Source organism: Kitasatospora sp. NPDC051914 (genome assembly GCF_040680995.1).
GTDB lineage: Bacteria > Actinomycetota > Actinomycetes > Streptomycetales > Streptomycetaceae > Kitasatospora.
In genome coordinates, this window is sequence record NZ_JBFAXX010000001.1 from 280,561 (window position 1) to 335,912 (window position 55,352).

56 protein-coding genes, 1 tRNA gene and 1 pseudogene (2 of these 58 only partly in view) are annotated in these 55,352 nt (G+C 74.0%); 20 read left to right on the forward strand and 38 right to left on the reverse strand.

Going from position 1 to position 55,352, the window contains the following annotated elements:
• The 3 genes from adhE to pflA all read left to right on the forward strand — a co-directional run.
• Positions 1 to 433: the end of a bifunctional acetaldehyde-CoA/alcohol dehydrogenase gene (gene adhE, locus AB0M03_RS01410; RefSeq protein WP_363487092.1), read on the forward strand. It extends 2,204 nt beyond the left edge of the window; 433 of the gene's 2,637 nt are visible here — the last part of the coding sequence; its start codon lies beyond the left edge, outside the window; it ends in the stop codon at positions 431 to 433.
• Between the two features lie 125 nt (positions 434 to 558).
• Positions 559 to 2,826 carry a formate C-acetyltransferase gene (gene pflB, locus AB0M03_RS01415; protein WP_363487094.1) on the forward strand — a complete coding sequence of 756 codons (2,268 nt, stop codon included), beginning with the start codon at positions 559 to 561 and terminating at the stop codon, positions 2,824 to 2,826.
• 78 nt (positions 2,827 to 2,904) lie between these two features.
• Positions 2,905 to 3,702, forward strand: coding sequence for a pyruvate formate-lyase-activating protein (gene pflA / locus AB0M03_RS01420; RefSeq protein WP_363487097.1), 798 nt, complete (start codon positions 2,905 to 2,907; stop codon positions 3,700 to 3,702).
• Positions 3,703 to 3,784: 82 nt separating this feature from the next.
• Here the strand turns inward: pflA and AB0M03_RS01425 are convergent, their stop codons facing one another.
• The 8 genes from AB0M03_RS01425 to AB0M03_RS01460 all read right to left on the reverse strand — a co-directional run bounded on the left by AB0M03_RS01425 (position 3,785) and on the right by AB0M03_RS01460 (position 10,787).
• Entirely contained in the window at positions 3,785 to 4,366 is a 582-nt protein-coding gene (locus AB0M03_RS01425; RefSeq protein ID WP_363487099.1) for a hydrogenase maturation protease, read from the reverse strand.
• Entirely contained in the window at positions 4,363 to 5,709 is a 1,347-nt protein-coding gene (locus AB0M03_RS01430; RefSeq protein WP_363487101.1) for a nickel-dependent hydrogenase large subunit, read from the reverse strand. The genes AB0M03_RS01425 and AB0M03_RS01430 overlap by 4 nt, the downstream gene beginning before the upstream one ends.
• Positions 5,706 to 6,554, reverse strand: a complete 849-nt coding sequence (locus AB0M03_RS01435) for an oxidoreductase (RefSeq protein ID WP_363487103.1) — start codon at positions 6,552 to 6,554, stop codon at positions 5,706 to 5,708. Before AB0M03_RS01435 ends, AB0M03_RS01430 begins: the two co-directional genes overlap by 4 nt.
• 2 nt (positions 6,555 to 6,556) lie before the next feature.
• A complete protein-coding gene (locus tag AB0M03_RS01440) occupies positions 6,557 to 7,351 on the reverse strand; it encodes an FAD/NAD(P)-binding protein (protein WP_363487105.1) in 795 nt (264 codons plus the stop codon).
• Positions 7,348 to 7,803, reverse strand: a complete 456-nt coding sequence (locus AB0M03_RS01445) for a cyclic nucleotide-binding domain-containing protein (protein ID WP_363487107.1) — start codon at positions 7,801 to 7,803, stop codon at positions 7,348 to 7,350. Before AB0M03_RS01445 ends, AB0M03_RS01440 begins: the two co-directional genes overlap by 4 nt.
• Positions 7,800 to 8,975, reverse strand: a complete 1,176-nt coding sequence (locus AB0M03_RS01450; RefSeq protein WP_363487109.1) for a 4Fe-4S dicluster domain-containing protein — start codon at positions 8,973 to 8,975, stop codon at positions 7,800 to 7,802. Before AB0M03_RS01450 ends, AB0M03_RS01445 begins: the two co-directional genes overlap by 4 nt.
• Before the next feature lie 231 nt (positions 8,976 to 9,206).
• On the reverse strand, positions 9,207 to 9,857 hold the full coding sequence (locus tag AB0M03_RS01455; protein WP_363487111.1) for a hypothetical protein: 651 nt from the start codon (positions 9,855 to 9,857) through the stop codon (positions 9,207 to 9,209).
• Positions 9,858 to 9,911: 54 nt separating this feature from the next.
• Positions 9,912 to 10,787 carry a universal stress protein gene (locus AB0M03_RS01460; protein WP_363487113.1) on the reverse strand — a complete coding sequence of 292 codons (876 nt, stop codon included), beginning with the start codon at positions 10,785 to 10,787 and terminating at the stop codon, positions 9,912 to 9,914.
• Between the two features lie 561 nt (positions 10,788 to 11,348).
• Here AB0M03_RS01460 and AB0M03_RS01465 point away from each other — a divergent pair.
• A complete protein-coding gene (locus AB0M03_RS01465; protein ID WP_363487115.1) occupies positions 11,349 to 11,795 on the forward strand; it encodes a universal stress protein in 447 nt (148 codons plus the stop codon).
• Between the two features lie 72 nt (positions 11,796 to 11,867).
• Positions 11,868 to 12,560, forward strand: a complete 693-nt coding sequence (locus tag AB0M03_RS01470; protein WP_363487117.1) for a CBS domain-containing protein — start codon at positions 11,868 to 11,870, stop codon at positions 12,558 to 12,560.
• Between the two features lie 270 nt (positions 12,561 to 12,830).
• Here AB0M03_RS01470 and AB0M03_RS01475 read toward each other — a convergent pair whose 3' ends face one another.
• Positions 12,831 to 13,373, reverse strand: coding sequence for a histidine phosphatase family protein (locus AB0M03_RS01475; RefSeq protein WP_363487119.1), 543 nt, complete (start codon positions 13,371 to 13,373; stop codon positions 12,831 to 12,833).
• A 165-nt stretch (positions 13,374 to 13,538) separates the two neighbouring features.
• Between AB0M03_RS01475 and AB0M03_RS01480 the strand changes: the two genes are divergently transcribed.
• From AB0M03_RS01480 to AB0M03_RS01490, 3 genes are all read left to right on the forward strand, one after another.
• Positions 13,539 to 13,781 carry a ferredoxin gene (locus tag AB0M03_RS01480; protein ID WP_363487121.1) on the forward strand — a complete coding sequence of 81 codons (243 nt, stop codon included), beginning with the start codon at positions 13,539 to 13,541 and terminating at the stop codon, positions 13,779 to 13,781.
• Positions 13,778 to 15,172: an FAD-dependent oxidoreductase gene (locus tag AB0M03_RS01485; protein WP_363487123.1), complete on the forward strand. Its 1,395-nt coding sequence runs from the start codon at positions 13,778 to 13,780 to the stop codon at positions 15,170 to 15,172. Before AB0M03_RS01480 ends, AB0M03_RS01485 begins: the two co-directional genes overlap by 4 nt.
• Positions 15,173 to 15,248: 76 nt before the next feature.
• Positions 15,249 to 16,481 (forward strand): cytochrome P450, encoded by a 1,233-nt coding sequence (locus AB0M03_RS01490; protein ID WP_363487126.1) that lies wholly within the window; start codon positions 15,249 to 15,251, stop codon positions 16,479 to 16,481.
• 86 nt (positions 16,482 to 16,567) lie between these two features.
• On the opposite strand, the gene AB0M03_RS01495 is transcribed toward AB0M03_RS01490, so the two are convergent.
• The 15 genes from AB0M03_RS01495 to AB0M03_RS01565 form a co-directional block, all read right to left on the reverse strand.
• Entirely contained in the window at positions 16,568 to 17,116 is a 549-nt protein-coding gene (locus AB0M03_RS01495; RefSeq protein WP_363487128.1) for an LURP-one-related family protein, read from the reverse strand.
• Between the two features lie 147 nt (positions 17,117 to 17,263).
• Positions 17,264 to 17,959: a TetR/AcrR family transcriptional regulator C-terminal domain-containing protein gene (locus tag AB0M03_RS01500; protein ID WP_363487130.1), complete on the reverse strand. Its 696-nt coding sequence runs from the start codon at positions 17,957 to 17,959 to the stop codon at positions 17,264 to 17,266.
• Positions 17,960 to 17,992: 33 nt separating this feature from the next.
• A complete protein-coding gene (locus AB0M03_RS01505; RefSeq protein ID WP_363487132.1) occupies positions 17,993 to 19,144 on the reverse strand; it encodes an NAD(P)/FAD-dependent oxidoreductase in 1,152 nt (383 codons plus the stop codon).
• A 129-nt stretch (positions 19,145 to 19,273) separates the two neighbouring features.
• Complete coding sequence (locus AB0M03_RS01510) at positions 19,274 to 20,485, reverse strand: HAMP domain-containing sensor histidine kinase (protein ID WP_363487134.1); 1,212 nt, start codon at positions 20,483 to 20,485, stop codon at positions 19,274 to 19,276.
• Positions 20,482 to 21,189 carry a two-component system response regulator CseB gene (gene cseB / locus AB0M03_RS01515; RefSeq protein WP_363487136.1) on the reverse strand — a complete coding sequence of 236 codons (708 nt, stop codon included), beginning with the start codon at positions 21,187 to 21,189 and terminating at the stop codon, positions 20,482 to 20,484. Before cseB ends, AB0M03_RS01510 begins: the two co-directional genes overlap by 4 nt.
• Positions 21,190 to 21,212: 23 nt before the next feature.
• Entirely contained in the window at positions 21,213 to 22,043 is an 831-nt protein-coding gene (locus AB0M03_RS01520) for a hypothetical protein (RefSeq protein ID WP_363487138.1), read from the reverse strand.
• A gap of 116 nt (positions 22,044 to 22,159) precedes the next feature.
• Positions 22,160 to 22,816: a class F sortase gene (locus tag AB0M03_RS01525; protein WP_363487140.1), complete on the reverse strand. Its 657-nt coding sequence runs from the start codon at positions 22,814 to 22,816 to the stop codon at positions 22,160 to 22,162.
• A gap of 31 nt (positions 22,817 to 22,847) precedes the next feature.
• On the reverse strand, positions 22,848 to 23,231 hold the full coding sequence (locus AB0M03_RS01530; protein WP_363487142.1) for a sortase-dependent protein: 384 nt from the start codon (positions 23,229 to 23,231) through the stop codon (positions 22,848 to 22,850).
• A gap of 143 nt (positions 23,232 to 23,374) precedes the next feature.
• Positions 23,375 to 23,833: an NTP pyrophosphohydrolase gene (locus AB0M03_RS01535; protein ID WP_363487144.1), complete on the reverse strand. Its 459-nt coding sequence runs from the start codon at positions 23,831 to 23,833 to the stop codon at positions 23,375 to 23,377.
• 37 nt (positions 23,834 to 23,870) lie between these two features.
• Positions 23,871 to 24,293, reverse strand: a complete 423-nt coding sequence (locus AB0M03_RS01540; RefSeq protein WP_363487146.1) for a DUF1801 domain-containing protein — start codon at positions 24,291 to 24,293, stop codon at positions 23,871 to 23,873.
• 66 nt (positions 24,294 to 24,359) lie between these two features.
• Positions 24,360 to 25,019 (reverse strand): NAD(P)H-dependent oxidoreductase, encoded by a 660-nt coding sequence (locus AB0M03_RS01545; RefSeq protein WP_363487148.1) that lies wholly within the window; start codon positions 25,017 to 25,019, stop codon positions 24,360 to 24,362.
• A 282-nt stretch (positions 25,020 to 25,301) separates the two neighbouring features.
• Positions 25,302 to 25,829: an RICIN domain-containing protein gene (locus AB0M03_RS01550; RefSeq protein ID WP_363487150.1), complete on the reverse strand. Its 528-nt coding sequence runs from the start codon at positions 25,827 to 25,829 to the stop codon at positions 25,302 to 25,304.
• A 26-nt stretch (positions 25,830 to 25,855) separates the two neighbouring features.
• Entirely contained in the window at positions 25,856 to 26,278 is a 423-nt protein-coding gene (locus AB0M03_RS01555; protein ID WP_363487152.1) for a spore-associated protein A, read from the reverse strand.
• A gap of 50 nt (positions 26,279 to 26,328) precedes the next feature.
• Positions 26,329 to 26,769: a hypothetical protein gene (locus AB0M03_RS01560; protein WP_363487154.1), complete on the reverse strand. Its 441-nt coding sequence runs from the start codon at positions 26,767 to 26,769 to the stop codon at positions 26,329 to 26,331.
• 136 nt (positions 26,770 to 26,905) lie between these two features.
• Positions 26,906 to 28,492 carry a family 10 glycosylhydrolase gene (locus tag AB0M03_RS01565; RefSeq protein WP_363487156.1) on the reverse strand — a complete coding sequence of 529 codons (1,587 nt, stop codon included), beginning with the start codon at positions 28,490 to 28,492 and terminating at the stop codon, positions 26,906 to 26,908.
• Positions 28,493 to 28,706: 214 nt separating this feature from the next.
• Here AB0M03_RS01565 and AB0M03_RS01570 point away from each other — a divergent pair, with 214 nt between their 5' ends.
• From AB0M03_RS01570 to AB0M03_RS01580, 3 genes are all read left to right on the forward strand, one after another.
• Entirely contained in the window at positions 28,707 to 29,462 is a 756-nt protein-coding gene (locus tag AB0M03_RS01570) for an alpha/beta hydrolase (RefSeq protein WP_363487158.1), read from the forward strand.
• 121 nt (positions 29,463 to 29,583) lie between these two features.
• Complete coding sequence (locus AB0M03_RS01575; protein ID WP_363487160.1) at positions 29,584 to 29,874, forward strand: hypothetical protein; 291 nt, start codon at positions 29,584 to 29,586, stop codon at positions 29,872 to 29,874.
• Between the two features lie 205 nt (positions 29,875 to 30,079).
• Positions 30,080 to 31,042: a DUF4396 domain-containing protein gene (locus AB0M03_RS01580; RefSeq protein WP_363487162.1), complete on the forward strand. Its 963-nt coding sequence runs from the start codon at positions 30,080 to 30,082 to the stop codon at positions 31,040 to 31,042.
• 48 nt (positions 31,043 to 31,090) lie between these two features.
• On the opposite strand, the gene AB0M03_RS01585 is transcribed toward AB0M03_RS01580, so the two are convergent.
• On the reverse strand, positions 31,091 to 32,047 hold the full coding sequence (locus tag AB0M03_RS01585) for a TDT family transporter (protein ID WP_363487164.1): 957 nt from the start codon (positions 32,045 to 32,047) through the stop codon (positions 31,091 to 31,093).
• Between the two features lie 227 nt (positions 32,048 to 32,274).
• Between AB0M03_RS01585 and AB0M03_RS01590 the strand changes: the two genes are divergently transcribed.
• Together AB0M03_RS01590 and AB0M03_RS01595 are read left to right on the forward strand one after the other, a co-directional pair.
• On the forward strand, positions 32,275 to 32,604 hold the full coding sequence (locus AB0M03_RS01590; protein WP_363487166.1) for a hypothetical protein: 330 nt from the start codon (positions 32,275 to 32,277) through the stop codon (positions 32,602 to 32,604).
• A gap of 110 nt (positions 32,605 to 32,714) precedes the next feature.
• Positions 32,715 to 33,719, forward strand: coding sequence for an aldo/keto reductase family protein (locus AB0M03_RS01595; RefSeq protein ID WP_363487167.1), 1,005 nt, complete (start codon positions 32,715 to 32,717; stop codon positions 33,717 to 33,719).
• Between the two features lie 75 nt (positions 33,720 to 33,794).
• Here AB0M03_RS01595 and AB0M03_RS01600 read toward each other — a convergent pair whose 3' ends face one another.
• Complete coding sequence (locus AB0M03_RS01600) at positions 33,795 to 34,100, reverse strand: hypothetical protein (RefSeq protein WP_363487169.1); 306 nt, start codon at positions 34,098 to 34,100, stop codon at positions 33,795 to 33,797.
• A gap of 213 nt (positions 34,101 to 34,313) precedes the next feature.
• Here AB0M03_RS01600 and AB0M03_RS01605 point away from each other — a divergent pair, with 213 nt between their 5' ends.
• On the forward strand, positions 34,314 to 35,297 hold the full coding sequence (locus tag AB0M03_RS01605; protein ID WP_363487171.1) for a cation diffusion facilitator family transporter: 984 nt from the start codon (positions 34,314 to 34,316) through the stop codon (positions 35,295 to 35,297).
• Between the two features lie 120 nt (positions 35,298 to 35,417).
• Here the strand turns inward: AB0M03_RS01605 and pntB are convergent, their stop codons facing one another.
• The 3 genes from pntB to AB0M03_RS01620 all read right to left on the reverse strand — a co-directional run bounded on the left by pntB (position 35,418) and on the right by AB0M03_RS01620 (position 41,620).
• Positions 35,418 to 36,875 carry a Re/Si-specific NAD(P)(+) transhydrogenase subunit beta gene (gene pntB / locus AB0M03_RS01610; RefSeq protein ID WP_363487173.1) on the reverse strand — a complete coding sequence of 486 codons (1,458 nt, stop codon included), beginning with the start codon at positions 36,873 to 36,875 and terminating at the stop codon, positions 35,418 to 35,420.
• 3 nt (positions 36,876 to 36,878) lie between these two features.
• Positions 36,879 to 38,438 carry a Re/Si-specific NAD(P)(+) transhydrogenase subunit alpha gene (locus AB0M03_RS01615; protein WP_363487175.1) on the reverse strand — a complete coding sequence of 520 codons (1,560 nt, stop codon included), beginning with the start codon at positions 38,436 to 38,438 and terminating at the stop codon, positions 36,879 to 36,881.
• 500 nt (positions 38,439 to 38,938) lie between these two features.
• The gene (locus tag AB0M03_RS01620; protein WP_363487177.1) at positions 38,939 to 41,620 is read right to left on the reverse strand and encodes a SpoIIE family protein phosphatase; all 2,682 of its coding nucleotides are present in this window, start codon (positions 41,618 to 41,620) and stop codon (positions 38,939 to 38,941) included.
• 121 nt (positions 41,621 to 41,741) lie between these two features.
• Between AB0M03_RS01620 and AB0M03_RS01625 the strand changes: the two genes are divergently transcribed.
• Both AB0M03_RS01625 and AB0M03_RS01630 read left to right on the forward strand, forming a co-directional pair.
• Positions 41,742 to 41,818 (forward strand) — tRNA-Met (locus tag AB0M03_RS01625).
• 128 nt (positions 41,819 to 41,946) lie between these two features.
• Complete coding sequence (locus AB0M03_RS01630; protein WP_363487179.1) at positions 41,947 to 42,429, forward strand: hypothetical protein; 483 nt, start codon at positions 41,947 to 41,949, stop codon at positions 42,427 to 42,429.
• Between the two features lie 29 nt (positions 42,430 to 42,458).
• Here the strand turns inward: AB0M03_RS01630 and AB0M03_RS01635 are convergent, their stop codons facing one another.
• Entirely contained in the window at positions 42,459 to 43,403 is a 945-nt protein-coding gene (locus AB0M03_RS01635; RefSeq protein WP_363487181.1) for an MFS transporter, read from the reverse strand.
• A 64-nt stretch (positions 43,404 to 43,467) separates the two neighbouring features.
• Positions 43,468 to 43,770, reverse strand: a pseudogene (locus AB0M03_RS01640) (MFS transporter); the annotation flags it as partial.
• A 232-nt stretch (positions 43,771 to 44,002) separates the two neighbouring features.
• Between AB0M03_RS01640 and AB0M03_RS01645 the strand changes: the two are divergent.
• Positions 44,003 to 44,662, forward strand: a complete 660-nt coding sequence (locus AB0M03_RS01645) for a GPP34 family phosphoprotein (protein WP_363487183.1) — start codon at positions 44,003 to 44,005, stop codon at positions 44,660 to 44,662.
• Between the two features lie 503 nt (positions 44,663 to 45,165).
• Here the strand turns inward: AB0M03_RS01645 and AB0M03_RS01650 are convergent.
• The 3 genes from AB0M03_RS01650 to AB0M03_RS01660 form a co-directional block, all read right to left on the reverse strand.
• A complete protein-coding gene (locus tag AB0M03_RS01650; RefSeq protein WP_363487185.1) occupies positions 45,166 to 45,765 on the reverse strand; it encodes a hypothetical protein in 600 nt (199 codons plus the stop codon).
• A 63-nt stretch (positions 45,766 to 45,828) separates the two neighbouring features.
• Positions 45,829 to 46,596, reverse strand: a complete 768-nt coding sequence (locus tag AB0M03_RS01655) for an MBL fold metallo-hydrolase (RefSeq protein ID WP_363487187.1) — start codon at positions 46,594 to 46,596, stop codon at positions 45,829 to 45,831.
• 120 nt (positions 46,597 to 46,716) lie between these two features.
• Entirely contained in the window at positions 46,717 to 47,724 is a 1,008-nt protein-coding gene (locus AB0M03_RS01660) for a helix-turn-helix domain-containing protein (RefSeq protein WP_363487189.1), read from the reverse strand.
• Positions 47,725 to 47,877: 153 nt separating this feature from the next.
• Here AB0M03_RS01660 and AB0M03_RS01665 point away from each other — a divergent pair, with 153 nt between their 5' ends.
• Positions 47,878 to 48,630 (forward strand): hypothetical protein, encoded by a 753-nt coding sequence (locus tag AB0M03_RS01665; RefSeq protein WP_363487191.1) that lies wholly within the window; start codon positions 47,878 to 47,880, stop codon positions 48,628 to 48,630.
• A 165-nt stretch (positions 48,631 to 48,795) separates the two neighbouring features.
• The gene (locus AB0M03_RS01670; RefSeq protein WP_363487193.1) at positions 48,796 to 49,449 is read left to right on the forward strand and encodes a hypothetical protein; all 654 of its coding nucleotides are present in this window, start codon (positions 48,796 to 48,798) and stop codon (positions 49,447 to 49,449) included.
• Here the strand turns inward: AB0M03_RS01670 and AB0M03_RS01675 are convergent.
• Both AB0M03_RS01675 and AB0M03_RS01680 read right to left on the reverse strand, forming a co-directional pair.
• A complete protein-coding gene (locus AB0M03_RS01675; protein WP_363487196.1) occupies positions 49,383 to 50,978 on the reverse strand; it encodes a M4 family metallopeptidase in 1,596 nt (531 codons plus the stop codon). The two genes, AB0M03_RS01670 and AB0M03_RS01675, sit on opposite strands and share 67 nt — an antisense overlap.
• A gap of 148 nt (positions 50,979 to 51,126) precedes the next feature.
• Complete coding sequence (locus AB0M03_RS01680; protein ID WP_363487198.1) at positions 51,127 to 51,552, reverse strand: DUF664 domain-containing protein; 426 nt, start codon at positions 51,550 to 51,552, stop codon at positions 51,127 to 51,129.
• A 245-nt stretch (positions 51,553 to 51,797) separates the two neighbouring features.
• On the opposite strand from AB0M03_RS01680, the gene AB0M03_RS01685 reads away from it, so the two are divergent.
• The gene (locus AB0M03_RS01685) at positions 51,798 to 53,075 is read left to right on the forward strand and encodes a hypothetical protein (RefSeq protein WP_363487395.1); all 1,278 of its coding nucleotides are present in this window, start codon (positions 51,798 to 51,800) and stop codon (positions 53,073 to 53,075) included.
• A gap of 72 nt (positions 53,076 to 53,147) precedes the next feature.
• Here the strand turns inward: AB0M03_RS01685 and AB0M03_RS01690 are convergent, their stop codons facing one another.
• Together AB0M03_RS01690 and AB0M03_RS01695 are read right to left on the reverse strand one after the other, a co-directional pair.
• The gene (locus AB0M03_RS01690) at positions 53,148 to 55,106 is read right to left on the reverse strand and encodes a transglycosylase domain-containing protein (RefSeq protein WP_363487200.1); all 1,959 of its coding nucleotides are present in this window, start codon (positions 55,104 to 55,106) and stop codon (positions 53,148 to 53,150) included.
• A 201-nt stretch (positions 55,107 to 55,307) separates the two neighbouring features.
• Positions 55,308 to 55,352, reverse strand: the 3' end of a protein-coding gene (locus AB0M03_RS01695; RefSeq protein WP_363487202.1) for a hypothetical protein. Its footprint extends 132 nt past the window's final position; the window shows 45 of its 177 coding nt (coding positions 133-177); its start codon lies beyond the right edge, outside the window — the gene reads right to left on this strand; it ends in the stop codon at positions 55,308 to 55,310.

Below are 55,352 nucleotides of genomic sequence, written 5' to 3' on the forward strand. Positions count from 1 at the left end.
GGTGCACGCCATGGCGCACACCCTCGGCGCGACCTTCCACATCGCCCACGGCCGCACCAACGCGCTCCTGCTGCCGCACGTCATCCGCTACAACGGCTCGGCCCCGTCCAAGGTCACCAGCTGGCCCAAGTACCGGAGCTACATCGCCCCCGAGCGCTACCGGTCGATCGCCCGGACGCTCGGCCTGCCCGCCGACACCCCGGAGCAGGGCGTGGAGTCGCTCGCCGCCGCCGTCGAGGACCTGCGCGACCGGGTGGGCATCCCGCGCTCCTTCAAGGAGGCGGGCGTCGACGAGGCGGCCTTCCTGGCGGCGCTGCCGCAGCAGGCGATGAACGCCTACGAGGACCAGTGCGCCCCGGCCAACCCGCGCATGCCGATGCTCGCCGACATGCAGCAGCTGATGCGCCAGGCCTACTACGGCGTCCGTGACTGAGACCGACCGGCACGCGGGGGCGGGAGAAGGACCATCGGCCCGGCCCCGCGGGCCCCACGGACCTGGGCCGGGCCGTCCGTCCAGCACCACCATGGTGTCGGGAACCCACGACAGGAGCAGCGAAAATGACTGTCCGACAGGCACAGACGGCCACCCGCGGAGCCTGGGACGGCTTCCGGGGCGGCCTGTGGCGGGACGCGATCGACGTGCGCGACTTCGTCCAGCACAACTACACCCCGTACGAAGGCGACGCCGCCTTCCTGGCCGGCCCGACCGGGCGGACCCTGGCGGTCTGGGGCCGGATCACCGACCGCCTCCCCGAGGAGCGGGCCAAGGGCGTCCTCGACGTCGCGTACGACGTCCCCGCCGGCATCACCGCACACGCGCCGGGCTACATCGACCGGGAGGAGGAGCTGATCGTCGGCCTGCAGACCGACGCCCCGCTGAAGCGCGCGATCATGCCCAACGGCGGCTGGCGGATGGTCGCGGGCGCGCTGAAGACCTACGGCTACCCCGTGCCGGCCGAGCTGGAGAAGGTGTTCACCGAGTACCGCAAGACGCACAACGACGGTGTGTTCGACGCGTACACCCCGGAGATCCTCGCCGCCCGGAAGGCCGGCATCATCACCGGCCTGCCCGACGCCTACGGCCGGGGGCGGATCATCGGCGACTACCGGCGGGTTCCCCTCTACGGCGTGGACCGGCTGATCGAGGCCAAGCGGGCCGAGAAGGCGCAGCTCGACGCCCCGCCCCGCGACCCGCACCGGCTCGAGGAGGTCCTGCGCGAGCGCGAGGAGCTCGCCGAGCAGATCCGTGCACTGGGCGAGCTCAAGCAGATGGCGGCGTCCTACGGCCACGACGTCTCCCGGCCGGCCGCCACCGCCCGCGAGGCCGTGCAGTGGCTGTACTTCGCCTACCTGGCGGCGGTGAAGGAGCAGAACGGTGCCGCGATGTCGCTGGGGCGCACCTCCACCTTCCTCGACGTCTACCTCCAGCGCGACCTCGACGCCGGCCTCCTGACCGAGCAGCAGGCCCAGGAACTGGTCGACGACTTCGTCATCAAGCTCCGGATCGTGCGGTTCCTGCGGACCCCGGAGTACGACGAACTGTTCTCCGGGGACCCGACCTGGGTCACCGAGTCGATCGGCGGCATCGGCGAGGACGGCCGCCCCCTCGTCACCCGCACCTCCTTCCGCTACCTGCAGACCCTCTACAACCTGGGCCCGGCCCCGGAGCCGAACCTGACCGTGTTCTGGTCGCCCCGGCTGCCGCGGGGCTTCAAGGAGTTCTGCGCCAAGGTGTCGATCGACACCTCCAGCGTCCAGTACGAGTCGGACGAGCTGATGCGTCCGCGCTTCGGCGACGACACCGCGATCGCCTGCTGCGTCTCCGCGATGCCGGTCGGCAAGCAGATGCAGTTCTTCGGCGCGAGGGTCAACCTCGCCAAGACGCTCCTGTACGCGATCAACGGTGGACGCGACGAGATCTCCGGCGTCCAGGTGGGCCCCGAGACCGCACCCCTCACCGGCGAAGTCCTGGACTACGACGAGGTCGTGGCCGCGCTCGACGTGCAGATGGACTGGCTGGCGGCCACCTACGTCCACGCGCTGAACGTCATCCACTACATGCACGACAAGTACGCCTACGAGCGTCTGGAGATGGCCCTGCACGACCGGGACGTCCGGCGCACCATGGCCTGCGGCATCGCCGGCCTCGCCGTGGCGGCCGACTCGCTGTCCGCGGTCCGGTACGCCACCGTGCGGCCCGTGCGGGACGACACCGGGCTGGTGGTCGACTACCTGGTGGAGGGCGAGTACCCGGCGTACGGCAACAACGACGACCGGGCCGACGGGATCGCGGTGCGGCTGGTCGAGGAGTTCATGGAGAAGGTGCGCAGGCACCCGACCTACCGGGGCGCCGAGCACACCCAGTCGGTGCTGACCATCACCTCCAACGTCGTCTACGGCAAGAAGACCGGGAACACCCCGGACGGCCGCCGGGCCGGCGAACCGTTCTCCCCGGGTGCCAACCCGATGAACGGCCGCGACCGGCACGGCTACGTCGCCGCCGCCCTGTCGGTCGCCAAACTCCCCTACGAGCAGGCCGAGGACGGCATCTCGCTCACCAACACCGTCACCCCCGAGGCGCTCGGGCGCACGGACGAGGAGCGGACGGCGAACCTGGTCGGCGTGCTGGACGGCTACGTCGCCTGCCGCGGCTTCCACATGAACGTCAACGTCCTCCAGCGGGACACCCTGCTGGACGCGATGGAGCACCCCGACAGGTACCCCCAGCTGACCATCCGCGTCAGCGGCTACGCGGTCAACTTCGTCCGGCTCACCCGGGAGCAGCAGCTCGACGTGATCAACCGGACCTTCCACGAGGCGCTGTAGCCCCGCCAGCCCCGGGCACGGTGCCGACGCCCGCGACACGGGCGCCGGCACCGCGCCCCCCGCGCAAGGAGAACGAGGATGACCGGAGCAGCCGTACCCCCCGCCACTCCCGCCGTCACCCCGGCCGGCGCCGCCACCCGGCGCGCGGTGACCGGCATGCTGCACTCCTGGGACCTGTCCACCGGCGTGGACGGCCCCGGCACCCGCTTCGTCGCCTTCCTCGCCGGCTGCCCGCTGCGCTGCCTCTACTGCCACAACCCCGACACCTGGCACATGCGTGACGGCCGCCGCACCTCGGCCGACGAGATCGTCCGCGAAGCCGCCAAGTACACCCGGTTCATCCACACCGCCGGCGGCGGCGCCACCATCAGCGGCGGCGAACCGCTCCTCCAACCCGTCCTCACCGGAGAGCTGCTCCACCGCTTCAAGACCGAACTGGGCCTGCACACCGCCCTGGACACCTCCGGGTACCTCGGCGACCGCGCCACCGACGCGCTGCTCGCCGACACCGACCTCGTCCTGCTGGACATCAAGTCCTGGGACCGCACGCTCTACCACCACCTGACGGGCCGGAAGCTCGCGCCCACGCTGGACTTCGCCCGCCGTCTGGCCGACCTCGGCAAGGAGGTCTGGGTCCGCTTCGTCCTCGTCCCCCACCTGACCGACGCCGCCGAGAACGTCGAAGGCATCGCCGCCTTCGCCGCCTCACTCGGCAACGTCGGCCGGGTGGACGTGCTGCCCTTCCACAGACTCGGCGCCGCCAAATGGCGCGCACTCGGCCTCGACTTCACGCTCGCCGACACCCCGGCACCCACCGCCGACCAGACCGCCGCCGCCCGCGCCGTCTTCACCGCGCACGGCCTCCACGCCGTCTGACCCCCGCGCACGGCCGGTGGGCGCGATCAGACCGTCATGGCGGTGGCGGAGTTCGTCCGGGGCGCGGGGGCCGGACTGACCGTCAGCCCGACGGCGGTGGTGGCCGACGGGGGATCGCCGCAGTGTTCGCCCCGCTGGGCGTGTGGTTCTGCCGCCGCGCCGCGCAGCCGGCGCCCGCCGTGCCGGGGGAGCCCGGCATCCGTCGGTGCGCCGCCCGTAGGGAGTCGGCCACCAGGCGGACGAGGGCCGGGAGCGCCGCCCGGACAGGGGCGCTGAGGCCGGCACCAACGCCGAAGTCGGCTCCCTCGACGGCGTGGACGACGAGGACGCGCGGCAGCCGCTCGAGTGCGGCGGCCAGGGCGACGGTCTCCGCGAGCCCGAACCCGTGGGTGCTGGCCGTGCCGGCCGCCAGCCGGGCGGCCCGGTCGGCGCGGACGGTGTGCAGCCGGCCCGGGCGTCCCGGACGCGCGTACACCGCTTCGGCGACGACCACGGTGTCCGCCGGGCACCACAGGTCCATGAGCCGACCGGGGTCGCCGTCGCTCACGGCGAGTTCCGCGGCCGGCCGGCCCCGGGCCCTCAGCGCCTCGATCACGGCCGGCCCCGCACCGTCGTCCCGGCGGAAGGGATTGCCGACGCCGATCACCACCACCCGGCCGCTCATTCCCGCTCCACCGAGAGGTCCAGGAAGTGCGCCGAGCAGGAGATGCACGGATCGTGGTTGCGGACGGCCCGCTCGCACAGCGCGGCCAGCTCCTCGTCCCCGACGGCCGTGCGGGACCGCGCCAGCCGGGTCTGCACCTGTCGGCGCAGGTCGTCCTCGACGGCCGCCTGGTTCTGTGCGGTGGGCGGCACGATCCGGGCGGCGGTGACGGTGCCGTCCGGGCCGAGCGCGTACCGGTGGTACAGCAGGCCGCGGGGCGCCTCGGTCGCGGCGCAGCCGACGGCCTCCCGCGGGGGCACGTCGACGTGGGGCACGGCCGGAGGCCGGTAGTCGTCGATGACGAGCAGGGCCTCCTCCAGCGCGTGCACCACCTCGACGGCCCGGACGACGATGCTGCGGTACGGGTTGCGGCACACCTCTCCCGCCGTCGGGTCGCCGAGGCCCGCGGCGCGCGCCGCCTCGGCGGCCGCGGGATGCAGCCGGCGGCCGTTGAGCGCGTAACGGGCGAGCGAGCCGGTGAGGTGGGGGCGCCCGTCCAGTCTCGACTGGAGCGCCGTGGAGTACGGGACCTGCTCCTCGACCACGTGCTCCTCGAACTCCTCCACCGGGAATCCCCGTACGCGGTGCGCACTGCCGGGGGCGGGAAGGACCGCCGGGGTCCCGGAGTCGACGGCGTAGCGTCCGGGGTCGTGCAGCGCCAGGAACTCGCCGTCGAAGGACGCCTCGGGGAAGTCGAAGGCGGCGACCCACCGCACGGCTTCCAGGGCCTCGTCCCGTGCGCGGCGCAGGCGGTCGGCGAGCGGCCGGAGCTCCGCCCTCGACGGTGTGCGGTAGAAGCCGCCGATCCTGATGTTGACCGGGTGGATCGGGCGCCCGCCGAGCAGTTCCACCACGGCGTTGCCCGCCTGTTTGATCCGCAGGCCCCGTTCGACGGCGGCGCGGTCCGTGCGGGCGAGTTCGACGGCGTCGGCGCAGCCGAGGAAGTCGGGGGCGTGCAGCAGGTGGATGTGCAGGGACTGGCTCTCGATCCACTCGCCGTAGTAGAGCAGGCGGCGCAACTGCGCGATCGGTCCGTCGACGGTGACCCCGCAGGCGGCTTCGATCGCCTGGCATGCCGTCATCTGGTAGGCGACCGGACAGATCCCGCAGATCCGGGCGGTGAGGTCGGGGGGTTCGGTGTGGCCGCGGCCGACCAGGAAGGCCTCGAAGAAGCGCGGCGGTTCGTAGATCCGCAGTTCGGCCGCGGTGACCTCGCCGCCTTGCAGCCGCAGCCGGACGGCCCCCTCGCCCTCCACCCTGGCCAGGGCGTCCAGTCGCAGGACGCGGGACATCCGGTGGCTCACTGCGGCTCCTCCGGGGCGGGGCCGGCGGCGATGTCCGGGACGGGCCCGTACTCGGGTGCCGCGGCGTTGAAGGTGCGGAAGACCCGGACGACGTCCTGTGCGGACATGCCGTCCCGGCCCAGCTGGCGCACCATCGACTCCAGGTTGGGGCCGGCCACAGGCCCGAAGCATCCGTAGCAGCCGCGCCGGTACGCGGGGCAGATGGCGCCGCAGCCGGCATGGGTGACCGGGCCCAGGCACGGCGTGCCGTGGGCGACGGTCACACAGGTGGTTCCGCGGATCTTGCACTCGAAGCAGACGCTGTGCGCCGGAATGCCGGGCTTGCGGCCGGACAGGAAAGCGGTGATCACTTCGAGCAGTTGGCGCCTGTCGATCGGGCAGCCGCGCAGTTCGAAGTCGACCGGCACGTGCGCCGAGATCGGTGTCGAGGTGTCCAGGGTGGCGATGAACTCGGGCCGGGCGTAGACGGCGGCGCGGAATTCGGCGACGTCCGCGAAGTTGCGCAGCGCCTGGACACCGCCGGCCGTCGCGCACGCGCCGATGGTGACCAGGCGGCGCGAGACGTCACGGACGTGCCGGATCCGCCGGGCGTCCTCGGCCGTGGTGACCGAGCCCTCGACCAGCGACAGGTCGTACGGCCCGGCGCCCTCCAGGCCCGCCGGGCCCTGCCCGCCGCCGCTCTCCGTGCCGCCGGCCTCGGCGCTGCTCATCTCCAGGAAGTGCGAGATCCGCACCCGGTCGGCGAGTGCCAGCAGTTCGTCCTCGCAGTCGAGGAGCGTCAGCTGGCATCCGTCGCAGGAGGCGAACTTCCACACCGCCAGGGTCGGCCTGCCGTCACCGTCCACGTCTACAACTCCCTCACCGAAAGCAGTTGCCGGGACACCGCGCAGTCGACCACCGGGCCGTCGCGGCACAGCAGCAGCGGACCGAGCTGGCAGTGGCCGCAGTGCCCCGTGCCGCAGCGCATGTTGCGCTCCAGCGAGAGCTGGATGCGGTCGGCCGGTACGCCCCGGGCCAGCAACGCGTCTGCGGTGCGGCGCATCATGACCTCGGGCCCGCACACCAGCGCCGCGGTGCCGGGGCCGGGCTCCACCCGGTCCAGCAGGGCGGTCACCACGCCCACGCTGCCCGACCACTCCCGGTCGGGCCGGTCCACCGTCACCTCCACCCGGGCCGTGCCGCCCCAGGCCGCGACCTCGTCGGGGTAGAGGAGATCGGCCGGGGTCCGTGTGCCCACCAGGACGGACAGGCGGCCGGCCGGGCCCAGCAGCCGGTGCACGACCGGGCGCAGCGGAGCGAGTCCGATGCCGCCGGCGACCACCAGGACGTCGGCGTCCGCTGTTCCGGTCAGATTCCAGCCGGTGCCGAACGGCCCCCGCAGCCCGACGGGGCTGCCCGGTCCGAGCCGGCCCAGGGCAGCGGAGACGGCACCGACCGAGCGGACGGTGAACGTCACCGTCGCGCCGTCGATGGCGCTGACGGAGATCGGGACCTCCCCGACGCCGAAGGCGTACACCATGGCGAACTGCCCGGGCGAGAAGCCGGGCAGCGGTGCGTCCTGCGCGACGAGTTCGAGCGAGACGCTGTCGGCGGTCTCCGGCCGGGCGGAGGCCACCCGGTACGGCACGGGCACCGCGCTCACGAGCGGTCGCCCCCGTCCGGGGCGTAGAGGTCCAGCAGCCGCAGCCGGGTGGCCTGGAGCCGCTCGGCGATGACGGCGGCGCACCGCACCGCCAGCTCGTGGCCGAGCTCCGGTACGGCCTCGCACAGCGCCCGGACCTCGGCGGCGGGGAACTCCCGGGCGGTGACCGGCCCGAGCGTCCTCGCGCCCAGGTGCCAGCGGTAGGGCGGGAAGAGCCAGGACCAGCCGAGCAGCTGGCCGGGCCCCACGGTCTCGACCACCGGCGGGCGGCGCCCGGGTACGTACAGGTCCAGGGCGACCTCGCCGGAACGGATCAGCCAGAACCGGTCGGCGGGGCCCCCTTCGTCGAACAGCCGGCTGTCCGCGGGGAACTCCCGGTCGCGGGCGAGCGCGAGGAGACCGTCCCGGTGGGCGTCCGGCAGGCCGTCCAGCAGCCGCTGCGGCTCGGTCACGGCTGCTCGCCCCCGCTCCGGGCGTCCCGTCGGCCGGCCCAGTCGTTCAGGGCCGCGGCCTCCTCGGTGATGTCGATCGCGACCGGACACCAGACGATGCACCGCCCGCATCCCACGCAGCCCGAGGAACCGAACTGGTCCCACCACGTGCCGAGCTTGTGGGTGAGCCACTGCCGGTAGCGGCTCGGCGCGGACGCGCGCACCGGCCCGCCGTGCAGGTACGAGTGGTCGAGGTCGAAGCACGAGTCCCACAGGCGCCACCGCTCGGCGTGATCGCCGGTCAGATCGGTGACGTCCTGGGTGGTGGTGCAGAAGCAGGTCGGGCAGACCATGGTGCAGTTCCCGCACGTCAGGCAGCGCTCGGCCACCTCGTCCCAGCGCGGGGCGTCCAGTGTCCCGGCCATCAGCCGGTGCAGGTCCACCTCCGGCATGCTGCGGCCCATCCGGTCGGCGGCGGAGGCGACACCCTCCCGAGCCGCATCGACCGTCTGCGGGTCCGCGGGCCGCAGCGGCAGTCGGGCGAGGATCTCGGCGCCCTCCGGGCTGCCGCTGCGGATCCAGAACCGGTGGTCCCCGGGGTCGGCCACCTCGGTCAGCACCAGGTCGTACCCGGGGCCGGCCGCCGGGCCGGTCCCCATCGACACGCAGAAGCAGGTGCCGCCGGGTTCGGTGCACTCGACCGAGACGAGGAACGCTCCCGTCCGCCGCCCCTGGTAGACCGGATCGCGGTGCTGCCCGCCGAGCAGGACACGGTCCTGCACGGCGATGGCCCTCAGATCGCACGGCCGTACCCCGAGGAACGCATAGCGGTGCGGTGCGGGCTCGTCCGTCTCCACCGACAGTCGGCCGGTCGACCGGTCGGCCTGCCACTGGCGGACTCGCGCCGGGTGCAGGTAGGTCTTCCAGGAATGCGGCCCCGCCGCGTTGGCGAAGGCCGCGCGATCGGCCCGCTCACGCAGCCGGTACGACCCGGCCTCCAGCTCGACGCCCCAGCCGTAGGGCAGCTGCTCCGCGGAGGCGAGTTCGTCCAGCACGATCGCGCCGTCCCGAACGGTCGGGCCCACCACGGTGAAGCCGCGGGCCTGCAGGATCTCCACCAGTGCTGCCAGACCGTCGGTGCCGATCACACCGGAGCCGTCCGGCGGACCCGGACTGCCGCCGTCCACCGCCATGCGTGCACCCTCCTCGCCAGCCGTCCGTCCCATCTGTCGCACGGAATGGCCGCCGTCGTCGGGACCCACGCCCTCGGCCACCGCACCGTACGCCCGGACGGGTGCATCGGCCGGGCGGGACCGAACGGTCTGCGGACCCGTACCGGCCGGTCCTCTTCGCCCGGCGACGTGCCCGACCGTGCACCTCGGTGACGGCCCGTTCGGTCGGCCCCAGGCCCGGGCAGTGCCTGCTCAGTCGCGCCGGACGTCGCCGTTGCGGGGCTTGCGGGCGGCGCGTCCGGTCCAGACCGGTTCGAACTCGGCCCAGGACCGCTGCCAGGCAGCGTCGGCCCGGCGGTTCAGGCCGGCCAGCCGGAGGCCGAGACCGCAGGCGACGGGGGTGAGCAGTCCGCCGAGGACGAGCAGGCCGGAGCTCACGGCGCCGGGGAGCAGCTCGGCGGTGCTCGGTGGGGCAGTGGCGAGCCGGCCGGTGTCGTCGACCCAGACGGCGGTGGTGGAGCCCGCCCGGGCCCATCGGGTCAGACCGACCGCGCCGCTGTTGGGCTGTCCGGAGGGGTATGTCCATGCCGCGGTGGCCCGGTAGCGGTCGGTCTGCGCGTCGGGGGTGCCGGCCGTGGAGCGGGCCGCGGTGAGCAGGACCGCGTCGACGCGGTGCAGGTGGGATGCCGCCGCCTCCGCGCGGCGTTCGGCCGCGCCGAGGTCGGCCCTGGCGAACGCGGCGCCGAGCACCGCCGCCAGGCCGACTGCGAGCGCGGCGAGGACCAGTGAGCGGCTGCGGGCCCGGTCCACCGCCCGCGCCAGGTCGTTGTGCTCTGCGCCGAAGGCCCGGCACAGGTGCCTGCGCCATGGGCGGGGGATGCGGGTGCGGCGCGTGCCGGCCATCGGGAACTCCTCTACGGACGGGTACGTGCTCGGGAGCGGACGGGGAGACAGGCCCTAGTCGTGCGGGACCACCGCGACCGGGGCGGCGGAGTGGTGGAGCACGGCATGGGCGACGGAACCGAGCCGTGTCCCCACGGGGTGGTGGCGGTCGCGGCGGCCGACGACGACGAGGTCGGCCCCGGCGGAGGCGGCCACCACGGCGTGGGCGGCCCCGCCGAGCCGGGTTTCGGCGACCACGTCGACGTCCGGGTGAGCGGCGCGTGCTCCGGCGAGCGCCTTGGCGAGGACGGCCTGTTCGGTGGCCTCCTGGGTGGTGGCGTCCACCTGCGGCGGCACCCAGCCGGCGGCCGTCCATGCGGGCACCAGGTCCCAGCCGTGGACCGCGCGCAGCCGTGCTCCGCGTCGGGCGGCCTCGGCGAAGGCGAAGTCCAGCACGGCCTCCGATGCGTGGTGGCCGTCCACGCCGACGACGATCTCCCGGCGGGCCGGTCCGGCGCCCTCCGGCTCGGCGGTGCCGTCCGATCGGACCAGGACCAGCGGGACGTCCACGCGGGCCGCCACCGCGAGACCGACCGAGCCGACCAACAGCCCGGCGAAGCCGCCGAGCCCGCGCGAACCGAGAACGATCAGCTCCTGGCCCTCGGCGGCCGAGAGCAGGGCGTCGGCCGGGTCCTCGTCGACCACGGCGGTCTCGACGGGCAGACCGGGGTGGGCCCGGCGGACCCGTTCGGCGGTCTCGGCCAGGGCACGCAGTGCGGCCGGGCGCAGTTCCGAGGCGAGGGAGTCGTGGGCGTACGCGGTGTCCGGCCAGGGCCGGGCGTGCAGGATCCGCAGGCCGGCGCCGCGGCGGACGGCCTCCTCGGCGGCCCACCGCACCGCCGACTCGCTCCGGGGCGATCCGTCGGTCCCGGTCAGAACCCAGCGCGTCATCTCTTTCCTCCTGTGGCGATCGGGCGGTGTGCGGCCGGAACCGTTGTCGGTCCTGCGCCCTGAGAACTCTGTCGCCGTCGACCCGGTGGGCACAGGGACCGACCGGGCCGACGAGAGGGCCAGTGGTCCCTGACGGCACCGCAATCCCGGGACCGGTCGACCTCCGGCGGTCGACCTCCCGCCGTTCGGACCCGCCCGTGCGGGACCACCGGGGCCCGGAGGCGGGACTGACGCCGGTCGGACAGGGACCGACGTCCCTGGGAACGGACCCGGCCGCGCTCGGAGGATCTTCACCGTGAGCGACGGGCCGACCGGTGCCGTCCGTTCGCCCGAGCAGATCGCAAAGGAGCGCCCCGGCCACTACGGCCTGATCACTCCGGTGCTGTAGGACCGGAGCGCGGCGCGCCGGTGGCGGAGGCCCGTGGACCCGGGCTGTCCCGTCACCGGCGCGGACAACGGGCCGGGCTGAAGGTCCCGGCGGTGCGGGCCCGCACGGCCCTCACCAACCGCCGCCGGACAAGCGATGGTTGAGAAAATCGGACACGACAGGGAGAGAAAGCCATGAGTGAGCGGACCGGATCGGAGCGGCGGATCGTGGTCGGTGTCGACGGATCACCCGCCTCGATCGACGCCTTGCGGTGGGCCCTCGGACAGGCCCGTCCGCAGGGTGCCGCGGTCGAGGCACTGACCGCCTGGCAGTACCCGGTGGCCACCGGCTGGACCGTCCCGGTCGAAGTGGACCAGGACCTCGCCGGCATGGCACGCAAGACGCTGGAGGAGAGCATCGCGTCGGCGGCCGGAGCGGTCGACCCGGTCGAGGTCCGCACCGTCGTGGTGGAGGGCGGCGCCGTGCAGTGCCTGCTCGACGCGGCCCGCGGTGCCGACCTCCTCGTGGTCGGGAGCCGGGGACTCGGCGGGTTCACCGGCGCGCTGCTGGGATCGGTCAGCCAGCACTGCGTGCAGCATGCGCCGTGTCCCGTGGTCGTGATCCGCCACCCCAAGCCCTGATCCCGGCATACGGCCCCAGCACGCCCGCGGCGCCCGTCCGGGCCCGCCCGAACCGGAAAGGAGCGCCGTCCCGTGCGGCACCGCATCGTAGGAGAGCTGATGACCTCGGCCGTCGTCCATGTACGGCCCGGCACCGGCTTCAAGGAGATCGCCCGGCTCCTGGCCGAGCACGACATCACCTCCGTACCCGTGCTCGACCACGAGGACCGGCCGGTCGGCCTGGTCTCCGAGGCCGACCTGCTGCTCAACGAAGCCGCTCGGGAGGATCCCGCAGGCCTGCTGCCCACCCCGCACCTGGAGCCCCGTGAACGCGCGCGCAGCAGGGCCACCACGGCAGCAGGCCTGATGACCGCTCCGGTGGTGTGCGCCCGGCCCGAGTGGACCGTCGTCGAGGCCGCCCGGCTGATGCAGGGCGAGCGGCTCAAGCGGCTGCCGGTCGTCGACGAGGCGGGACGACTCGTCGGCATCGTCAGCAGCAGTGACCTGCTGCGCGTCTTCCTCCGCCACGACCGGGCGATCCGGGAGGAGATCCGCCGTGACGTCCTCCGCGACACCCTGGACATCGACCCGGACACGCTTGACGTCCAGGTGCACGACGGGCTCGTCACCCTGGTCGGCACCGTCGAACACCGCGGCCAGGTCCCGGTGGTGGAACGGCTGTGCCGGAGCGTGGACGGCGTCATCGGCGTGACCGGCCACCTCGGCCACCGGACGGACTCCGGGGGAGCCCAGGTGTCCGAGGAGTACTCCCCGGCGACCTCGTAGACCCACCGGCTGCCGTCCTCCCCGTCGCCGACCGGCATCGGCCCGTCCTGCGGCCCGGTCGGCCTCAGCGCCCCGCAGGGGGCACGGGCTCCACCGCATCCTGCACGGTGCCGTGGGCCGACCGTTTCCTCCGCCCGAAGATCCCCATCCCCGCCCCCTTGCCGGGCCCGCCGCCGCGGCGGCGGGCGCGGGATTCATCCTTCCCCCGGCGCAGACCCGCCAGACGAACGGAACCACGGCCGCCGCTTCCGGCCCGGGGGCGCGCGGGCGTCAGCCGCGGGGGACGGCGAAGGCGAGCAGACGGGCGGTGCCCTCGGCGGTGCGGCGCCACGGACCGCCGAGTCCGAGCACGGCGATGCCGCTGGTGGGGTACTTGGCCTGCAGCCGTTCCATGTCGTCGCCGCTGCCGCCGTCGTCACCCGCCCCGGCGGTCATCAGCAGCACGAGCTCCTGCACCCCGGGCATGTGCCCGACCAGCAGGACGGTGCCGAGCGCCGGGTCCAGGCCGCGGACGACGTCGAGCAGCTCCTCCGCCTCGGCCGCGTAGATCCGCTCGTCGAACACCGTGGGCGGCGCCCCGTCCCACTGCTCGGCGGCCAGACCGAGGGTCTGCCGCGTCCGCAGGGCGGGCGAGCACACCACGGCATCCGGTACGAGGCCCTGCTCGCGCAGCCACCGGCCGGCCGCCGGTGCGTCCCGCAGGCCCCGCGGGCCGAGCGGACGGCGGGCGTCCGCCACACCCTCGGGCCAGGCGGACTTCGCGTGCCGCAGCACGACCAGCGTTCGGGCTTCGGGGGTCCGGGACGCGCTCACACCCCGCATCCTCCCCCGCGGGCACCCGGGACGGCCAGCACCGGAACGGACCGGCGCGGCGGACGGCCGGGAGGGCCGGTCACTCCTCCGGGCAGCTCCGACGCGCACGACCGTGCGCCCTGTCCGAGGCTGGCAGGGAACGTGCCCCCTCGAAAGGCGGAGCCGATGAGGCTGGTGGTCGACCTCAACCGCTGCCAGGGATACGCGCAATGCGCCTTCCTCGCCCCGGACGTCTTCACCATGCACGGTGATGAGGCCCTCCTCTACAACCCGTACGCCGGTCCGGACCAGAAGGAGAAGCTGGAGCGGGCCGTCGCGGCCTGCCCCGTCCAGGCGATCCTGCTGGACGACCGCGACGACCTGCCCGAGCCGGCCCCCGCCGGGGCCGCGGAAGGGGGTGCGCGGTGAACGGCGACTCCTACGTCGAGCGGCTCAGGCGCGAGGGCCGCATCGTGGTCGTCGGTGCCTCCCTCGCGGGCCTGCGGGCCGCCGAGACGCTCCGGGAGAAGGGCTTCACCGGCTCGCTGACCATGGTCGGCGACGAGCCCCACGAGCCGTACGACCGGCCGCCGCTGTCCAAGCAGGTGCTGTTGGGCAAGGCGTCCGCCGAGCACACCGCGCTGCCCCGGCGGCGCGACCTGGACGCCGAATGGCGGCTCGGCTGCGCGGCCACCGGCCTGGACATGGCCGCCCGGAAGGTCATGCTCGCCGACGGCGACGAACTCGAGTACGACCGGCTGCTGATCGCGACCGGGGTCCGGGCCCGCCCGTGGTTCCACCCGGCCGAGGCCCAGCTCGACGGCGTCTTCGTGCTGCGCGGCCGCGACGACGCGGCGCGGCTGCACCGCCGGCTGGAGGACGGCACCCGCCGGGTGCTGGTCATCGGGGCGGGCTTCACCGGCTCGGAGATCGCCTCCGCCTGCCGGGAGCGGGACCTCCCGGTGACCGTCGCCGAACGCGGCGCCTCCCCCCTGGTGGGAGCCCTCGGCGGAGTGATCGGCGAGGTGGCCGCCGGGATGCACCTCGACCACGGCGTCGACCTGCGCTGCGGCGTCATGGTGACCGCCCTGGAGGGGGACGCGGCCGGCAGGGTGCGCGCCGCCCACCTGTCCGACGGCGCCACCGTCGAGGCCGACGTGGTCGTCGTCTCGCTCGGTGCCACCCGCAACACCGAGTGGCTGGCCGGCTCCGGGCTGGGCGCCGGCCCCCGCGGCATCGCCTGCGACGCGGGCTGCCGGGCCTTCGACGTCCGCGGCATCGTCACCGACGACGTGTTCGTGGCCGGCGACGTGGCCCGGTCCCCGCACCCGCTGTTCGGCTACCAGTTCCTGTCCCTGGAGCACTGGGGCAACGCCGTCGCCCAGGCCGAGATCGCCGCGCACAACATGATCAGCGCTTCGACCGACCGCCTCCCGCACCTGTGGGTGCCGGCCTTCTGGTCCTCCCAGTTCGGGGTCAACATCAAGTCCGTGGGAGTGCCCTCGATGGGCGAGGAGATCCTCGTCACCCAGGGCTCGCTCGAGGAACGCCGGTTCACCGCCGTCTACGGCCACCAGGGGCGCGTCATCGGCGCGGTCACCTTCGACCACGGCCGCTGGCTCCAGTTCTACCAGCGGCAGATCGAGTCGGTCGCGCCCTTCCCCCCGCCGTACCCCACCGTGGACCGGCGTTCCGAAGGACGGAAGCCCGTCCCCGCCGCCTTCCCCGACCCGTCCGTGCCCACGCACGGCCCGACGGTCAGCGTCAGCGGCTACTCCCCGGCCGACCAGCGGATCACCTTCACCCCCGCCCGGGCGTGACCCGCGCCGGCCCCGGCACACCGCCCGGGCCGGCGCCCACCACCGGCCCACCGAGGACCCGTACCAAGGACCCGCCATGACACACGCCCCGCTCGCGCAGCAGATCACCGACTACGCCAACCGCGCCGACCCGTACCCCATCTACGCGGAGCTGCGGAAGAACCCGGTGCACCGGGAGGGGAACGGCCCGTTCGTGGTCAGCACCTACTGGGACATCCAGGGTCTCCTCCACGACCCGCGGATCAGCTCCGAGCGGCGCAACCTGGCCGATGCCGCCGACCCCGGGCTGCCCGAGGAGGAGGGCGACGGCGTGCTGCCGCCGAACTTCCTGCGGCTGGACCCGCCCGAGCACGACCGGCAGCGCGCGATGACCAACCGGCCCTTCGGCCCGCCGCACAGCCCCCGCCGCATCGACGGCATGCGCGGCGAACTGCACACCATCGTCACCGGCCTGATCGACGGTCTGGAGGGCGACACCATCGACCTGGTCGACCGCTTCTCCTACCCCTTCCCCGTCACCGTGATCTGCCGGCTCCTCGGCGTCCCCCGCGAGGACGAGCCGCAGTTCCACGGCTGGGCCGACACCCTCGTCGGCACCCTCGACCCGCGGCCCGACCAGGACTCCGCCGAGCGCCTCAAGGTCGCCAAGGACGCCCGGATGCAGCTCGGGATGTACCTGGCCGGGCTGATCGAGGACCGCCGCAAGTCGCCCGGCGACGACATGCTCTCCCAACTCGCCACCGGCCACGGGCCCGACGGCCCCATGAGCACCATGGAGGTGCTCAGCACCGCCGCCCTGCTGCTCATCGCCGGCCACGAGACGACGGTCAACCTCATCACCAACGGCATGCTCACCCTGCTGCGCCACCCGGACGTCCTGCAGCGGCTGCGCGACGAGCCGCGGCTGGCCGTGCCGATCGTCGAGGAACTGCTGCGGTACGAGCCGCCCGTGCAGATGCTGCCCAACCGTACCCCCATCACCGACATCGAGATCCGCGGCGTCACCATCCCCAAGGGCTCCGCGATGTGGCTCGTCCTCGCGTCGGGCAACCGCGACCCCGAGCGGTTCGAGGACCCGGACCGGTTCGACCCCGACCGCAAGGACGTCCAGCACCTCGGGCTCGGCAGCGGCATCCACAGCTGCTTCGGCGCCCCGCTCGCCCGCTTGGAGACCCAGCTCGCCCTCGCCGAACTCGCCCGCCGGCTCGACAACCCGCGACTCGTCGACGACCCGCCCCCCTACCGCCAGAACGCCGTCCTCCGCGGCCCCCGCCACCTGCGGATCGCCATCGACGGGGTGCGCCCGTAGGGGCACCCCCGGGCCCGGCACGACTGCGGCGCCGGACCGGCACCGAGACGGACTCCGCGGTGCCGGAAGCGGTTCGGGGGCTCGTCTCAGTCGCCGGGGTGGGCCATGGAGTCGATGGCGACGGTCGCCGCTAGGACGGTGGGGTGGTCGGCGCCGGGGCCGATGTTCACGCCGTAGGTGTCCCGGATCCGGAACCACTTCTTGGAGACTTCGGCGATCTTGTAGCCGTCGCGCTCGATGGTGTACTCGTGGTCGACGACGTTGCCCTCGACGGAGAGTTCGTCGCCGTCCTCCTGCTTGATGGTCCAGCGGTTGCGGAGCGGGCTGATCAGGGCCTTCTTGACGACGGCGACCCGGTGGCCCTCGCCGTCCTCGATCGCCATCGAGTCCTTGATCCGCATCGGCCGGCTCTGGACGGTCGCGACCCGGTGGCCCTGGCGGTCCTCCAGGTGGTAGGTGCGGCGGGCGCGCAGCGCCTTGCCGTCCACCTTGTAGACGTGCTCCCCGGCGTCGTTGTCGATCCAGTAGTCGTCCCCGATGGAGACCATCTTCTGCTGCATGCGGTAGTGGGTCACCCCGTCGCCGTGGTCGAAGGCCCGGTTGGCCTCCCGGCGCTCCCGTCGGTCGTGGAACATGGTGCCGTCCTTTCCGCCCTCACCGCCCCGTGCGGCGGTGTGCCGGGGGCCGGCCGGTGGCAGGTTCGGCCGGGCGTCCTGGCCATGCCTTCAGTATGGGTCGGCATCCGGGTGACCGCGTCGGCTCCCGCAACGGCCGGCCGGCGGTCAGACGGTCCGGGGTGTGGCCAGGGTGCCGTTGATGACCGCGCGGAACGTCCAGGCCAGGCGCTCCTCGGGAGTGCCGGAGACGAGGTCCGCGCCCAGGGCGGCGATCCGCGGGTGCGAGTCGGCGGACACCGCCCCGAGGGCTCCCACCAGGGCGCGGTGGTCGGACTCGGCGGCGGTGTCGCGGTCGCGGGCGGACTGTTCGGCCGCGGTGGCGGTGGCCACCTGCAGCAGCACGTCCACGCCCCAGGCGGCCTGCGCGTCCGGGACCCCGCCCTCGTGGAGCAGGGCGAGGACGGCCTCGGCCAGGGCCAGGTAGTTCGGGCCGAACGGCCTCGCCAGCAGGGCGGAGTGGGCGAGCGCCGGGTGCCGGAACAGCACCCGGGTGTAGGAGCCGAGGACGGCTGTGAGCCGCTCGCGCCAGTCGCCGTCCTCGGCGGCCGGGCCCAGGTCCACCGCGCCGAGGAACTCCTCCAGGATGGCGGCGTGCAGGTCGGCCGTACTGGAGACGTAGACGTACAGCGAGGCCGGACCGGTGTCGAGCTCCTGCGCCAGGCGGCGCATGGTGACCTTCTGCAGCCCCTCGGCCTCCATCAGCCGTACGGCTGCGGCGACGATGCCCCGGTGGGTGAGGGCGGGCTTGGCCGGCCGTTCGCGGCGGCTGCGGGGGCGGGGGCGGGGGCTGGGCGTACTCATGCCCCCACCGTAGCGAGCCGTGTTCGTGACGAACTAGTTCGCTCCGTCCGGGGCGTGCGCCGCGAACTGCTCGAGCAGGCCCCGGAGGCCGTCCGGACCGAACATCATGGCCATGCTGGCGGCTGACATCTCCGCCGAGGCCGCGCTGCGGGGGAAGAGCTCCCGCTCGTAGGCGGCGAGGGCGGCCTCGGTGTCGCCCGGGTGGGCGGCGAGCGCCTTCCCCAGCTCGGCGCCGTCCAGCATGGCGAGGTTGGCGCCCTCGCCGGCGAACGGGGACATCAGGTGCGCGGCGTCGCCGAGCAGCGTCACGCCGGGCGTGCGGTCCCACCGGTGGCCGGCCGGCAGGGCGTGGATGCGGCGGCCGACCAGCGTGCCGTCCGCGTCGGCCACCAGGGCCCGCAGGCCCTCGTCCCAGCCGTCGAACTCGGCCAGGACGGCCCGCTTGGCGGCCGGCGTGTCGGCGAGGTCCAGGCCGTCCAGCCAGCCCTCCGCGGCCTGCAGCGCCGCGTAGACGTGGACGCTGCCGTCGGGCTCGCGGTGCGCGAGGAAGCCCTTCCCCTCGCCCACCGAGAGGAAGAACCCGCCGCCGATCAGGGCGGCCACGGCGGGGTGGCGGGCCTCGGCCTCGTGCAGGTCGGCCTCCACGAAGGACATGCCCGTGTACGCGGGGACCGCCGCGGACAGCAGCGGGCGGACCCGTGACCACGCGCCGTCGGCCCCCACCAGCAGGTCCGCGGTCACCGTGGTGCCGTCGGCGAACTCCACCCGGTGCCGGCCGCCGCCGAGGGCCCGGACGGCCACCGCCTTCCTGCCCCAGCGCACCGTCCCGGGCGCCAGCGACGCCAGCAGCAGGTCGCGCAGGTGGCTGCGGTCCACCTCCGGGCGGCCGCCCGCGCCGTCGTCCGCCCGGTCCAGGCGCACCGTGCCGTCCGGAGCCACCACCCGCAGTGCCTCCCCGCCCTCGTGGACGAGCGTGCGGAAGCCCTCGCACAGGCCGGCGGCGTGCAGGGCCCGCTGGCCGGACTCCTCGTGGATGTCGAGCATGCCGCCCTGGCTCCGTGCCTCCGGCGAGGCCTCCAGGTCGAAGACGGCCGCCTGCAGGCCGTTCACCTGCAGGACGCGCGCCAGGGTGAGGCCACCGAGCCCGGCGCCCAGGACGACGAGGGGAAAGTGCCGGTCCGACATGCTGCTCCTCCTTCGGGCGGCGAGGCGTCCACGCCGGGCGCCCCTGCGTTCGAGCGTAACGAACATGTTCGTAACGAACAAGTTCGTCAATGCGCACGCCGTTCCCGGGGCGGGACGGGACGGCCGGGTTCAGCGGGCGCGGGGGAGGCGGAGCTCGGCGACGGCGCCGCCGTCGGGATGGTTGCGCAGGTGGAGGGCGATGCCGACGGCCTCGGCGTGGCCCTGGGCGATGGTGAGGCCCAGGCCGTGGCCGTGGCCGCGTTCCTGGGCGCCGGTGCGGAAGCGCTGCGGGCCGTCGCGGAGGACCTCCTCCGGGTAGCCGGGCCCGTGGTCGCGGACGGTGACGACCGGCCCCTCCACCCGGACGGCGACCGGCGGTGCGCCGTGCCGGTGGGCGTTGGCGACCAGGTTGGCGAGGATCCGGTCGAGGCGGCGCGGGTCGGTGGTGACCACGGCGTCGGCCGCGACCACCAGCTCGACCGGGCGTCCGGCGGCGGCCGCCGTACGGGCCACCAGGTGCGCCAGCGGCAGGTCGGCGAAGTCGGGCGCCTCCGCGTTGGCGTCCAGCCGGGAGACCTCCAGCAGGTCCTCGGTGAGGTCGCGCAGGGTCCGGACGCGGTTGCGCACCAGCTCGGTCGGACGCCCGTCCGGCAGCAGTTCGGAGGCGGTGAGCAGGCCGGTCAGCGGCGTCCGCAGCTCGTGCGCGACATCGGCGGTGAAGCGCTGCTCGTTCTCCAGCCGGCGGCGCAGCGCGGCGGCCATCGAGTCGACGGCGGCGGCCAGTTCGAACACCTCGTCGCGGGGACGGCCGAGCGGCCCGATCCGGGCGTCCAGGTCGCCGGCGGCGATGGTGCGGGCGGTGCGGGCGGCGGTGCGCAGCCGGTGGCTGATCCGGTCCGCGGCGAGCACCCCGGCCAGCACGGTGACGACGACGGACAGCGCGGCGGCGATCTGCACCGCGCGGTCCAGGTCGGCGACGGCCCGCTCGTCGCCGGTGAAGTCCAGCCGGACGGAGACGACGTGGCCGCCGACCCCGGCCGCCGCCCACATCGCCCTGCCCTCCGGGCTCGGGCCGAGCACCGAGCCCTGCCGGCCGCGCCCGGCCAGCGCCCGCAGCTCGGCCGGCACCGCGGGGTCGTCCATCGCCGCGTGCCAGCCGCCGACCAGCTCACCGGAGCGGTCGTAGCCGGTCAGCACGGCGTCCAGGGCCGCCTCGGCGGAGGCGCGGGCCTGGTCGGTGTGCTGGTCGACGGACGCCCGGTGGACCAGCACGGCGACCGTCAGCGCGACCAGGCAGGAGACCAGCGCGATGACGGCGGCGATCTGCCGACGGAGCGTCACGGCACCCGCCTGAGCCGGTAGCCGAAGCCGCGGACGGTCTCGATCCGGCCCGCCCCGATCTTGGCGCGCAGCCGCTGCACATGGACGTCCACCACACGGCTGTCGGCGTCCCAGGAGTAGTCCCACACCCGGGACAGCAGGGTCTGCCGTTCCATCAGCACGCCCGGCGCCGCGGTGAACTCGAGCAGCAGCCGCAGCTCGGTCGGGGTGAGCGGCACGGGTGCGCCGGCCACCCTGACCTCCATGGCGTCGGTGTCCACCTCCAGGTCGTCGATCACCCGCACCGCGGAGCGCCCCGGCGGGGGCGCCTCCGCGACCGTCTCCGGCACCGGCGCGGGTGCCGGCCCGGTGCGCCGCAGCACCGTCCGGATGCGGGCCACCAGGACGGCGATCTCGAAGGGCTTCACCACGTAGTCGTCCGCGCCCGCCTCCAGACCGGAGACGACGTCGACGGCCTCCGTCCGGGCCGACATCATCAGCACCGGCAGGCTGCTCTCCTCACGGATGCGGCGGCACAGGCCGACACCGTCGAGCAGCGGCAGCATCACGTCGATCAGCACCAGGTCGGGCGGCGCGGCGCGGAACCGCTCCAGCCCCTGGAGGCCGTCCGCGGCCGTGTCGACCGGGAAGCCGTACCGCTCCAGCGCCATCTGGGTCGCCTCGCGGATCACCTCGTCGTCCTCGACGAGCAGGATGCGGGGCATGGGCGGGGGCGTCGGCGGGGCCGTCATCGCTGCCTCGTCGGGGTCGGACGGACGGGGGAGGGGACCGCGGACGGCGCGGTGCGCCGCCCGTCCGGACCGACCGGCGGGTCGTCCGCGGCGGTGGGCCGGGCGGACGGGAGGGTGGGCTCCGGGGTCGGGCAGCCGACCGCGCCGTCGGCGGGCCCGCTCCAGACGGTCTGCCGGTCGACGAAGGCCATCCGCACCGACTCCCAGCGGTAGGTGCTGGTGGTGCGGGCGAGCGGCCCGTTCGGCTCGTGCACGACGAGGTCCCGGCCGACCGTGTCGGCGGTGAACCCGGCCTGCACGGAGACCGACAGCGCCGGCAGGACCTGTCCGTCCCGCGCGGTGTAGACGCGGAGCGTGGCCCACCGCAGGCCGGCCTCGGGCATCAGCACGGCCGTGATCAGCTCCGGCCGGCCGTCGCCGCTGAGGTCCCGGTAGCGGGCGGGCTGCACCGTGCAGCCGGTGCAACCGCCCGACAGGGCGCGCTGCTCGAGGTCGCTGAGCCCGGGATCGTGGGACAGCACCGCCTTGGCGTCGAGCTGCCCGAGCCCGTCGGCCGGCGCCGCCAGCCCGGGCAGCGGGGACGGCGGGGGTTCCTCCGTGGCCGACCGGGTCGCCGCCGGCGCGGTCGTGGCCGCCGCCGGCCACAGCGGCTCGGGGCTCGGGTGGTCCGCGACCTGCCGGGCAGGACCGGCGTCGTGCAGGGTGCCCGGGCTGTCGCAGCCGGCGAGCAGCAGGACCGCCGCGAAGGCGGCGGCGACCGCCGCGGCGGCCCCGGCCGCCCGGGAGGTGCGCCCGGTGAGGGCGGTGGGAGCTGTCCGTTTCCTCACGCGGAGCGGTGCCTTTCCATGACGGCCCGTCGGGACTTCCGGCGGGGCCTGACAGTCTGCCCCATGGCCTTCCGGCCGCCCTCGGGCGGGCGTGGGAGGACTGCTGCGGGCACGGTTCACGGAGTGTCGATCCGGTCCGCGAGGACGACGATGTTGTCGCTGAAGTGCCCGTCGCCCCCGAGCGATCCGCCGCAGGTGACCAGCCTGAGCTGTTCGTCGGGCGTCGCGCCGTACACCAGGTCGGTGGGGAACTGCGCCTTGGGGAACTGCCGGACCGCCCGGATTTCGTACGTCACCGTCAGGCCGTCCTCGCGGCGCACCCGGACCACGTCGCCGGGCCGCACCGACGGCAGGAGGTTGAAGACCGCCGAACCCTTGCGCGTCCGGTAGTGGCCGAGCAGGACGGCCGGGCCGCGCTGCCCCGGCCCCGGGCCGTTGCGGTACCAGCCGACCAGCCCGGGCTCGTCCAGCGGCGGGACCTCCACCGTCCCGTCGCGGTTCAGCCCGACGGACCCGACCGGTGCGTCCACCCCGATACGGGGGATCAGCAGGCGGACGGGCGGCGAGAACGGCAGCTCCGCCGTGCGGGCGGTCCCGGCTCCGGCCGAACTCCCGGTTCCGGCCGGGGCGGCCGTGGGGCCCGGGTCGCCCGGCGGGGGCGCGTCCGGGCCGGTGTACGAGATCCGCACCGGCTCGGCGTCGGGGGCCACCCCCAGTGCCACCGTCCCGAGCCCGAGCGACAGGGCGAGCGCGCCGGCCGACGCGGCCGGCACCCACGAGGGGCGCCGGCCGCGCCGGTTCCGGCTACGCCTGTGCGCTGCCACGCCGGCGGCGGACGACCGCGGTACCGATCCCGGCCGCGCCGGCCAGCGCCAGCGCCGAGCCGAGGACCACCGCGGTCGGCGAGCCGCCGGTGTCCGCCTCACCGGTCTGGGCGCCGCCCTTGGGCACCGCCCCGCTCCTGCGGGTGCCGTCGGGCCCGACGGGCGACAGGCTCGGGACGGCGCTGGGCCGCGCCCCGGACTCCGCCGGCAGGGTGGGCTCGGCGCTGCGGGTCGCCGTCGGCACCGGTGAGGCCGAAGGACCGTCGGCGAGCGCGGCCCCGCCGGACAGCACCACCGCGGCAACCGCCCCGGCACCGACCAGCGCGGAACGCACCGCGCGGTGCGCGGACGAGGTACGTGACATTTGGATTCCTCCGAGTGCTCACCACTCCCGTTCCGGTGAACGCGAGCTGGTGCGCCACACGCTAGGAACCGCCCCTCACGGCCTGCCGCCGACCGTGTAACAGCCACCGCGCGGTCCCGTAACAGCCTTCGGCCCGGTGGGTCTCAGGCCGGGGCACCTCCCGGCCGCGGCTGCGCCGGCCGGACGGCGCGCGGGCCGACGACCTCGGCACCGAGGGCGGTGACGCGGTCGCGCAGCCCGCGGTCGGCGGTGACGACCAGGCAGTTGCGGTCCGGGTGGGCGGCGAGGGCCGCCCGGACGAGGTCGACGATCCGGTCGTCGCCGCTGCCGGACGCGGAGTCGGCCCGGACCAGGGGCACCGAGGCCACGCCCCGCGCAGCGCCCTCGACGACGAGGACCAGCTCCAGCGGCCCGGTGCGCGACCACTCCGGGGCGCCGGTGCGCTCCGCCAGCCCGTCCCGGGCGACGGCCGCCAGCGCATCGCGCAGCCGCTCCGCCGCACCCCTCCGGTCCCGCCACCACCCGTCGGGCACCGAGCCCACCACATTGGCGGCATCCACCAGCACCAGCGGCGCAGTCTCCACGGCCTCGCTCTCCTCCATGGCCCGAAAGCCTGCCACCACGGTGCCGGATGCGGTGTCACGGCGTCACGGTGCGGCCGTTCAGGCGGTCGAAGGCGGCGGCGACCATCTCTGCCAGGGCGTCCCGGTCGACGTCGGCGAGGCGCTTGAGGTAGAGGCAGCCCTTGCCGGTGCCGTGCGGGCCGAGCCTGGCGAGCAGTTCGGTGTGGGGCTCGAAGCCCTCGGCGATGTACAGCACCAGGGCCTGCTTGCGCGGGGCCAGGGCGACGGGCGGCCAGTCGCCCTCGCGGCCGCTGGCGTAGCGGTAGTGGTAGGTGCCGAAGCCGACCATCGACCCGCCCCACATCCGGGGCGGGGCGCCGGTGGCCTCGGCGATCAGGGCACAGAGGGCCCGGGCGTCGGTGCGGCGGCGTTCGTCGGGGACGCCGGCGAGGAAGTCCTCCGGGCTGGCGTCGGTCGGGACGGTCTTCGGCTCACCCATGCCACCAGCATGCCCGTACGGTGCGGGCGCCGGACGCGTGCCACGCGGTCCGGCGCGGCCGGCCGGTCAGGCCTCGGAGCGTTCGGTGACGGGCGCGTCGGTGCGGTCGCCGAGGAACTCGTACCAGCGGCGCTGCAGGCAGACGTACCGGGTGTCCGCCTCGACCAGGCGGAGGAAGGCGCCCACGGCCTCGGCCAGCCGGGTCTGCAGTTCGGCGTCGGCGAGGTCGCCCCGCTCGGTGAAGCCCCGGTGCGCCCGGGCCAGGCTGAACATGTCCGGATAGACCCGGGTGCCGAGGTGTTCGAGCGGTACGCGCAGCGCCCACAGCCCGCGGTTGCCGCCCACCATGGACGGGGAGGCGGAGACCAGCAGGGCGTGCTTGGACTTGAACGGCTGCGGCCGGACCCGGGAGACCCAGTCGACGGCGTTCTTGATCGCGCCCGGTACGGAGGCGTTGTACTCCGGTGCGGCGATCACGAAGCCGTCGCAGGCGGCCAGCCGTTCGCGCAGCGCCAGGGCGCCCGGCGGGAGGCCGGTGCCGGCCTCGACGTCGCCGTCGTAGAGCGGCATGTCGAACTCCCGCAGGCCCGCGAGGTCGACGTCGGCGCCGTCCTCCTCGGCCAGCCGGGCGACCAGCGCCGCCAGCCGGGTGTTGAGCGAGTCGGTGCGCAGCGAGCCGCCGAGGACGAACACCCGCACCGGGTCGGGTCGCTGATCGGTCGTCATGGGCGCCTCCTCGGGCGTGTCGTGAGCAGCGCCCGAGGACCCGGCCGCTGCTCCGGGCCGCCGTCCGGCCCGGCCTCCATCCTGCCCGGGCGGGCAGGCGCTGCCCGGGAACGGCGGTGGTCACCGGCGGGTGTGTCGCCGCCGCCGCCGGGGGCGTTTCCCGGTGAGGATCACGCGTGCCCGGTGAGTTCGCGGACGGCGGCGACCCCGCACGCCGTGCGTGCGGGGCCGGTTTCTGCGAGTCCCCGGGTGGAGCCGGAGGCCGAAGCCGCGGAGGGCGTCTCAGCGGACGCCGACACCCCACTGCTGGTTCTCGCCGCCGTTCCGGGCCCACAGCTGCGCGGGGGCGCCGTTGGCACGGCTGTAGCCGCCGATCTCCATCCGGTACGAGCCCCAGGCGAATTCGCGGTCCGGGCCGTCCCCGTGCGGATAGAGCATGGCCCACCGCTGGTTGCTCTCGTAGTGGCAGTCCCACTGGATCAGCTGCACACCGTTCCCGACGTTTCCGCCGGGGATGTCGACGCACTTGTGGCTGCTGGCGTTGACGAGGGTCGAGTAGCCGGTGAGGTTCACGTCGACGATGTACCACAGCTGGTTCAGCCCGCCGTGGCAGTCCCACTGCCGGATCGCCGCACCGTTGAGGTCGCTCCAGTCCGCCACTTCGAGGCACTTCCCGGTGCCGGGGTTGGCGATGGTGAACGGTCCTTCGACGGATTCCTCCGCCGATGCGGGGGCCGCCGGGCCGAGCGCCAGTACGAGGCCGCTGATCGCGGCGAGGCCCGCCAGGGCCGCCTTTCGTATACCGAACACAGAAGTTCCCGCTGTCCTTTCCCCGCTCAGCCGCAGTGGGAGTTCAACTGCCAGTTGTAGGCGTACCCGATGCTTCCGTCCCAGTCGATGCAGCGGCCCGGCGCGTGGAGGTAGACCGGTCCGGCGTACGTGGTGAAGAGGTTCTGCTCGCTGTGGTAATCCTCCGTGCCGCTCGGCTTGATCGACGCGCTCATCCAGATCGGGTCGCCGGGGGTGTTGCGTACGGTGACGACGCAGTTGTAACCGTTGGTGCGGTTGTACGTGAGATACACCGTGCCGCCGTCCTCGGTGGCGTCGAGCGGCAGTGAGTCGATCACGCGGTAGCCGGCGCCGCAGGCGCCGTTGTAGCCCGCCGCGTAGGCCGGGCCGGGCGCGGTGACGACCGTGGCGGCTGCGGCGGCCAGGACCGCCGAACCGACGGCGGCGCGCCGGACTTTTCCGTGCTTCATGGAGGTACTCATTCCTGTCGAATGGTGCGGGACTGCTGCCGGGCGGACCGTCAGTGGTAGAAGTCCTGCTCGTAGTGGGCGATGACCGTGTCCGACGAGTCGAGGAGCTTGGCGGTCCACCTGATGCTCTGGCCCACGCCGTTGACCTTGGCCGGGCCGGCGTAGTACGAGTAGAAGGTCCGCTCCGTGGGGTCCTGCCGGAATTCTCCGGCCTCGTTCTCGATGAGGACGCCCATCGGTGTGGGGACGCCGTAGTACGGGCCGCCCGCCTTGGTGAACACGACGCAGTTGTAGGTGCCGTCCCAGTAGAGGTTGACCCGGCCGACGAACTGCCCCACGTAGGGCCCGTTGATGGCGGTCAGGTCCTGGTGGTCGATGATCCTCCCGGCGCATCCGCCGGCCGCCGAGGCCGGCGTGACGGATACCGCCACGCCCGTGGCGACCGCCATCGCGAGTGCGGCCAGCACCCCTGTTATTCGCTTCGTCCTCATCGCTTCTCCTCCCCCTGGCTGGTGCATACAGGGCAGGGGCGCCCGCCGGGACGTCGTGGAGACGTTCACCGAAGTCCGCGGGCGACCTGCCGGGGAAGAGTCTTCACGGGGCCGCTATCCGTCGGCTCCTCGTCGACTACTCGCCTTCTACGAGCGGCCCGGTCGGACCAGGGGGAAAGCGGAGGACCCGGCCGGTCGCGCTCTCGCGGCCGGCGCGGTCGACGGCCGTGGCCGCGTACCAGGAGGCGGACGAGGTGCCCGGCGGCCGGTACCGGTCGACGGAGAGTGCGGGGAGCAGGGCGGCGAGGCGGTCGGGGTCGGCCGGCGGGTGCGGGCCCGGGTCGGCGTCGTACGCATAGACGGCGTACTGGAACGGGTGCGGGCGCCCGGGGCGGGGCCACGGGGCGACCTGCAGGCCCTGCCCGTCGGGGGAGGGGCGCAGCTCCGGTGCCGCGGGCGGTGCGGTGCGGGCGAGCCTCGGCAGCAGCGGGACGAGCGCGGGCCGGGACCAGTGGTCGGCCGCCAGCTGCCGGATGGCACCGATGCGGTCGGTTCGGGCGCTGCGGGCACTGAAGAAGACGTCCCCGCCGATCTGCGGGAGGGTGGCGTTGAGCGCGAGGTGGCGGGAGAGCTCCGCCGGGTCCTGCCAGGGGGCCGGGCGCCCCGGGGCGCCCGGGCGGGAGGCGGACTGGCCGATCCACAACTGGGTGTCGGTGCCGTCCGTCTGCGCCGCCCACCACCGGGCGAGGACGGCGTAGTCCGCGATCGCGAAGCCGATGTGCCAGTACAGCTGGGGTGCGATGTAGTCGACCCAGCCCTTGCGGACCCAGCCGCGGGAGTCGCAGAACTGCGCGTCGTACGACTGCAGCGCGGTGGTCGCCGAGCCGGCCGGGTCGGTGGACCTGTTGCGCCAGACGCCGAAGGGGGCGATGCCGTAGGCGGCGTCCGGCCTGGCGGCCCGCACCCGGTCGCGGAGCTGCCGGACGGTCAGGTCGATGTTGTCGCGCCGCCAGGCCGCCCGGTCGGTGAAGCCGCGGCCGTGGGCGGCGAAGGCCGCGTCGTCGGGGAAGCCCCGGCCGTCCGGCGCCGGATACGGGTAGAAGTAGTCGTCGATGTGGACGCCGTCGACCTCGTAGCGGGTCACGGCGTCCATCACGGCGTCCAGGACGAACTCGCGCACGGCGGGGATGCCGGGGTTGTAGTAGAGCTCGCCGTCGAAGGCCACCGTCCAGTCCGGGTTGCGCCGCGCCGGATGGTCCGCCACCAGGCGGCCGGGGTCGGTGTGGATCGCGATCCGGAACGGATTGAACCAGGCGTGGAAGGTCAGCCCGCGGAGGTGCGAAGCCTCGATCATGAAGGCCAGCGGGTCCCAGCCCGGGTCCTGCCCCTGAGTGCCGGTCAGCCACTGCGACCAGGGCTCGTACGGCGACGGCCACAGCGCGTCGGCGGTCGGGCGGACCTGGACGAACACCGCGTTGAAGCCGGTCGCCACGGCCGCATCCAGCATCGAGACGAAGTCCGCCCGGATCTGCTCGGTGCCGAGCCGTCTGCGGGCGGGCCAGTCCGTGTGGTTCAGGCAGGCGATCCACAGGCCGCGCATCTGCCGCTTGACGGCGCGTGGCCTGCCTGCGGCCGGGGGCGCGGCGGTACCGGCGACGGCGGCCGCCGCGAGCAGGGCCAGGAACTCACGGCGCCCCGGGCGCCGCACCCACGGCACGTCCATCCATCCGCTCCAAGGCACTCGGCCGACGACTGGGATTGCGCAGTTCCCCGCGCCCCTCGTGGGCTTTCCGCGGGACGCCGGAGGGTCCCTCGAAGGAGGTCGGGGATGCCGCCGAATGCGCGGCGCGCGGTTGGCGTGATCGGTTCTGGCGTCGGGCGGGTGGCCGGGTGGGATGATCGACCGGTCCGGCATCATCACACAGAGGGAGCATGCGATGGCTATCGGTCACCGAACCGTCGGAAACGGTCCGCACAAGGTCCTCGTGCTGCACGACTGGTTCGGCAGCAGCGCGGGCTGGGGCGCGTTCCTCGACATCCTGGAGCCGGACGAGTTCGGCTACGCCTTCCTCGACTACCGCGGGTACGGCGAACGGATCGCGGTGGACGGCGAGTTCACGCTCGCCGAGATCGCCGCCGATGCGCTGCGGCTGGCGGACGAGCTCGGCTGGGACACCTTCTCGCTGGTCGGGCACTCGATGGGCGGCAAGGCGGCCCAGCGGATCCTCGCCGAGGCGCCGACCCGGGTGCGCAAGCTGGCCGGCGTGGCGCCCGTCCCGGCGAGCGCCTTCCCCCTGGAGGGCGACGCGTACGACCTGTTCCACGGCGCCGTGCAGTATCCGGCCAACCGCAGGGCCATCCTCGACATGGTCACCGGCAACCGAGCCTGCGGCCGCTGGCTGGACCGGATGACCGCCCGTTCGGTGACCGGCTCCCGGCCGGAGGCCTTCGCCGGCTACCTGGGGGAGTGGACCACCCAGGACTTCGCCGCGAAGGTGGCGGGCAGCACGCTGCCGGTCGGCGTCTTCGTCGGCGAGCACGACCCGGCGCTCTCCGCCGAGGTGATGCACGGCACCTGGCTCACCCACTACCCGAACGCCGAGCTCACCGTGCTCGCCAACAGCGGGCACTACCCGATGTACGAGGTCCCGGTGGCGTTCGCGACCGCCCTGGAGGCTTTCCTGCGGGCCTGACCGAACCGCCGCCGCCGGGGCACGGCCGGGCCCCGGCGGCAGCCCGTCGGATTGTCAGTACCCCCGCCTAATATGGGATTTGTCAGCGAGCGCCCCCAACCACCGCACCAGGAGGTCGTCGATGTCCGCTGCCCTGTCCACCCGCCGCACGCCCACTGCCCGAGGAGCCCGGACCGTCCGCCGGTCCGGCCCGCCCGCCGTCCGACCCCTGCCGCCCGGGATGCCCCGTGAGTGGTACGTCGACCACAACCGCCGGCTGAAGGCCATGCGCCTGGCCGTCGTCCTGCTGGACTCCGGGGTGTACCTGCCCCAGCACGCCACCAACCGCCGCATCCGTGCGCTCGCCGTCCGTCTCGGCATCCACCGGCCGTCCGCCATCACCTGCCGGGCCGTGCGCGCCCTGCTCGCATAGCGGCTGACGACCCGTCGGTACGGGGGCGCGCCGCCGCGCCCCCGTACCCGGACCCTACCCGGTTCCGGGTCGCCGAACGGGTGAGGCCGCACCGCCGACCGGTCGAGTCCCGGGTGCGCCGGGCGGGCCGGAAGGCGCCCCGACGGGCACGATGGCCGCCTTCGGGCAGCGATCCCCCGAACCGACCGGGAGGCGGAGGCACGCGGTGGACCACCTGGCGACGACCGGCGGAGTGGGCGGCAGCACGGCGGAAGCCCTGATGTACGCCTGGCTCGTGCTCGTTCTGCTGTCCGCGGCCTACGTGGCCCACGACGCGTTCACCGCCAACCCGGAACTGACCGTGATGAAGTGGGGCTGGGTGCTGGTGACGCTGTACATCGGCCCGGTCGGCGCCGCCTTCTACGTGCTGTCCTGCAAGGAGCCGCGGCCGGGCACCCACGAGCGCTTCGTGGCGCCCCTGTGGAAGCAGGCGTTCGGGTCCACCGTCCACTGCGTCGCGGGCGACGCCACCGGCATCATGGTCGCCGCCGTGCTGGCCTCGCTGATCGGGCTTCCCCCGTGGGCGGACAGCCTGCTCGAGTACGCCCTGGGCTTCGGGTTCGGCCTGCTGGTCTTCCAGGCGCTCTTCATGCGCGACATGCTCGGCGGCGACTACCTCAAGGCCGTGCGTTCGACCGTGGTCGCCGAGTGGCTGTCGATGAACTGCGTGATGGGCGCCATGGTGGCCGTGATCGTCATCGTCCGCAGCCATGTGCCGGGGGCCGACGACGTGGCCGACGTACGGTTCTGGGCCCTGTTCTCGCTCGCCGTGGGGGCCGGGCTCGCCTGCGCCTACCCGGTCAACGTGTGGCTGGTCGCCAACCACCTGAAGCACGGGATGGGCACGGTGCGCGTCCTCGGCGAGGGCGGGGAGCCGATCCCCGCACCGGCACCCGCCCACGGCCCGGCCGCGGTGCAGCACTCCGCCGCAGGGCACGGCCCGCCGTCCGGCCACGACCCGGCGCCGGCGGGCGCGCCGAACGCCGGGGACGGCGCGCCGTCCGGCACGGCGGCCGCCATGCACCGGGGCGAGGTGACGCGCGAGCAGGTCACCGCCGTGGCCGTGCTGACCCTGGTCTTCCTCGCCTCGGGAGTGCTGCTCGCCGGCATCTTCGGACACCTGGGCTGACGGCCGGCCGTGCCGCCCCGGGCGGCCCACCGCCCGCGTGGCGGCGCCTCACACCCCGGTGGCCGCCTCCGCGGGCCGCATCAGGAAGCTGCCCCGGCACAGGGCCACCACGGTGGCCGCCGCCACGGCACCGACCAGGAGCGAGGCCGCCGCGAGCACCAGGTACGAGTACTCCCGGAAGCCGGCCGGCCGGAATCCGAACAGCCAGCGCAGCGCCAGTCCGGCCACCGCCGACGAGGTGAAGGTGACGGACCACCAGGGCGGTCCGAACGGGGCGGCCCGGTAGGCGCCGAACATCCGTGCCTGGACCAGCACCGCCAGCACCGTGCAGCCGAGCAGGCTCCAGCTCAGGACGTCGAACCGTCCGCCCGTCATGACCAGGTAGGCACTGCCCGCCACGGCCGGCGGCGCGGCCTCGATGGCCGTGGTGGGGAACAGCATCGGGTGCAGCGGCGGCCGGAAGAGCATCCTGGCCAGCAGCGGCGGTGCCAGCAGCACCCACGACACCGCCCCGACCCCGAAGGCGGCGGCCGCAGGCCCCGGCCACCCGAGCTCCGCCAGTCCCTGCGCCGCCACCAGACCACCGGCCACGGTCGGCAGGAGGTAGCCGGGATGGAAGGTGTCCGGTTCGAGCTCCCCGTACTGCCACTGGCCGGTGAGCGCCAGCGCGGCCACCGCGGTGGCGGCCGCGCAGACGCCGAAGAGCCAGTCCGCCGCTCCCGGGGCGTGCCGGTGCAGACCGACCGCCAGCAGCATGCCGGTGATCGGGGCCAGCGAGACGAACGGGCCGAGGCCGCGGTCGTGGAACTCGGCCCGCCAGCCGCCGGGCCGCCGGGCGACCTGGGCCGGGTACCCGATCAGCAGCACCAGCCACACGGCGGCCGCGAGGGCCAGCACCGCATCGCCGACCACGGCCGGCGCCGACCCGAGCGCCGCGGCCTGGTGCCAGGTGCCCGCCAGTGCCGCCAGGCCGAAGCAGATGCCGAACAGGTTCGGGGTCAGCACGGTTCTCCCGGGCGCGGTCCGGCGGCCTCGCGGTCCCGCCCGGCGCAGGACGGCAGCCACGCCCACCGGGCAGGCTAACGCGCACCCGTCGGGGCCGACCGGTCGGCGCCGCCGCACCTGCCGGACCGTCACCTGCCCGGCCGAGCCCCCTTCCGCCCCCGCCATACCCCGCAGGGAATTGTCGTGCCGCGCCCGACGGCGACGCACGCCGTGCAGCGGTCGAACGGTTGTGGGCCGCGGACGGCAGGCACGTCCTCCAGCCGCCCGCCGAGATCCGGACGATCGCCGCCGGGCTCGGCTTCGACCACAGCACCCTGGAGGCCCGGGGGTACGACGCCGTCGAGATCCGCGTAGCCCGGAGCCACGAGCGCTTCGTCGCGAAGGAGGGCCTCACCTTCCGGGCCCGCCCCGACGCCGTACGGCTCGGCGGTTTGGTCAGGTTCGGCTGGGACACGCTCTCCGCCGCGACCGGCGAGGTCGTGGGCGGCGGCACCGAGGTGCTCGTCCTCGACGCCGACGGACGGATCAAGGAGGACTACATGTTCCCGGGCACCTGACCGGGGGCGCGGCGCGCCCCGCAGGCCCGGCCCTCCGCACGCCGCTGCGCCGTGCCCGCCGCCCCGGGGCATGATCGGAGCTGGTAGCCCCCGCGGAGAGGACCTGCACCATGGAGTTCCGCCACCTGGGCCGCAGCGGCCTGGTCGTCAGCGAGATCGCCTACGGCAACTGGCTCACCCACGGCTCGCAGGTGGCCGAGGAGACCGCCGTGGCCTGCATCCGCGCAGCCCTCGACGCCGGCGTCACCACCTTCGACACCGCGGACGTGTACGCCGAGACCCGGGCCGAGTCCGTGCTCGGCCGCGCCCTGAAGGGCGAGCGCCGGGAGGGCGTCGAGATCCTCACCAAGGTGTACTGGCCCACCGGGCCCGGCCGCAACGACAGCGGGCTGGGCCGCAAGCACGTCCTGGAGGCCGTCGACGGGTCGCTGCGCCGCCTGCAGACCCACTACGTCGACGTGTACCAGGCGCACCGCTACGACCACTCCACGCCGCTCGAGGAGACCATGGAGGCCTTCGCCGACGTGGTGCGCGCCGGCAAGGCCCTGTACATCGGCGTCTCCGAGTGGACGGCGGACCAGATCCGCGACGCGCACGCGCTCGCGCGCGAGCTGCGGGTGCCGTTCGTCTCCAGCCAGCCGCAGTACAGCGCCCTGTGGCGGGTGATCGAGGCCGAGGTGGTGCCGGTGTGCGAGGAGCTCGGCATCGGCCAGGTGGTCTGGTCGCCGGTCGCCCAGGGCGTGCTCACCGGGAAGTACCTGCCGGGTGTCGAGCCGCCGTCCGGCTCCCGGGCCACCGACGAGAAGGGCGGCGCGGACTACGTCGCCCGGTGGATGCGGCCGGACGTCCTGGAGCGCGTCCAGCGGCTGCGCCCGCTGGCGGAGGGGGCCGGGCTCAGCATGGCCCAGCTCGCCGTGGCGTGGGTGCTGCAGAACCGGAACGTCGCCGCCGCGATCATCGGTGCCTCCCGCCCCGAGCAGGTCGCGGAGAACGCCGCCGCGGCCGGTGTCCGGCTGGACCCCGGCCTGCTCGAGGCCATGGACGAGATCCTGGCCCCGGTCGCCACGACCGACCCGGCCCTGACGGCCGACCGCTCCCCGACGGGCCGTCCCTGACCGGCCCGCCCCCGACCGGGCCGGGCCGACGGCGCGGGCGGGCCCTGCGCCGTCGGCCCCGTGGTGCCGGTGCGGTCAGACCGCGATGTGCGGCAGCGGGTCGGGGGCGGGGCCGGCCGGAAGACCGTCCAGTAGCCCGGCCAACAGGTCGTCCGCGGTGCCTGCGTCGGCGAGACAGGGGAGGTCCTGCACCGGAGCGAGCGCCGACACGTCCTGGATCCCGACCTGGAGGGCGGCGACGGCCTGCTGGAGGCCCATCTGGGCGATGTCCGCGCAGGTCGCCGCCGCACGGGGCGCCGGCTGGCCCGCGGCTGCGGCGGCCGGCGCGGTCGGCACCAGGGCGACGGCGGCCAGGGCGGTGACGGCAACTGTCTTGATCATGGCTTCTCCCTCGGTGGGAAGCGTCGTGAGGACCGTCGGCGGTGCCGCCGGCCGGAGGCGACGGGCAGATCCGCGCCGACTCCGATCGTTTCCACCCGGACGGTCCCGCCCCCGCGCCCCACGCCGGAGTTACCGCCGACGGCGGACACCCGACGGCGCGGACGGCGGTGCGGACGGGGGTGCACATTCCGCCGGGCGGGACAGACTCCTGCTGTGGACCTCCGAACCGACCAGCCCGTGGAGGCCGGTGTACCGCAGTCCGGCGGGAACGCCGAGAGCACCGTCACCGTGGTCGTCGCCGGGCTGTGCAACCTCGGTGTCGCCGTCGCCAAGGCGGTCGCGGGGCTGGTGAGCGGCTCCGGCGCGATGCTGTCCGAGGCCGCGCACTCGCTCGCCGACACCGTCACCGAGGTGCTGCTCTTCCTGAGCCTCAAGCGCAGCTCCCGGCCCGCCGACGACGCCCACCCCTTCGGCTACGGGCGGGAGCGGTACGTCTGGGCGCTGCTCGCCTCGTTCGCGACCTTCATCGGCGGAGCCGTCTTCTCCGTCACCGACGGGGTGCAGACCCTCCTGCACGGTGAGGACCTGGGCAGCCCGCTGGCCTCGTACCTGGTGCTGGCCGTCGCCTTCCTGCTGGAGTCGCTGGCGCTGGCGCGGACGGTCCGCCAGGTCCGCGGCGAGGCGGGCCGGCTGGGGGTGTCCGGCGGCCGGTACCTGCGGCGCACCCCCGACACCGCGGTCAAGGCCGTCTTCCTGGAGGACGTCGCCGCGCTGATCGGCCTGGCGCTGGCCTTCGGCGGCGTGCTCGGCACCGAACTGACCGGCGACCCGGCGTGGGACGGCGCGGCCTCGCTGCTGATCGGCGTCCTGCTGGCCTGGGTGGCCGTGGTGCTGGCCCGGGCCAACGCCTCGCTGCTGATCGGCCGGGCCCTGCCGCAGACCGCCGAGGACCGGATCTCCGCCACCCTGCGGGAGCAGCCGCAGGTCGGGCAGGTGGTCGAGCTGGTCACCCTGGTCAGCGGCCCGCAGGACGTCCTGGTCGCGGCCAAGGTGGCGTTCCGGGAGCCGGCCACCGCGCGGGACGTGGAGCTCGCGTGCGAGGAGGCCGAGCGGGCGATCCGCGCGGCCCACCCCGCCGTGGTCCGCGTCTACCTGGACCCGACACCCGGGCAGGTGGCAGACCGGCTGACCGGCTGACCGGCCGGCCGGGGCGCCGTGGGTGCCGGAAACCGCGCGAGGCGGGAGGAACGGTGCTGTTCCTCCCGCCTCGCGGGTACTGCGCCCACCTGCACGGCGACCGGTGGCAGCCGGCGGCCGTCAGGCGACGGCGGTGGTGCGCCGTTCGGCCGGGGCCTGGGGCGCCTCCGCCTGCAGGGCCTGCAGGATGCTCTCGACGGTCTGCTTGGCGTCGCCGAACAGCATGCTGCTGTTCTCGCGGAAGAACAGCGGGTTCTGCACGCCCGCGTAGCCGGACGCCATGGACCGCTTGAAGACGATCACATGACCGGCCTCCCACACCCGCAGCACGGGCATGCCCGCGATCGGGCTCGCCGGGTCCTCCGTCGCCGCCGGGTTGACGGTGTCGTTCGCACCGATCACGAGGACCACCGAGGTGTCGGTGAAGTCGTCGTTGATCTCGTCCATCTCCAGCACGATGTCGTACGGCACCCGCGCCTCGGCGAGCAGCACGTTCATGTGGCCGGGCAGGCGGCCCGCCACCGGGTGCACGCCGAAGCGGACCTCCACACCGCGCTCGCGCAGCACCCGGGTCAGCTCGGCGACCGGGTGCTGGGCCTGGGCCACCGCCATGCCGTAGCCGGGCGTGATGACCACCGAGGTGGCGTCGGCCAGCATCCGGGCCGTCTCGTGGGCGCTGGTCTCCCGGTGCTCGCCCTGCTCCGCGTCCTGCGCGGCGGGCGCCTCGATGCCGAAGCCGCCGGCGATGACGGAGATGAAGGACCGGTTCATCGCCTTGCACATGATGTACGACAGGTAGGCACCGGAGGAGCCCACCAGCGCACCCGTGACGATGAGCAGGTTGTTGTTCAGCAGGAAGCCGGCCGCGGCCGCGGCCCAGCCCGAGTAGCTGTTCAGCATGGAGACCACCACCGGCATGTCGCCGCCGCCGATCGAGGCGACCAGGTGCCAGCCCAGGAGCAGCGCCAGCAGCGTCACCGCGATCATCAGGCCGAGGCTCGGGCTGATCGTGAACCACACCGTCAGCGCCACGAACGCCACCAGCGCCGCGACGTTGAGCGCGTTCTTGCCCGGCAGCATCAGCGGGCTCGACTTGATCCGCGCCGACAGCTTCAGGTAGGCGACGATCGAGCCGGTGAAGGTGACCGCACCGATGAAGATCCCGATGAACACCTCCGCGTGGTGGATGCGCAGCAGGTCCGACCCGATCAGGGCCTGCGCCGCGCCGTGCCGCTCCACCTCCAGGTAGCTGTTCCAGCCCACCAGCACCGCGGCCAGGCCGACGAAGCTGTGCAGCACGGCGATCAGCTCGGGCATCTGCGTCATCTCGACGCGGCGCGCCCGCCACAGGCCGACCGCGCCGCCGGCGGCCATGGCGACCACGATCAGGGACACCGCGGCCGCCGACACGTCGTGCGCCGCGACCACGGCGGTGGCCACGAGCGCCAGCGCCATGCCGGCGATGCCGTAGGCCACACCGGCCCGCGAGGTGCGGTGCTGGGAGAGCCCGGCGAGGCTGAGGATGAACAGGAGGGCGGCAACGAGGTCGGCGGCGTGCGCGGCCGTCGTGTACGTCATCGGTCATCGGCCTTTCGAGAACATGCCGAGCATGCGGCGGGTGACGGCGAAGCCTCCGAAGATGTTCACGCTCGTCAGCAGGATCGCCACGAAGGCCAGCACGGTGACGAGCGCGCTCTCGTGGCCGATCTGCAGCAGCGCGCCGATGACGACGATCCCGGAGATCGCATTGGTGACCGACATCAGCGGGGTGTGCAGCGCGTGGTGCACCTTGCCGATCACGTAGTAGCCGATCACCACCGCCAGCGTGAACACCGTGAAGTTCTCCGCCAGCTGCGCCGGGGCGAAGGCGATCAGCAGGAACAGCGCCAGCATGCCGAGGCCGATCAGCCCGAAGCGTGCCGCCACGGACAGCTTGGGCTTCTCGGGCGCGGCCGGTGCCGGTGCGGCGGCCGGTGCGGCGGCGGGCGCCGCGGACACCTGGACGGGCGGCGGCGGCCAGGTCAGCTCGCCGTCGCGGACGATCGTCACCGAGCGCTGGACCACGTCCTCGAAGTCGATCACCAGCCGGCCGTCCTTGCCGGGCGTGAGCAGCTTCAGCAGGTTGACGAGGTTGGTGCCGAACAGCTGCGAGGCCTGGGCCGGCAGCCGGGAGGCGAGATCGGTGTAGCCGATCAGCGTCACGCCGTTGTCGGTGACGACCACGCGGCCGGCGACGGTGCCCTCCACGTTGCCGCCCTGGGCGGCCGCCATGTCGACGATCACGCTGCCCGGCTTCATCGAGGCGACCTGCTCGGCGGTGATCAGCCGCGGCGCCGGACGGCCCGGGATCAGCGCGGTGGTGATGACGATGTCCACGTCCGCGGTCTGCCGGCTGTACAGCTCCGCGGCCGCCCGGTCGTAGTCCGCCGAGGTGGCCTTGGCGTAGCCGTCGGTGCTGCGCTCCTGCTCGACGTCGACCGGCAGGAACTCACCGCCCAGCGATTTCACCTGGTCGGCGACCTCGGGCCGCGGGTCGGTGGCGCGGACCACCGCTCCCAGGCTGCTCGCCGCGCCGATCGCGGCGAGGCCGGCCACGCCGGCACCGGCGACCAGGACCTTCGCCGGCGGGACCTTGCCCGCGGCGGTGACCTGTCCGGTGAAGAACCTGCCGAAGACGTGCGCGGCCTCGATGACGGCCCGGTAGCCGGCGATGTTCGCCATCGAGCTGAGCACGTCCATCGACTGCGCCCGGGAGATCCGCGGCACCGCGTCGAGCGCGAGCACCGTGATCCGGCGCGCCGAGAGGCGCTCGAGCAGCTCGGGGTTCTGGCCCGGGCCGATCAGGCCGACCAGGGTCGCGCCGTCACGCAGCCGGGCGATCTCCTCGGCGGACGGGGCGTTGACCTTGAGCACGAGGTCCGCCTGCCAGGCGTCGCCGATGGCGGCACCCGCGTCGAGGTAGGTGTCGTCGGTGAACCCCGACGCCGAGCCGGCGCCCGACTCGACGACGACGTCGTAGCCCAGGGCGAGCAGCTGACGCACCGTGGCCGGTGTCGCCGCGACCCGCGTCTCCCCGGTGGCGGACTCGGCCACCACACCGAGGGTCTGGGGTGGGGGCTGGGCCGGTTCTTCAGCAGGCATGGCAGGTGACTCCCTTGTCGGAGGCGCAGCTGTGGGCAGGCAGAACGCAATCGGGGGAGGCCTCACCCCTTGGTCGCAGGAACGTACACCCGTGCCACGAGCTGTGACGACGGGCCGCCCGGTGACCTTGCTCACTTGAGGCAGGTGTGGGGCTGTGAGGTCCGGCACCACCGCTATCACCTGCGGAAACGTCCCGATGCGGCCCGATCGGGCGCAGGTGCGGGGGTGGCACGGCGCCCGTGGCGGGGTGCCGCGCCGGACGGTTCTCGTACCTCACCGTGTCGGCTGCGGCGCTCGGCGCCCGCCGCGGTGGCACCCGGCCCGGCGGGGCGTGCCGCCGCCGGCCGTCCGGCTCCCTTGCCCGTGTGCACCTGTCATCCGTCCATCCTGGCCCGGGGGCGGGGATCGGTCCATGGTGCCTCCCCGGCGCGTCGCGAAGCTGCACGCGGAAGGACAAACTCCCGCGCAGGCGGGAAAGCGCCCGAGGGACGCCCATCGCCTCAGGGCTCCGGGGCGGGGAGGGCCTGTTCGGCCCAGATGGTCTTGCCCCGGGGGTTGTAGCGGGTGCCCCAGTGGGTGGTGAGCTGGGCCACCAGGAACAGTCCGCGGCCGCCCTCGTCCGTCGTGGCCGCGTACCGCAGGTGCGGGGCGGTGCTGCTGCCGTCGGAGACCTCGCAGATCAGCGCCCGGTCCCGGAGCAGCCGCACCCTGGCGGGTTCGGTGCCGTAGCGGATGGCGTTGGTGGCGAGCTCGCTGAGGATCAGCTCGGTGGCGAAGGACAGGTCGCCGAGGTCCCACTTCTCGAGCGTCGAGGTCGTCCAGGCCCGCAGGTCGGCGACGGCCTCCGGGTCGAACGGGATGTCCCGTTCGGCGATGTCCTCCGCGGCGATCACCCGGGTGCGGGCGATCAGCAGGGCCACGTCGTCCTGCGGCCGGGCCGGCAGCAGGGACTCGAGGACGGCCCGGCAGTTGTCCTCGGGCTCCCGGTCGTGGGAGAGGGCGTTGCGCAGCAGGTCCATGCCGACGTCGAAGTCCCGCGCGCGGTCCTCGATCAGGCCGTCGGTGTAGAGGACGATCTGGGTGCCTTCCGGCAGGTGCACCTCGGCGGTCTCGAAGGGCCCGCCGCCGCCCGCGCCCAGCGGCGGGCCGACCGGCAGGTCCGGGAAGTCGACGCAGCCGTCCGGGCGGACCAGCGCGGGCGCGGGGTGGCCGGCCCGGCTGACGGTGCACAGCCGGGAGACCGGGTCGTAGATGGCGTACAGGCAGGTGGCGCCGGAGACGCCCGTCCCGGTGCCGTCGTCGCTCTCCTCCTGGTCGATGCGGTCGACGAGTTCGTCGAGGTGCCCGAGCAGTTCGTCCGGCGGGATGTCGAGGGCCGAGAAGTTGTGGACGGCGGTGCGGAGCCGGCCCATGGTGGCCGCGGCGTGCAGGCCGTGGCCGACGACGTCGCCCACCACCAGGGCGACCCGGCTGCCGGGCAGCGGGATCACGTCGAACCAGTCGCCGCTGACCCCGGACTGCGCCGGGAGGTATCGGTGGGCGACCTCCAGCGCGCTCTGCTCCGGCAGGGCCCTCGGCAGCAGGCTGCGCTGCAGGGTCACCGCCATGGCGTGCTCCCGGGTGTAGCGGCGCGCGTTGTCGATGCTGACCGCCGCCCGTGCGACGAGCTCCTCGGCCAGCGACAGGTCCTCGTCGTCGAACGGCTCGGGCTTCTCCGACCGCCAGAAGTTGGCGACGCCCAGGATGATGCCGCGGGCCGACAGCGGCGTGGTGATCAGCGAGTGGACGCCGTGGTCGAGGACCCCGCCGGTCCACTTCGGGTCCTGCGCCTTCCACCCCTCCGCCACCGACAGGTCCGGCACGACCTGCGACACCCCGCTGTCGAAGCCCTGGGCCTGCGGCGTGGACGGGATGAAGGTGATCAGCCGGCCGCGGGGGTAGAAGGGGTGGTCCTCGTGGATCCCGCTGACGGCGACGCGGCGCAGCTCCATCCCGCCGCCGGCGGGCTCGTTGCCCTGCAGGACGGGGTCGGCGAGGTCGACGGTGACGAAGTCCGCGAGGCCCGGGACGGCGACCCGGGCCAGTTCCTCGGCCGTGCGCACCACGTCCAGGGACGAGCCGATCCCGACGCCCGCCTCGTACAGCAGCGCGAGGCGCTTGTTGGCCACCTCGGCCTTGCCGGAGACCGCCATCAGCTCGGTCGAGTCGCGGATCGTCGCGACCGTCCCCATCGCGCCGCTGTGGCGGTCGGTCGGCCGCTGGTTCACCACGAGCAGCCGCCCGCCGGCCCGGTGCACCTCGTCCGCGGCGACCCGGCCCGACTGCAGCAGCTCGGCCGTGTCCGGGTCCAGCCGGTCCAGGTCGGAGACGTACCGGCCCTCCGCGTCGGGCGGCAGGCCCAGCAGCTCCTTCGCCTCGTCGTTCGCCAGGACCAGCCGCCCGTCCTGTCCGATGATCACCACGCCCTCGCGCACCGCGTGCAGCACCGCGTTGTGGTGCTCGTACATGCGGGTCATCTCGGCCGGGCCGAGACCGCCGGTCTGGCGCTTCAGCCGCCGGGCCGCGAGGGCGGTGCCGGTGGTGGCCACCGCGAGGGCGGCGGCGCCGGTGAACAGGATGATCGGCACCTGCTTGTTGCCGGCGGAGGTGACGTTCTTGACCTTGAGCCCGGCCGACACCAGGCCCACCACCGAACCGTCCGCCCCCTTGACCGGTACGACCGCCTGGACCTCGTCGCCCAGCGGGCCGTGCACGCTCTCCGTGTGGATGCGGCCCTCCAGGGACGGTTCGATCGTCCCCACGAACCGCTGCCCGATCCGGTCCGGCAGCGGGTGCGTGTAACGGATTCCGTTGGTGTCCATGATCACGATGAAGTCGACGCCCGCGTCCTTGCGCGCCGCCTCCGTGAGCGGCTGCAGCACCGACGAGGGCGAGGACGACTTCAGGGTGTCGACGAGGCCCGGGGAGTGCGCGAACGACTCCGCCACCGCCACCGACCGGTTGCGGGCCTCCGTCTCACTGGCCCGCCTGGACTCCAGCACCAGCGCCAGGATCGCCCCCAGGACGAGGAGCACCACCACGATCACCTGCACGGCGAACATCTGGCCCGCGACGCTCCGCGGACTCCTCGCAAGCCGTGACTGCTTGGAGGCCCCTCGGGGTCGGTCGGCGCGTTCGACCATGGGTCCTTTCTAACACCGCTCCGTGGACGACCACGAAGCGTGGCGAAGATGCGGCGGGCGTGCGCCGCGGAGAACTGATTTCCCACCGGCCCCACCCGTACCGTAGAGTCGGGTTCACCGACGCGGGGTGGAGCAGCTCGGTAGCTCGCTGGGCTCATAACCCAGAGGTCGCAGGTTCAAATCCTGTCCCCGCTACCAATCGCGAAGGGCCCGGTACCTCCAGGTGCCGGGCCTTTCCGCATGCCGGGCCCCCTGGAGGACTCCGGGCACCGGGGTGCGTGCGGGCGGCCGTTGACGGTCGGTACGGAGGCTGACACGATCACCGGATGACCGCCGACCGCCCCGCCGGCCCCATCCGCCTCCGCAGCCACTGGCAGCGTGCCGTGCTGGCACTCTGCGGTGCCGTGTTCCTGGTGATCGCCGTCGGGATGGTCGTCGAGGGCCCGTGGGGCACGCGGCTGCTGGGCCTGGTCATCGGTGCCGCCGCCTCCTGGTGGACCTGGCGGGCCGTCCGGCTCGGCGTGACGCTCGACGAGACCGGCGTGGCCAGCCACGGCATGGAACGCACCCACCGCACTCCGTGGTGCACGATCGCCTCGGTCTCCGCCCAGACCCTCCCCGGGCCCGGCCTGGGCACCGTCACCACCCTGGTGCTCACCCGCTACGACGGCGAACCGGTCGCCCTGCGCGGCATCGCCGGGTACGCGAGCGACCGCAACGCCGCCCGGATGCGGGAGCTGCAGGACCGTATGGAAGCGCTGCGCACCGCGCACCGCGCCGGCTGCGAGAGCTGCCCGGCCGGAGCCTGAGCGCGGGCGGGCGGCTCCGGGATCAGCGGCTAGCCCGCGGGTCGCTCCGACGGGGCCGGGATGCACAGGCGCGCCAGGACGGCTGCCGTGAGGTAGGCCGCTGTGCCGACGGCCATGCTGATGCGCACCCCTTCGCCGTAGTCGGCGGCGGTGGCGAGGAAGGTGCCGCCGAGCGCCACTCCTGCGGCGCTGCCGATCTGGCGGGCGGTGTTGAACAGGGCGGACGCCGTGCCCGCGTATGCGGTGGGGGCGGCCGCCATCACGGTGGTGGTCGCGCCGGTGAGGGCGAAGGACGTGCCGAAGCCCGCCGCCATCATCGGGGCCACCAGCAAGGCGTAGGCGGGGTCGGTCCCGGCAGCGGCCCAGGCGGCCGCCCCGGCGGCCGCGACGAGCATTCCGGAGACGACCAGAGGGCGGTGCCCGGTGCGCCGGGCCAGCCGGCCGGCCAGGGCCGAGGCGAACATGGTCATCGCCACGGCCGGGAAGAGCGCGGCCCCGGTGCCGAGCGCGCTGTAGCCGCGCTGGTGCTGGAAGTAGAGGCTGGCGGTGAACACCATGCCGTAGAAGGCGAAGTTGAACAGCAGACCGATGGCGGCGCCGCCGCTCAGGGCGCGCGAGCGGAGCAGGCCGAGCGGCAGGACGGGGGAGCGGGCCCGGTGTTCGCGGGCCACGAAGGCGCAGGCCGCGGCGACCGACATGGCCGCCGCCCCGAGGACGAGCGGGTCCGTCCAGCCGCGCCGGCCGGCCTCGTTGAGGGCCGCGATCAGCAGGGCGACGGCCGCGAAGACGGCGACCTGCGCGGGCGGGTCCAGCGGGCGGTCGGGGCGGCGCGGCGAGGCGGCGACATGGCGCAGGGTCAGTGCGATGCAGGCGGCCCCGACGGGCAGGTTGATCAGGAAGACCCACCGCCAGCCCACGGTGGAGACCAGCAGCCCGCCCAGCAGCGGCCCGGCGGAGGCGGCGATGCCGGCCATCGCCCCCCCACAGGCCGAAGGCGCGGGAGCGCGCGTCCGGCGCCGGGTAGGCCTGCTGGAGCAGGGCGAGCGAGCCGGGCACGATCAGCGCCGCACCGAGGCCCTCCACCAGCCGGGCGGCCACCAGGACGGGTGTGTTCGGGGCGAGCGCGCAGCCGGCCGAGGCCGCGGTGAACACCGCCGCGCCGGTGCAGAAGATCCGCCGGTTGCCCAGACGGTCGCCGAGCGCCCCGCCGGTGAGCAGCAGTCCGGCGAAGACCAGGGTGTAGCCGTCGGTGATCCACTGGATGCCGGTGAGCGAGGCGTGCAGCTCCCGGCCGACCACCGGCACCGCGACATTGATGATCGTCACATCGAGGATCACCATGAAGTACCCGGCGCACACCGCCAGCAGGGGGGCCCAGGTCCGCCCCGCCTGGCCGCCGCCACCGGACCGCTCCGCTCCCGCCACGCCCGACGCTCCCGGCCCGCACCAGCCCGCCCTGGACACGACTCACCTTACGAGACGTCAGCTGCCCCACCAGGCACGGCTCGACGGGAACCATCGCGCGGGCGGTAGCGTCGATCGGTTGTACGAAACACACGGAGGAGAACCGCGCGTGGCTGTGACCCTGCCCGAAGAGATGATGCTGCTGTCGCTGGACGACGAGTCCGGCCAGGCGAAGGACGGGCTCATGCTGGGCTTGCCGCTCTCGGGCGCCATCGTCCTCGAGCTCGCGTTCGCCGGGCGGGTCACCCTCGCCGACGGCCAGGTCCGGGTGGTCGACACCAGGCCGACCGGGGTCGAGCTGCTGGACGGCCGACTGGCCGCGCTCGCCGCGTGGACCGAGGGCCGGCGCAGGACGAAGATCGGCGACTGGCTGATGAAGGACCAGCGCACCTCCGTCCGCGCCGCGGAGGAGAGCCTGTGCCGGCGCGGCCTGGTCACCGAGGAGAAGCACAAGGTGCTCGGCCTCATCCCGGTCAGGCGGTACCCGGAGGTGGACGGCTCGGTCGAGCGCGAGCTCCGCGAGCGGCTGACCGATGCCGTGCTGCGCGGCGAGGAGGCCGACGACCGGACCGCTGCGCTGATCGCCCTGCTCCAGGCGGGGCTGCTGCACCGGATCGCCTTCCCCGGCGTGCCGCGCCGGGAGGTCGAGCCGCGGATGAAGGCGTTCACCGAGGGCCACGGGGTGGCCGAGAGCATCCGGGCCGCGGTGGGAGCCATGTACGCGGCGGTCGCGGCCGCCATGGTGGCCACCGCCGCCGGGGCGGTCTGACCGCACCCGCCGCCCGGCGGCGGGGTCGTCGCCGGCCGACCGTGTGCTGCGTCGTCAAAGGTCGTGGGTGCACGACAAGGGGCACGTGGGGACACGTGGGGCACGCGGTGCCGGGGCCGGAATCCCCGCCGGCCCCGGCACCGCACGGCGGCGATCGTAGACAGCCGTGCGACGGCCGTGCCAAGGCGGCGGCGCCGGTGTACCCGACCCGCGCACTCTTTCGGTCAATCACCGGTCACGGCGTTCCGCGGTATGGCATCCTCGGCCGTTCTCGGCCCGCGGCGCCCGGAACTCCGGAGCGGAGGATCCACTTGTCCCCGTTGATTCCGATGTAGCGTCCGCATGTCGCGGGAGGAGTCCGGGATTGACACCTTCCCGGCTGCCTGCAGTCACCTGCGGCCACCCGCATCCGGCTGCACGTCCACCGCCGATGTTGGCGCGAATTGCGCCTGCGGGCGCTCCCGGCGGACGGGAGCCTGCCGACGGCGGACCCGGAGCCGGGCTCAGAGGACGGTGCGGAGGAGGATCATCACCAGCAGCAGCACGAGCATGATCCCGCCGACGGCCCAGCCGACCGCGGTTGCGACCGCGGCCGGCCTGAGAGCGGTCAAGGGGGTCGTCGGCTTCTCGGGAACGGGCCGGGGGAAGAGCCCGCCGATGCAGGCGGTGACGGCGGCCGGCAGCAGGACGGAGGTGAGCCACGCCGGGTACAGGGCGCCGCTGTCGTAGCGGCTCGAACCGTGCGACAGCTCGGGCGCGGCGCCGGCCAGCAGCCAGGCCGCTCCGGCGACGAGGGCACTGTGGGCGAGCAGCACACCGGCCGCGCCCCAGGCCGCGGCGATCCGCCGGGGCTGCGCCAGGTGGGCCAGGCCGTGGGCCGCGACACCGGAGACCACGGCGGCCAGCTGGAACGCGAACAACCCGAAGCCCTCGGGCCGCAGCGCGCGCTGAACACCCTCCAGCCACCTGGTCCGGTCGGCGGTCTCCTGGAGCCAGACCGTCGCGGCGATGCTCGCCGCGACGCAGAGCACGGCGAGCACGATCCGCGCGGTCCTGCGGACCGGGGAGGCCTTCACCACCGGGGGCGGGATGTGATCGAGCATGCCCGGCAGGCTACAGGCCGCCCTCGGATGCGGAACCGGCCCCTCCCCATCCATGGGGAGTGCTCAGCACGTGTGCGGTCCGGGGCTCTCCGTCCGTACGCGCAGGCGGCCGGCCGCTGCCAGTGCGTCCAGGCGGCGCTGCTCGGTCGCGGCCCAGGCGGCGACGCGCGCGGGGTCGAGCGGGATGCCGTGGCCGACGTGCAGCCTGGTCGGCCCGAGCGCGAGCATTTCGCGCAGGCTGGCCAGGTTGCGCTGCGGGTCGTCGTGGAAGGGCGGGTTGGCAGGGCGTCCGGGGATCAGGCCCATGAACGAGTTGGCGACCATGTCGCCGGCCACCAGGTCACCGTCGTCGGTGAGGACGGAGATCGAGCCGGCGGTGTGGCCGGGGGTGGGCATGATGCGGGCGTCGACGCCGAAGTCGTGCAGGCCCGTCTCGCCGCGGACCAGGACGTCGGGCTCGAACGGTTCGGCGGTGGCGTGCAGTCGGGGGTCGCGGTCCATCAGGCGGCCCATCGGCCCGGTCGGCAGGTAGGGCTCGTGGACCCGGCCCGTGCGGAACGGCTGGAGGTCGTCGACGTGGCCGGCGACGGGCGCCCCGGTGAGGCGGTGGAGTTCGGCGGCGGACCCGAAGTGGTCGATGTGGCCGTGGGTGATGACGATCAGTCCGATGTCGGCGGGGTCGACGCCGTGCCGGGCGACGGCATCGCGGATCAGACGACCGGACCCGGGCGTGCCGGCGTCCACGACGATCGGCCGGCGGCCCAGCAGCAGATAGGCGTTGATGGCGTGCCTGCCGAGGACCGGGATCGCGACGACCTTGGTGCGTGACATGGGGGCTCCCTTGCGAGCGTGCGTGTGCGTGCCCGCCCGTGTGCGGGCAGGGCGGGACGGACAGGCGGCGGCCCGGGGCGGGCGCCGTCCTGCCCGAAGGGGACAGGTGTACGGGGACGGTCAGGCGGCCGGGGGAGCCGTCGCGTCGGGGGAGCGGAAGCGGCGGCGGTACTCGGCGGGCGTGGTGCCCAGCCGGTTCCTGAAGACGCGGTGCAGGGTCTCGACGGAGCCGAGCCCGGTGCCGGCGGCGATGGCCGGCAGGCTGCGGTCGCTCTCCTCCAGCAGGCGCCGGGCGGCCTCCAGCCGGACGGCTTCCAGGTAGTCGGCGGGGGTACGGCCGGTGCGGCGGCGGAACAGCCGGGAGAAGTGCCGCACGCTCAGGTTCAGCCGGTCGGGGAGGACCTGGGCGGGCAGGTCCTCCGCCAAGTGGTCCTGGATCCACAGGCGCAGGGCGTCGATGCGGTCGTCGGCCGGTGCCTGGAGGGACAGCGGGACGCTGAACTGGCTCTGCCCGCCGGGACGTTTGACGTACATCACCAGGGCCCGGGCCACCTCGAGGGCCAGTGCCTGACCGTGGTCCTCGGCGACCATGGCGAGCGCCAGGTCCAGCACCGCGGTGACTCCGGCGCACGTCCACACCCGCCCGCTGCGGACGAAGATCGGGTCCGGGTCGACGTCGACCGACGGGTGGTCGGCGGCGAGCTGCCCGGCGGTGAGCCAGTGCGTCGTCGCCGGCAGGCCGTCCAGCACTCCGGCGGCCGCCAGCAGGTGGGCGCCCGCGCACAGTCCGGCCACCCGGCGTGCCTGCGGGGCGGCCAGGGGGAGCCACTCGGTCACGACGGGGTCGACCACCGCCTCGACCCGGCCCGCGGAGAGGTCCATCGCACCCGCCACCAGCAGGGTGTCGACGCCGTCGACCGCCTCGTCCAGTGCCACGTCCGCGACGAGCCGGACGCCTGCGGAGGTCCGGAGCTCCCCGGCCGCCGCCGCTGCGATCTCCACCCGGTAGCCGGGCCGGTCGGGGCCGAGCAGACGCGTGGCGACGGAGAACACCTCCGTCGGCCCGGTGACGTCCAACAGCTCGACGCCCGGGAACGCGACGACGACGACTCTGCGCGGTTCGGCCATGCCACGATCCTCGCCGCCCTGCCTGCGCGTCCGCAATGACCAGGTTCTGTCAGAAACGGCCACACCCTGCCGTGCGTTGCTGTCGGCGCAGGCCACTAGGGTCACCCGGACCGACGGGCAGGAGGGCTGCCCGCAGAGCAGGGGGCATGCACGATGGCGGGACACACGCTGCGCTTCCACGGCCGCGCGGCGGCGCTGGCCGGGATGGACCCGGAGGTGTCGGCGGAGGCCGCGGCGGCACTGGACCGCTTCGAAGCCGTGCACGGGCGCGCCGTGCCGGCCTCGGTGCGCGAGTGGTTCGCGCTGGCGCAGGGCGCCGACGTACTGCGGAAGTTCGGCAACGGCGACGCGGTGTACGGCGCCGACCGGCTGGGCCGCGAAGAGTTCTACTACTGGCCCGAGGACAACGGGGACTGGCCGGACGACGTGGAGGAGCAGGAGGAGCGGCCGATCGACCCGGTCGGGGCGCTCGGCCTGCTGCCGTTCCTGGTCGAGAACCAGGGCGTCTGGGTGATGGCCGTCCGCCTCGACGGCTCCGAGGACCCGCCGGTGGTCATCTCCTTCGACGAGGTGACGCCGTCCGCGGCCTGGCGGCCGTGCGCCGACCGCTTCTCCGACCTGGTCCACGCCCGGATCTGGGACGCACCGGTGCACCGGAACGGCACGCAGCTCGCCACACCCGAGGGCACCGAGCCGTCCGCCCTCCTGGACGTCCTGCGGCGGGACTTCACCTCCGGCCCGCCGACCGCCGACGGCCTCCAGCGGTACTCCCGCGACGGCGACCGCCAGCGGGTCCTGGTCGAGCAGTGGCGCGGCCGGTGGCACACCACGGCATGGGCGGCGGACGAGGCCTCGGCGGCGGCCCTGGCAGCCACTCTCGGCACGGACACCGGCGCCGAGCAGTGATGCCACTGCCGCGGTCAGGCCGGCGGGCCGGGACCAGGAGGAGAAGTCCCGGCTCGCGATCCAGGACGTCCCCCCGGAAAGCGCCGACGGCTCGCCGGTGGCGGCGGTCATGCGAGCCCGGCGACCTGGACGCTTTCGGCCGCTGAGGCCACCCGCGGCGGCGCCGTGCTGCAGACCCTGGAGGACTTCGCGATCACGCGTGACGGCCGTCCCTACCGTGCGGCCGACGTCAACTACTGGGGCGTCACCTTCACCGCCGACGACAACCGCTTCTACGCCACCCTCGCCACCGGCGGCCGCCGCCACCTGGTCGAGGGCGATCTGGCGGCCCCTACGGTGCGGACGGTCGCCGACAACGTGGAGTGCCCGTCGCTGTCGCCGGACGGCAGGCGGATCGCCTTCGAGCAGGCGGTCGACGGCGACCCGGTGAAGGGCTGGCGACCGGCCGTGATGGACCTCGCGAGCGGCGCCGTCCGGGTGCTGCCCGAGCAGCGTTCGGTGGACGACCAGCCGGCCTGGCTGGACGATGCGACGGTGGCCTACGCCCTCCAGCGGCCGGACGGGGTGAACGACGTCTGGTCGGTGCCGGCGGACGGCCCCGCAGCTCCTCGTCCCGGGCGCCGACTCCCCGGCGCCGCTCGCCTGATCCTTCGCCGCGGCGATCCGGACCTCCGCGCACGACCGGCACGCCCGGCAGCCCCCGGGGTGCGGGAGGCTGCCGGGCGCCGGTCCGGTGCGGCCGTGCCGGTGGGTCAGGAGACGCTGACGGCGCTCCAGGCCGCTGCGGCCGCGTTGTACTCGGTACTGCCGGCGCCGTAGAGGTCCTTGGCCGCGTTCAGGGTCGCGGTGCGGGCGCCCTTGTAGTCGGTGGTGGACGTCATGTAGACGGTCAGCGCCCGGTACCAGATCGCGGCGGCCTTCTGGTTGCCGATGCCGGTCACCGTGGAACCGTTGCAGGTGGGGCTGTTGTAGGTGATGCCGTTGATCGTCCGGCTGCCGCTGCCCTCACTGGCGAGGAAGAACCAGTGGTTGCCCACGCCCGAGGAGTTGTGCACGTCGAGCTGGCCGACCTTCTTGCTCCAGCAGTCGGCCGAGCGGCCGTCCAGCGAGGGCTTGTCGAGGCGGCGCAGCCACGGCGGGGTCGACTGGTCGCTGAACAGGTAGTCGGGGGTGTCGATGCTGTTGTGGGCGTACCACTCGACCATGGTGCCGAAGATGTCGCTGGTCGCCTCGTTGAGGCCGCCGGACTCGCCGGCGTAGCGGAGGTTGGCGGTGGCGCTGGTGACGCCGTGGGTCATCTCGTGGCCCATGGTGTCGAGGTCGACCTGCTCGGGGTCGATGGTGCCGTCGCCGTCGCCGGTCATCATGCAGAAGCAGCTGTCGGACCACTGGGCGTTGTCCCAGTTGGTGCCGACGTGCACGAAAACGGTGGCGCCCCGGCCGTCGTTCTTGATGCCGTTCCGCCCGAAGGTGTTCTTGTAGTAGTCGTACGTCCAGGCGGTGTTGGCGTGTGCGTCGACGGCGGCGGTGGCGCGGTCGGTGGAGAACTTCCGGCCGTCGCCCCAGATGTTGTCGGTGTCGGTGAAGAGCGTGCCGGAGCTCGCCTTCAGGCCGCTCGCCGAGACGTTGCGGGCGTCCCTGGTGGTGTGGCCGCGGACGGGGTCGATCAGCGCGTACGTGCCGTTGGACTGCAGGGTGGTGTCGATCGTGACGGTGCCGGTGTACTCGGAGCGGCCGGTGCCGGAGGCCTCGTGCTCGGCGTCGAACTGCTCGATCTCCTCGCCGGTGGTGGCGTCGGTGACGACGACCCGCCCGGAGGGCTGGCCCTGCTTGCCCAGGCCGCTGACGGTGGTCTCCCAGGCCAGCCGGGCGGTGCCGTCGGCGGCCCAGACGACCAGCCGGGGCTCGGACTTCGCGGAGGAGATGCCGGGTGCGGCGGCCAGGGCCTTGGCGGCGGTGGTCTGCGCGGGCACGCTCGGGACGGTGCTCCGGACGGCCGGGTCGTGGCCCTTGGCGCGCGAGGAGTCCTTGAGCCGGCCGCGGGCGTCCTGGTGCACGACCAGGTCGCCGCCGATCACCGGCAGGCCCCGGTAGGTGCGGTCGAAGCGGACGTGCTGGGTGCCGTCCGCGTCGATGACGACGTCCTTGACCCGGAGGGCCTGCCCGGCGCCGAAGCCGAAGAGTCCGGCGTTGCGGGCGACGTTGGCCTCGGCGCGGGCGACGGCGCCGTCGCGGCCCGGGGCGGCGGTTGCGGTGGAGACCTGCACACCGGCGGCGACGAGCGCGGCGGTCGCCGCGAGGGCGCCGGCCGCGAGGGTACGGCGACGCGAAGAGGAGGTGGGGCTCACTCTGTACTCCAGTCGGTAGCTGCTGGGTGGCCGACTGAGAGCTTGGCCGTGAACAGACAAACAGTTCTACGAAACAGTATTGAATTTGACCATTCCGTAGCCTGAAAGGTGACCAATTCGGATCGAATCTGACCGAACTGAGCAAGCGTCATGGCGGGGCGGGTGCTGCGGGCCGGGGCGTGGCGCAGGCCCGGACGGTGTTGGAGCGCGAAAGGCCGCCGGGGCCGCACAACGGTGTTGTGCGGCCCCGGCGGCGGTGGGGGTGCGTCCTAGGACGCCCGTGCGGGACGTCGACGGCGATCCGCATCTCGCGGTCCGGGTCCTCCTCGGTCCAGGAGCCTTCGTCCTCCCGGCCGAGGAACACCACCTCGAGCCACCAGTGCTCGACCCACCGGAGGTGGTTGACCAGGCCGGCGAGGGTCATCAGCGGGGAGCCGGGCAGCGGGGCGCGCCGCGCGTTCTCCGCGGACACCCCCTCGCACTTGGCACGCGCGGTGGCGCGGGCGCAGTCGAGGAACGTGACGAGCTGGGTGCGCTCGTCCAGGGCTGCCGGAACATCGGTTCGTGCAGTCATCGGGCGGAACGATCCATGCGGGGCTGCGGCCTGTCGAGCGGTTTGCGGGCCGGTCGGCAGGCCGCGCAGGCCGACCGGGCCGTTCATTTACGGTTCGTCGGCAACCTGACGGCTGCTCAGGAGCGTTTTCGATGGTGGGGGACGGTCGGCCGGCCCGGTACGGGACACCGACCGCCGCGCTCCCACCGCCAGTACGCACCCGCAGCCGGACTGCACGGCTGCCTCCCACCGAAACGGGGCAGATGATGAGAACCTCACGCGGCCTGCTCGGTCTTCTCGCGGTCGGCGTCGCCGGCGCCGTCGCCGTGGCCCTGATCCCCGGCTCCGGCGGCGACCCGGCGTCCGCGGACACCGCCTCGCCCGCCGTCACGGGCACCGCAGCACCCGGGAAGAGCCCCGACGCGGCCGGGACCACCGCCGCCCGGCCGGCCCCACCCGCCTCGCCTACCTGGGACGGCGTCGTCCGGACGATCGGTGACGGCTCCACGTCCGACACCGGACCGCAACCGAACCAGCCGCCCGTCGAGAAGCTCAAACCCGGCGAGAAGCCGCCGCAGTTCGTGGTGTTCTCCTGGGACGGTGCGCTGGAGAACGAGGACCGCCTCTTCTCCCACTTCCGCCAGGTCGCGAAGGAGAACAACGCCCGGATGACGTTCTTCCTGAGCGGCATCTACCTGGTGCCCAAGTCCAAGCGTTCGCTGTACCACCCGCCCCAGCACGCGGCCGGCGTGTCGGACATCTCCTTCCCCACCGACGCCCACCTCCGGTCGACCCTCGAACAGGTCCGCCAGGCCTGGCTGGACGGGAACGAGATCGGCACGCACTTCAACGGCCACTTCTGCGGCCCCAAGGGCGGCGGCGACTGGAGCGTCGCGGAGTGGCAGAGCGAGCTGGACCAGGCCCGCTCGTTCGTCACCAACTGGAAGACCAACACCGGGCTGAAGAACACGCCGGCGCTGCCCTTCGACTACACCCGCGAACTGGTGGGCGGCCGGGCCCCCTGCCTGGAGGGCCAGAAGAACCTGCTCGCCGCCGAGAAGGCGGCCGGCTTCCGGTACGACGCGAGCTCCCCCGGCGAGTTCCAGGTCTGGCCGGCCAAGAAGGACGGGATCTGGAACTTCCCGCTCCAGCTGGTGCCCTACCCGGGCAAGCCCGTCCAGGTCCTGTCGATGGACTTCAACTTCCTGGCCAACCAGTCCGGGGACAGCACCGAGGGAGATCCGAGGAAGTACCCGGAGTGGGAGCGGCAGACCCGCGACGGCTACCTCAACGGCTTCGAACGGGTCTACAACGGCAGCCGGGCACCGCTGTTCATAGGCAACCACTTCGAGACCTGGAACGGCGGCATCTACATGCAGGCCATCGAGGACGTGGTGAAGAGCGTGTGCAAGCGCGAGGGCGTCCGGTGCGTCGCGTTCCGCGAGCTCGCCGACTGGCTCGACGCCCAGGACCCGAAGGTGCTCGAACGGCTGCGCGGCCTCGACCCGGCCCAGCCCGCCGACTGGTCCGCCCTGGTCAAGTAGCGGCGCGGAGCCGCGGCCGGTGCGGGGCGCGGGGGAACTGCGCAGGTCCCCGCGCCCCTCGCCCGGCTCCGGTTACCCGGTGGGCCGCCGGTTGTAGGCGGTCCAGATCTTCGTCGGCCAGGCGGAGACGGGGTCGGTGGCCGCGGCGCCGCCGATCCCGTCCAGCGGGGACAGCTCCAGGCTCTTCGGGTCCATCCGGAAGACCGTGACCGCGGTGCCGACCTGGCCCTGGTAGCCGACGAACCAGCCCGCGGTGCGGTCCTCGGTCGTCCCCGGCTTGCCCGCGGCCCCGGGGCCCGCCGCGGCGGCCTCGCGGGCGCTGCCGTCCCGGACGGCCTCCCTGAGGGCGTCGTCGACCTGGTCGGCGACCTGCTCCGGCAGCGCCCTGGCGGGGGCGGGCCGGCTCAGCACGACCGGGCTGCCGTTCCGGGCCACCGAGGTCACCGAGTACGGGTCGGTGTGCATGCCCCCGGCCGCGAAGGTGCCGTACGCGGCGGCCGTGCGGATCGCGCTGGGCCGGGAGTTGCCGAGGGAGAACGACGGCACCAGGTCGCCCAGGGTCTCCGGCAGCAGCCCGAGGGAGACCGCGGTCGCCCGGACCCGGTCCAGGCCGACGTCCATGCCGAGCTGCACCAGGGGGCCGTTCACCGACTGCGCCACGGCCGTGCGCAGACCGATGCTGCCCCAGCTCCGGTGGCCGTCGTTGGCGGTCTTCGCCATCCGCCCGTCCCGGCCCCAGTACGGGCCCTCCGGGGTCATCACCGGCACCCCGTCGTTGCCGTCGTAGCGCGTCGCCGGGCTGACCGGGCTCCGCACGCCCTCCCGGCCCTTCCGGACGCCCTGGTCGAGCCCCGCCGCATAGACGAACGGGGTGAACGCCGTGCCGACCGGGACGTTGGAGGTGTTGGCGTCGTCGAAGCCCTGCTTCAGGTAGTCGGGTCCGCCGTACACCGCGACGATCCGCCCGTCCGCGGCGACCGAGGCGGCGCCGATGTGCACATGGCGGTCGGCCTCCCGTGCCGGGTCCAGGGCCGGGCCGGCACTCCGGACGGCGGCGGTGAGCGCGGCCGTCCGCTGCCGGTCGAAGGTGGTGCGGATCTGGTAGCCGCCCAGGTCCAGCTGGGCGGGGGTGATGCCGGAGTGGCCGACGACGTAGCTCTGGGCGAGATCCACCAGGTAGCCGGTCTGGCCGGCGAGGCCCTGCGGGGCCGGCGGCGGCACCGGGTCGGGGAAGACCTTGTAGGTGGCGCGTTCGGCCGCGGACATCTTCCCGGTCTCCACCATCCGGTCCAGGATCCAGGACCACCGGTCGACCGCCCGGCGGCGGTTCTCCGGGCCGAGCGCCGGGTCGTACAGCGACGCGCCCTTGAGCAGCGCGGCGAGGAACGCGGCCTCGCTCGGGTTCAGCGCCGACACGTCCTTGCCGTAGTACGCGGCGGCGGCCCGCTGGATGCCGTAGCTGCCCCGGCCGAACCAGCTGGTGTTCAGGTACCCGGCCAGGATCTCGCGCTTGCTCAGCCGGCGGTCCAGCTTGACCGCGATGACGATCTCGCTGGTCTTGCGGGAGAGGTCCCGGTGCTGGTTCAGGTAGATGTTCTTGACGTACTGCTGGGTGATGGTCGACCCGCCCTGGGACTCGCCGCCCGAGACCGCGGCCCACAGCGCCCGGGCGATGCCCTTGGGGGAGACCCCGGCGTCCGACCAGAAGGTCTCGTTCTCCGCCGAGAGCACCGCCCACTGAACCGGCTCCGGCACCCGGTCGAGCGGCACCTCCTGCCGGTTCACCCACCCGGTGCGGGCCATCTCGGTGCCGTCCGCCCAGTAGAAGACGTTGTTCTGCTGGGTGGCGAAGGAGTTGAGGTCCTCCGGTACGTCCGTGCGGACGTACAGCCAGCAGGCCGCACCCGCCACCGCCGCGAAGGCGACCAGCAGCACCCCGACCGACTGCCGCCAGGACGGCACCCAGCGCCGCACCCCGAGCCGACCCCGCCGGGGGTACTCCGGCCGCAGCCGCAGCAGCCGACGTAACACCCTGCGGACCCTGCCCGCCCGGCCGCCGGCCCGCGGCCGTCTCCCCGGCTCCACCGTGAAGCTCCGGCCCTGCTCCGGTTCACGCACACTCCGCTCCGATCCGTCGACGCCGATGACACCCCCCGCCCGTACAGACGCGTCGGGCACGGGACGGCGTCACGTGATCTTCGTCATGGCCACGGCGGGAACCGGCGTGCGGCGTCAGACGTCCCGTCGGTGACGGAGGATCAGCCGTTCGGCGACCGG

Coding starts and splice junctions, on each gene's coding strand:
- pflB (WP_363487094.1), top strand. CDS start 559: ATGACTGTCCGACAGGCACAGACGGCCACCCGCGGAGCCTGGGACGGC.
- pflA (WP_363487097.1), top strand. CDS start 2,905: ATGACCGGAGCAGCCGTACCCCCCGCCACTCCCGCCGTCACCCCGGCC.
- AB0M03_RS01425 (WP_363487099.1), bottom strand. CDS start 4,366: ATGAGCGGCCGGGTGGTGGTGATCGGCGTCGGCAATCCCTTCCGCCGG.
- AB0M03_RS01450 (WP_363487109.1), bottom strand. CDS start 8,975: ATGGCGGTGGACGGCGGCAGTCCGGGTCCGCCGGACGGCTCCGGTGTG.
- AB0M03_RS01455 (WP_363487111.1), bottom strand. CDS start 9,857: ATGGCCGGCACGCGCCGCACCCGCATCCCCCGCCCATGGCGCAGGCAC.
- AB0M03_RS01460 (WP_363487113.1), bottom strand. CDS start 10,787: ATGACGCGCTGGGTTCTGACCGGGACCGACGGATCGCCCCGGAGCGAG.
- AB0M03_RS01465 (WP_363487115.1), top strand. CDS start 11,349: ATGAGTGAGCGGACCGGATCGGAGCGGCGGATCGTGGTCGGTGTCGAC.
- AB0M03_RS01480 (WP_363487121.1), top strand. CDS start 13,539: ATGAGGCTGGTGGTCGACCTCAACCGCTGCCAGGGATACGCGCAATGC.
- AB0M03_RS01490 (WP_363487126.1), top strand. CDS start 15,249: ATGACACACGCCCCGCTCGCGCAGCAGATCACCGACTACGCCAACCGC.
- AB0M03_RS01495 (WP_363487128.1), bottom strand. CDS start 17,116: ATGTTCCACGACCGACGGGAGCGCCGGGAGGCCAACCGGGCCTTCGAC.
- AB0M03_RS01500 (WP_363487130.1), bottom strand. CDS start 17,959: ATGAGTACGCCCAGCCCCCGCCCCCGCCCCCGCAGCCGCCGCGAACGG.
- AB0M03_RS01505 (WP_363487132.1), bottom strand. CDS start 19,144: ATGTCGGACCGGCACTTTCCCCTCGTCGTCCTGGGCGCCGGGCTCGGT.
- cseB (WP_363487136.1), bottom strand. CDS start 21,189: ATGCCCCGCATCCTGCTCGTCGAGGACGACGAGGTGATCCGCGAGGCG.
- AB0M03_RS01530 (WP_363487142.1), bottom strand. CDS start 23,231: ATGTCACGTACCTCGTCCGCGCACCGCGCGGTGCGTTCCGCGCTGGTC.
- AB0M03_RS01535 (WP_363487144.1), bottom strand. CDS start 23,833: ATGGAGGAGAGCGAGGCCGTGGAGACTGCGCCGCTGGTGCTGGTGGAT.
- AB0M03_RS01540 (WP_363487146.1), bottom strand. CDS start 24,293: ATGGGTGAGCCGAAGACCGTCCCGACCGACGCCAGCCCGGAGGACTTC.
- AB0M03_RS01545 (WP_363487148.1), bottom strand. CDS start 25,019: ATGACGACCGATCAGCGACCCGACCCGGTGCGGGTGTTCGTCCTCGGC.
- AB0M03_RS01555 (WP_363487152.1), bottom strand. CDS start 26,278: ATGAAGCACGGAAAAGTCCGGCGCGCCGCCGTCGGTTCGGCGGTCCTG.
- AB0M03_RS01560 (WP_363487154.1), bottom strand. CDS start 26,769: ATGAGGACGAAGCGAATAACAGGGGTGCTGGCCGCACTCGCGATGGCG.
- AB0M03_RS01565 (WP_363487156.1), bottom strand. CDS start 28,492: ATGGACGTGCCGTGGGTGCGGCGCCCGGGGCGCCGTGAGTTCCTGGCC.
- AB0M03_RS01570 (WP_363487158.1), top strand. CDS start 28,707: ATGGCTATCGGTCACCGAACCGTCGGAAACGGTCCGCACAAGGTCCTC.
- AB0M03_RS01575 (WP_363487160.1), top strand. CDS start 29,584: ATGTCCGCTGCCCTGTCCACCCGCCGCACGCCCACTGCCCGAGGAGCC.
- AB0M03_RS01595 (WP_363487167.1), top strand. CDS start 32,715: ATGGAGTTCCGCCACCTGGGCCGCAGCGGCCTGGTCGTCAGCGAGATC.
- AB0M03_RS01600 (WP_363487169.1), bottom strand. CDS start 34,100: ATGATCAAGACAGTTGCCGTCACCGCCCTGGCCGCCGTCGCCCTGGTG.
- pntB (WP_363487173.1), bottom strand. CDS start 36,875: ATGACGTACACGACGGCCGCGCACGCCGCCGACCTCGTTGCCGCCCTC.
- AB0M03_RS01615 (WP_363487175.1), bottom strand. CDS start 38,438: ATGCCTGCTGAAGAACCGGCCCAGCCCCCACCCCAGACCCTCGGTGTG.
- AB0M03_RS01620 (WP_363487177.1), bottom strand. CDS start 41,620: ATGGTCGAACGCGCCGACCGACCCCGAGGGGCCTCCAAGCAGTCACGG.
- AB0M03_RS01630 (WP_363487179.1), top strand. CDS start 41,947: ATGACCGCCGACCGCCCCGCCGGCCCCATCCGCCTCCGCAGCCACTGG.
- AB0M03_RS01635 (WP_363487181.1), bottom strand. CDS start 43,403: ATGGCCGGCATCGCCGCCTCCGCCGGGCCGCTGCTGGGCGGGCTGCTG.
- AB0M03_RS01650 (WP_363487185.1), bottom strand. CDS start 45,765: ATGCTCGATCACATCCCGCCCCCGGTGGTGAAGGCCTCCCCGGTCCGC.
- AB0M03_RS01655 (WP_363487187.1), bottom strand. CDS start 46,596: ATGTCACGCACCAAGGTCGTCGCGATCCCGGTCCTCGGCAGGCACGCC.
- AB0M03_RS01660 (WP_363487189.1), bottom strand. CDS start 47,724: ATGGCCGAACCGCGCAGAGTCGTCGTCGTCGCGTTCCCGGGCGTCGAG.
- AB0M03_RS01665 (WP_363487191.1), top strand. CDS start 47,878: ATGGCGGGACACACGCTGCGCTTCCACGGCCGCGCGGCGGCGCTGGCC.
- AB0M03_RS01680 (WP_363487198.1), bottom strand. CDS start 51,552: ATGACTGCACGAACCGATGTTCCGGCAGCCCTGGACGAGCGCACCCAG.
- AB0M03_RS01685 (WP_363487395.1), top strand. CDS start 51,798: ATGAGAACCTCACGCGGCCTGCTCGGTCTTCTCGCGGTCGGCGTCGCC.